Annotated in this window: 51 protein-coding genes (1 of these 51 cut by a window edge); 25 read left to right on the top strand and 26 right to left on the bottom strand. The window is 60.2% G+C overall.

The window, feature by feature from the left end:
• Positions 1–270 (top strand): DUF1294 domain-containing protein (locus ABYA88_RS01055; protein WP_373184626.1); only part of this gene is annotated, 270 nt, incomplete at its 5' end.
• A gap of 3 nt (positions 271–273) precedes the next feature.
• Here ABYA88_RS01055 and ABYA88_RS01050 read toward each other — a convergent pair.
• Positions 274–1,863 (bottom strand): ABC-F family ATPase, encoded by a 1,590-nt coding sequence (locus ABYA88_RS01050; RefSeq protein WP_373184625.1) that lies wholly within the window; start codon positions 1,861–1,863, stop codon positions 274–276.
• A gap of 159 nt (positions 1,864–2,022) precedes the next feature.
• Positions 2,023–3,060: a sensor histidine kinase gene (locus ABYA88_RS01045; RefSeq protein WP_373184623.1), complete on the bottom strand. Its 1,038-nt coding sequence runs from the start codon at positions 3,058–3,060 to the stop codon at positions 2,023–2,025.
• A gap of 457 nt (positions 3,061–3,517) precedes the next feature.
• Here ABYA88_RS01045 and ABYA88_RS01040 point away from each other — a divergent pair, with 457 nt between their 5' ends.
• Complete coding sequence (locus ABYA88_RS01040; RefSeq protein WP_373184621.1) at positions 3,518–7,684, top strand: CheR family methyltransferase; 4,167 nt, start codon at positions 3,518–3,520, stop codon at positions 7,682–7,684.
• Positions 7,685–7,705: 21 nt separating this feature from the next.
• Here ABYA88_RS01040 and ABYA88_RS01035 read toward each other — a convergent pair whose 3' ends face one another.
• Positions 7,706–8,059, bottom strand: a complete 354-nt coding sequence (locus ABYA88_RS01035) for a response regulator (RefSeq protein WP_373184619.1) — start codon at positions 8,057–8,059, stop codon at positions 7,706–7,708.
• Between the two features lie 232 nt (positions 8,060–8,291).
• Here ABYA88_RS01035 and sodC point away from each other — a divergent pair, with 232 nt between their 5' ends.
• Both sodC and ABYA88_RS01025 read left to right on the top strand, forming a co-directional pair.
• Entirely contained in the window at positions 8,292–8,813 is a 522-nt protein-coding gene (sodC, locus tag ABYA88_RS01030; protein ID WP_373184617.1) for a superoxide dismutase [Cu-Zn] SodC, read from the top strand.
• Positions 8,814–8,914: 101 nt separating this feature from the next.
• Positions 8,915–9,157 carry a hypothetical protein gene (locus ABYA88_RS01025; protein ID WP_373184615.1) on the top strand — a complete coding sequence of 81 codons (243 nt, stop codon included), beginning with the start codon at positions 8,915–8,917 and terminating at the stop codon, positions 9,155–9,157.
• A 20-nt stretch (positions 9,158–9,177) separates the two neighbouring features.
• On the opposite strand, the gene hexR is transcribed toward ABYA88_RS01025, so the two are convergent.
• Entirely contained in the window at positions 9,178–10,053 is an 876-nt protein-coding gene (gene hexR, locus ABYA88_RS01020; RefSeq protein ID WP_373184613.1) for a transcriptional regulator HexR, read from the bottom strand.
• Between the two features lie 102 nt (positions 10,054–10,155).
• Between hexR and zwf the strand changes: the two genes are divergently transcribed.
• Positions 10,156–11,631: a glucose-6-phosphate dehydrogenase gene (gene zwf / locus ABYA88_RS01015; RefSeq protein ID WP_373184611.1), complete on the top strand. Its 1,476-nt coding sequence runs from the start codon at positions 10,156–10,158 to the stop codon at positions 11,629–11,631.
• On the opposite strand, the gene ABYA88_RS01010 is transcribed toward zwf, so the two are convergent.
• Positions 11,628–14,486, bottom strand: a complete 2,859-nt coding sequence (locus ABYA88_RS01010) for an EAL domain-containing protein (RefSeq protein ID WP_373184609.1) — start codon at positions 14,484–14,486, stop codon at positions 11,628–11,630. The two genes, zwf and ABYA88_RS01010, sit on opposite strands and share 4 nt — an antisense overlap.
• A gap of 179 nt (positions 14,487–14,665) precedes the next feature.
• On the opposite strand from ABYA88_RS01010, the gene uvrD reads away from it, so the two are divergent.
• Complete coding sequence (uvrD, locus tag ABYA88_RS01005; protein ID WP_373184607.1) at positions 14,666–16,840, top strand: DNA helicase II; 2,175 nt, start codon at positions 14,666–14,668, stop codon at positions 16,838–16,840.
• A 97-nt stretch (positions 16,841–16,937) separates the two neighbouring features.
• Entirely contained in the window at positions 16,938–18,038 is a 1,101-nt protein-coding gene (locus ABYA88_RS01000) for a TRAP transporter substrate-binding protein (protein ID WP_373184605.1), read from the top strand.
• 236 nt (positions 18,039–18,274) lie between these two features.
• Here ABYA88_RS01000 and ABYA88_RS00995 read toward each other — a convergent pair whose 3' ends face one another.
• Complete coding sequence (locus tag ABYA88_RS00995) at positions 18,275–19,402, bottom strand: zinc-binding dehydrogenase (RefSeq protein WP_373184604.1); 1,128 nt, start codon at positions 19,400–19,402, stop codon at positions 18,275–18,277.
• A 785-nt stretch (positions 19,403–20,187) separates the two neighbouring features.
• Here ABYA88_RS00995 and ABYA88_RS00990 point away from each other — a divergent pair.
• The gene (locus ABYA88_RS00990; protein ID WP_373184602.1) at positions 20,188–21,114 is read left to right on the top strand and encodes an alpha/beta hydrolase family protein; all 927 of its coding nucleotides are present in this window, start codon (positions 20,188–20,190) and stop codon (positions 21,112–21,114) included.
• A 122-nt stretch (positions 21,115–21,236) separates the two neighbouring features.
• Positions 21,237–21,734, top strand: coding sequence for a nucleoside deaminase (locus ABYA88_RS00985; RefSeq protein WP_373184600.1), 498 nt, complete (start codon positions 21,237–21,239; stop codon positions 21,732–21,734).
• Positions 21,735–21,793: 59 nt separating this feature from the next.
• On the opposite strand, the gene ABYA88_RS00980 is transcribed toward ABYA88_RS00985, so the two are convergent.
• The 3 genes from ABYA88_RS00980 to ABYA88_RS00970 form a co-directional block, all read right to left on the bottom strand.
• On the bottom strand, positions 21,794–23,113 hold the full coding sequence (locus ABYA88_RS00980; RefSeq protein ID WP_373184598.1) for an MFS transporter: 1,320 nt from the start codon (positions 23,111–23,113) through the stop codon (positions 21,794–21,796).
• Between the two features lie 152 nt (positions 23,114–23,265).
• A complete protein-coding gene (locus tag ABYA88_RS00975; protein WP_373184596.1) occupies positions 23,266–24,633 on the bottom strand; it encodes a TRAP transporter large permease subunit in 1,368 nt (455 codons plus the stop codon).
• On the bottom strand, positions 24,633–25,139 hold the full coding sequence (locus tag ABYA88_RS00970) for a TRAP transporter small permease subunit (RefSeq protein WP_373184594.1): 507 nt from the start codon (positions 25,137–25,139) through the stop codon (positions 24,633–24,635). Before ABYA88_RS00970 ends, ABYA88_RS00975 begins: the two co-directional genes overlap by 1 nt.
• A gap of 291 nt (positions 25,140–25,430) precedes the next feature.
• Between ABYA88_RS00970 and ABYA88_RS00965 the strand changes: the two genes are divergently transcribed.
• The 3 genes from ABYA88_RS00965 to arsJ are packed head-to-tail and all read left to right on the top strand — an operon-like array spanning position 25,431 to position 28,090.
• On the top strand, positions 25,431–25,799 hold the full coding sequence (locus ABYA88_RS00965) for a metalloregulator ArsR/SmtB family transcription factor (RefSeq protein WP_373184592.1): 369 nt from the start codon (positions 25,431–25,433) through the stop codon (positions 25,797–25,799).
• A 46-nt stretch (positions 25,800–25,845) separates the two neighbouring features.
• Entirely contained in the window at positions 25,846–26,850 is a 1,005-nt protein-coding gene (locus tag ABYA88_RS00960) for an ArsJ-associated glyceraldehyde-3-phosphate dehydrogenase (RefSeq protein WP_373184590.1), read from the top strand.
• 13 nt (positions 26,851–26,863) lie between these two features.
• Positions 26,864–28,090, top strand: coding sequence for an organoarsenical effux MFS transporter ArsJ (arsJ, locus tag ABYA88_RS00955; protein WP_373184588.1), 1,227 nt, complete (start codon positions 26,864–26,866; stop codon positions 28,088–28,090).
• Positions 28,091–28,124: 34 nt separating this feature from the next.
• Here the strand turns inward: arsJ and ABYA88_RS00950 are convergent, their stop codons facing one another.
• Positions 28,125–28,517, bottom strand: coding sequence for an acyl-CoA thioesterase (locus ABYA88_RS00950; protein WP_373184586.1), 393 nt, complete (start codon positions 28,515–28,517; stop codon positions 28,125–28,127).
• 322 nt (positions 28,518–28,839) lie between these two features.
• Between ABYA88_RS00950 and phoU the strand changes: the two genes are divergently transcribed.
• The 3 genes from phoU to ABYA88_RS00935 all read left to right on the top strand — a co-directional run bounded on the left by phoU (position 28,840) and on the right by ABYA88_RS00935 (position 31,888).
• The gene (gene phoU / locus ABYA88_RS00945) at positions 28,840–29,562 is read left to right on the top strand and encodes a phosphate signaling complex protein PhoU (protein ID WP_373184584.1); all 723 of its coding nucleotides are present in this window, start codon (positions 28,840–28,842) and stop codon (positions 29,560–29,562) included.
• Positions 29,563–29,706: 144 nt separating this feature from the next.
• Complete coding sequence (locus ABYA88_RS00940; RefSeq protein WP_373184582.1) at positions 29,707–30,861, top strand: iron-containing alcohol dehydrogenase; 1,155 nt, start codon at positions 29,707–29,709, stop codon at positions 30,859–30,861.
• 79 nt (positions 30,862–30,940) lie between these two features.
• Positions 30,941–31,888, top strand: coding sequence for a response regulator (locus tag ABYA88_RS00935; RefSeq protein ID WP_373184580.1), 948 nt, complete (start codon positions 30,941–30,943; stop codon positions 31,886–31,888).
• 33 nt (positions 31,889–31,921) lie between these two features.
• On the opposite strand, the gene phoR is transcribed toward ABYA88_RS00935, so the two are convergent.
• From phoR to ABYA88_RS00915, 4 genes are all read right to left on the bottom strand, one after another.
• Positions 31,922–33,214, bottom strand: a complete 1,293-nt coding sequence (gene phoR, locus ABYA88_RS00930; RefSeq protein ID WP_373184579.1) for a phosphate regulon sensor histidine kinase PhoR — start codon at positions 33,212–33,214, stop codon at positions 31,922–31,924.
• Positions 33,215–33,288: 74 nt separating this feature from the next.
• The gene (phoB, locus tag ABYA88_RS00925; protein ID WP_373184577.1) at positions 33,289–33,978 is read right to left on the bottom strand and encodes a phosphate regulon transcriptional regulator PhoB; all 690 of its coding nucleotides are present in this window, start codon (positions 33,976–33,978) and stop codon (positions 33,289–33,291) included.
• A 102-nt stretch (positions 33,979–34,080) separates the two neighbouring features.
• Positions 34,081–34,956, bottom strand: a complete 876-nt coding sequence (gene ubiA, locus ABYA88_RS00920) for a 4-hydroxybenzoate octaprenyltransferase (RefSeq protein ID WP_373184643.1) — start codon at positions 34,954–34,956, stop codon at positions 34,081–34,083.
• Between the two features lie 43 nt (positions 34,957–34,999).
• Positions 35,000–35,527 (bottom strand): chorismate lyase, encoded by a 528-nt coding sequence (locus tag ABYA88_RS00915; RefSeq protein WP_373184575.1) that lies wholly within the window; start codon positions 35,525–35,527, stop codon positions 35,000–35,002.
• Positions 35,528–35,664: 137 nt separating this feature from the next.
• Between ABYA88_RS00915 and ABYA88_RS00910 the strand changes: the two genes are divergently transcribed.
• The 3 genes from ABYA88_RS00910 to ABYA88_RS00900 all read left to right on the top strand — a co-directional run bounded on the left by ABYA88_RS00910 (position 35,665) and on the right by ABYA88_RS00900 (position 37,490).
• A complete protein-coding gene (locus ABYA88_RS00910; protein WP_373184573.1) occupies positions 35,665–35,832 on the top strand; it encodes a rubredoxin in 168 nt (55 codons plus the stop codon).
• 22 nt (positions 35,833–35,854) lie between these two features.
• A complete protein-coding gene (locus ABYA88_RS00905) occupies positions 35,855–37,009 on the top strand; it encodes an NAD(P)/FAD-dependent oxidoreductase (RefSeq protein ID WP_373184571.1) in 1,155 nt (384 codons plus the stop codon).
• 208 nt (positions 37,010–37,217) lie between these two features.
• Positions 37,218–37,490 (top strand): HU family DNA-binding protein, encoded by a 273-nt coding sequence (locus ABYA88_RS00900; protein ID WP_150276516.1) that lies wholly within the window; start codon positions 37,218–37,220, stop codon positions 37,488–37,490.
• 150 nt (positions 37,491–37,640) lie between these two features.
• On the opposite strand, the gene ABYA88_RS00895 is transcribed toward ABYA88_RS00900, so the two are convergent.
• The 3 genes from ABYA88_RS00895 to ABYA88_RS00885 form a co-directional block, all read right to left on the bottom strand.
• Positions 37,641–39,044 (bottom strand): aminoacyl-tRNA deacylase and HDOD domain-containing protein, encoded by a 1,404-nt coding sequence (locus ABYA88_RS00895; protein ID WP_373184569.1) that lies wholly within the window; start codon positions 39,042–39,044, stop codon positions 37,641–37,643.
• 135 nt (positions 39,045–39,179) lie between these two features.
• Positions 39,180–41,261, bottom strand: a complete 2,082-nt coding sequence (gene recG, locus ABYA88_RS00890; protein ID WP_373184641.1) for an ATP-dependent DNA helicase RecG — start codon at positions 41,259–41,261, stop codon at positions 39,180–39,182.
• 15 nt (positions 41,262–41,276) lie between these two features.
• The gene (locus ABYA88_RS00885) at positions 41,277–42,197 is read right to left on the bottom strand and encodes a hydrogen peroxide-inducible genes activator (protein ID WP_373184568.1); all 921 of its coding nucleotides are present in this window, start codon (positions 42,195–42,197) and stop codon (positions 41,277–41,279) included.
• Positions 42,198–42,267: 70 nt separating this feature from the next.
• On the opposite strand from ABYA88_RS00885, the gene ABYA88_RS00880 reads away from it, so the two are divergent.
• Both ABYA88_RS00880 and ABYA88_RS00875 read left to right on the top strand, forming a co-directional pair.
• A complete protein-coding gene (locus ABYA88_RS00880; protein ID WP_373184566.1) occupies positions 42,268–43,128 on the top strand; it encodes an NAD-dependent epimerase/dehydratase family protein in 861 nt (286 codons plus the stop codon).
• A 95-nt stretch (positions 43,129–43,223) separates the two neighbouring features.
• Positions 43,224–43,649, top strand: coding sequence for an OsmC family protein (locus tag ABYA88_RS00875; protein WP_373184640.1), 426 nt, complete (start codon positions 43,224–43,226; stop codon positions 43,647–43,649).
• Positions 43,650–43,655: 6 nt separating this feature from the next.
• On the opposite strand, the gene ABYA88_RS00870 is transcribed toward ABYA88_RS00875, so the two are convergent.
• From ABYA88_RS00870 to gmk, 4 genes are all read right to left on the bottom strand, one after another.
• On the bottom strand, positions 43,656–44,036 hold the full coding sequence (locus ABYA88_RS00870) for a RidA family protein (protein WP_373184564.1): 381 nt from the start codon (positions 44,034–44,036) through the stop codon (positions 43,656–43,658).
• An 18-nt stretch (positions 44,037–44,054) separates the two neighbouring features.
• Positions 44,055–46,298: a bifunctional GTP diphosphokinase/guanosine-3',5'-bis pyrophosphate 3'-pyrophosphohydrolase gene (spoT, locus tag ABYA88_RS00865; RefSeq protein ID WP_373184562.1), complete on the bottom strand. Its 2,244-nt coding sequence runs from the start codon at positions 46,296–46,298 to the stop codon at positions 44,055–44,057.
• Positions 46,299–46,302: 4 nt separating this feature from the next.
• A complete protein-coding gene (gene rpoZ, locus ABYA88_RS00860; RefSeq protein WP_150276523.1) occupies positions 46,303–46,560 on the bottom strand; it encodes a DNA-directed RNA polymerase subunit omega in 258 nt (85 codons plus the stop codon).
• 111 nt (positions 46,561–46,671) lie between these two features.
• Positions 46,672–47,292 carry a guanylate kinase gene (gene gmk / locus ABYA88_RS00855; protein ID WP_373184560.1) on the bottom strand — a complete coding sequence of 207 codons (621 nt, stop codon included), beginning with the start codon at positions 47,290–47,292 and terminating at the stop codon, positions 46,672–46,674.
• Between the two features lie 108 nt (positions 47,293–47,400).
• On the opposite strand from gmk, the gene ABYA88_RS00850 reads away from it, so the two are divergent.
• Positions 47,401–48,660 (top strand): DUF2254 domain-containing protein, encoded by a 1,260-nt coding sequence (locus ABYA88_RS00850; RefSeq protein WP_373184558.1) that lies wholly within the window; start codon positions 47,401–47,403, stop codon positions 48,658–48,660.
• A gap of 27 nt (positions 48,661–48,687) precedes the next feature.
• On the opposite strand, the gene ABYA88_RS00845 is transcribed toward ABYA88_RS00850, so the two are convergent.
• The gene (locus ABYA88_RS00845) at positions 48,688–49,554 is read right to left on the bottom strand and encodes a YicC/YloC family endoribonuclease (RefSeq protein WP_373184556.1); all 867 of its coding nucleotides are present in this window, start codon (positions 49,552–49,554) and stop codon (positions 48,688–48,690) included.
• Positions 49,555–49,673: 119 nt separating this feature from the next.
• Between ABYA88_RS00845 and rph the strand changes: the two genes are divergently transcribed.
• Entirely contained in the window at positions 49,674–50,393 is a 720-nt protein-coding gene (rph, locus tag ABYA88_RS00840) for a ribonuclease PH (RefSeq protein ID WP_373184554.1), read from the top strand.
• 52 nt (positions 50,394–50,445) lie between these two features.
• Positions 50,446–50,823, top strand: coding sequence for a DUF4870 domain-containing protein (locus ABYA88_RS00835; RefSeq protein WP_373184552.1), 378 nt, complete (start codon positions 50,446–50,448; stop codon positions 50,821–50,823).
• A 71-nt stretch (positions 50,824–50,894) separates the two neighbouring features.
• Here the strand turns inward: ABYA88_RS00835 and ABYA88_RS00830 are convergent, their stop codons facing one another.
• Positions 50,895–51,674, bottom strand: a complete 780-nt coding sequence (locus ABYA88_RS00830; RefSeq protein ID WP_373184550.1) for an exodeoxyribonuclease III — start codon at positions 51,672–51,674, stop codon at positions 50,895–50,897.
• A 70-nt stretch (positions 51,675–51,744) separates the two neighbouring features.
• Between ABYA88_RS00830 and pyrE the strand changes: the two genes are divergently transcribed.
• Positions 51,745–52,404 carry an orotate phosphoribosyltransferase gene (pyrE, locus tag ABYA88_RS00825; RefSeq protein ID WP_373184548.1) on the top strand — a complete coding sequence of 220 codons (660 nt, stop codon included), beginning with the start codon at positions 51,745–51,747 and terminating at the stop codon, positions 52,402–52,404.
• A 76-nt stretch (positions 52,405–52,480) separates the two neighbouring features.
• Complete coding sequence (locus ABYA88_RS00820; RefSeq protein ID WP_373184546.1) at positions 52,481–53,050, top strand: DUF4124 domain-containing protein; 570 nt, start codon at positions 52,481–52,483, stop codon at positions 53,048–53,050.
• 14 nt (positions 53,051–53,064) lie between these two features.
• On the opposite strand, the gene ABYA88_RS00815 is transcribed toward ABYA88_RS00820, so the two are convergent.
• The 3 genes in view from ABYA88_RS00815 to ABYA88_RS00805 are tightly spaced (at most 24 nt apart) and all read right to left on the bottom strand, a layout consistent with a single transcriptional unit that may run on beyond the window.
• Positions 53,065–53,508, bottom strand: coding sequence for an acyl-CoA thioesterase (locus ABYA88_RS00815; protein ID WP_373184544.1), 444 nt, complete (start codon positions 53,506–53,508; stop codon positions 53,065–53,067).
• Between the two features lie 3 nt (positions 53,509–53,511).
• Complete coding sequence (gene argB, locus ABYA88_RS00810) at positions 53,512–54,417, bottom strand: acetylglutamate kinase (RefSeq protein ID WP_373184542.1); 906 nt, start codon at positions 54,415–54,417, stop codon at positions 53,512–53,514.
• 24 nt (positions 54,418–54,441) lie between these two features.
• Positions 54,442–54,883, bottom strand: the 3' portion of a protein-coding gene (locus tag ABYA88_RS00805; RefSeq protein WP_373184540.1) for a phosphomannomutase/phosphoglucomutase. It continues 2,081 nt past the right edge of the window; only the last 442 of its 2,523 coding nucleotides appear in the window; the start codon falls outside the window, past its right edge; the stop codon is at positions 54,442–54,444.

Here is a 54,883-nt window from a genome sequence, read left to right as displayed (position 1 = left end):
GGAGTCAGCCTGCTCAGCTTCTTCATGTACCGCTCCGACAAACGCAGGGCGCAGGAATTGGAGCAACGCACCCCCGAAAACCTGCTGCACCTGTCGGAACTACTCGGCGGCTGGCCTGGCGCACTGATTGCCCAGCAATGGTTTCGCCACAAGACCCGCAAGGCTTCATACCAGACTGTGTTCTGGCTGATTATCGCAGCCCATCAGCTGTTCTGGGCTGACAGACTGCTGCTTGATGGTCGTTACCTGGGGCGCTTGCTGGGTGGCTGAGCCCTATACCGCGACACCCAGTTCACGCAGGTAATCATCGTAGGTACCGTTGAAATCGGTCACGCCGTTTTCGTTCAGCTCGATGATGCGGGTGGCCAGGCTGGAGACGAACTCACGGTCGTGGCTGACGAAGATCAGCGTGCCGGGATAGTTTTCCAGCGCCAGATTCAGGGCCTCGATGGATTCCATGTCCAGGTGGTTGGTCGGTTCGTCCATGATCATCACGTTGGCTTTTTGCAGGATCAGCTTGCCGAACAGCATGCGGCCCTGCTCGCCACCGGAGATCACCTTGACCGATTTGAGGATGTCATCGTTGGAAAACAGCATACGGCCCAGGGTGCCGCGCACCAGCTGCTCGCCGCCGGTGGTCCACTGCGACATCCAGTCAAACAGGGTCCAGTCATTCTTGAAGTCGTCAGCATGTTCCTGGGCAAAATAGCCCAGGTCGGCGCTCTCGGCCCATTTGACGCTGCCGGACATTGGCTCCATCTCGTTGACCAGGGTACGCAGCAAGGTGGTCTTGCCGATGCCGTTGGGGCCGATGATGGCTACACGTTCGCCGGCCTCGATCTGCAGGCTGAGGTTCTTGAACAGCGCCTCGCCGTCAAAGCCCTGGCTGACCCGATCAAGAATCACCGCCTGGCGGTGCAATTTCTTGTTCTGGTCGAATCGGATAAACGGGCTGATCCGGCTGGAAGGCTTGACCTCGTCCAGCTGGATCTTGTCGATCTGCTTGGCCCGGCTGGTGGCCTGCTTGGCCTTGGAGGCGTTGGCGGAAAAGCGGCTGACGAAGGTCTGCAGCTCGGCGATCTGGGCCTTTTTCTTGGCATTGTCCGAGAGCAGACGCTCACGCGCCTGATGCGAGGCCATCATGTATTCGTCGTAGTTGCCGGGGAACAGGCGCAACTCGCAGAAATCCAGGTCGGCCATGTGCGTGCACACGCTGTTCAGGAAGTGCCGGTCGTGGGAAATGATGATCATCGTGCTGTTGCGCATGGTCAGCTGACTTTCCAGCCAGCGGATGGTGTTGATATCCAGGTGGTTGGTCGGCTCGTCGAGCAGCAGCACTTCCGGATCGGAAAACAGCGCCTGGGCCAGCAATACGCGCAGTTTCCAGCCGGGCGCAACCTCGCTCATCGGGCCGCCGTGCTGCTCAAGGGGAATCCCCAGGCCGAGCAGCAGTTCACCGGCGCGCGCTTCAGCGGTGTAACCGTCCATTTCGGCAAACTCGGTCTCGAGTTCGGCAACCTTCATGCCGTCGTCTTCGCTCATCTCCGGCAGGGAATAGATGCGGTCACGCTCGGCGTGAACCTTCCACAGCTCTTCGTGGCCCATGATCACGGTATCCAGCACGCTGAACTGTTCATAGGCGAATTGATCCTGGCGCAGCTTGCCCAGGCGCACGTTCGGCTCAAGCATCACTTGCCCGCCGGAGGGCTCCAGATCGCCACCGAGAATCTTCATGAAGGTGGTTTTGCCCGAGCCATTGGCGCCGATCAGGCCGTAGCGGTTGCCCCCGCCAAACTTGGCCGAGACGTTCTCGAAAAGAGGCTTGGCCCCGAACTGCATGGTGATATTGGCGGTGGAGATCAAAAGAGTGTCCTGCGGGAAAAGAATGGAGTCGCTGCCGAGCGGCATACATGGCCGGGAAAGCGGGCCGCGTATTGTACTGGCTATGCCTGCTTATTGACAGGGGCGTCCGACGAGCGTATTGCACGGCCGCCGGGTAAAACTACCGCAGTACCCCGCTTCTTACTGTTCCAGCTGCGGCAGTGTCAGGGTGAAGGTGATCGAGCCGTTGGCCTGTTCTGCGCTCACGGAACCGTCATGCGCCTGCACGATTGCCGCGCAGATATACAGCCCCATACCCAGGCCGCTCTTAGCATGCATCAGGCTATCGCTGGCGACAGGCCGGAACAACCCGGCCAGTTGTTCCGCGCTCAGCGGTTCGAGCTGGTTGCTGATGGTCAGCTGGCTGCTGTGGTCACCTCTTTCCAGGCGCACTATGGTCGGTATCCGGTTCTGGCCCTGGCTCCGATGACCGTTACCCAGCAGGTGGGCGATGACTTCGGTGTAGCGCCCGGGGTCGACCATCGCTTTTATGCCCGGTTCTATCTGTGACTGGATGAGGAGCTCCGGATAGAGCGCCTGCTCCTCTTTAAGAACGGATTTCAGCAGGACGGAGATGTCGGTTTGTACCGGGTTGATACTGATCTGGTTACCCGCCTGCAAGCGGTTGAGATCACGTATCTGCGAGATCAGACGTTCCATCTTCTTTCCGCCCGCCATGATCAGCTGGCTGAGCTCGGTATCCCTTGTGCTTTGCGGGCGCAGCAGGGCAGCTGACATGGTGATGGACTGCAGGGGATTGGACAAATCATGCCCGAGCCTGCAAATCAGGCTCTGTTGCACACGGTTAGCCGTTGTCGCGCGCATCAGACAGGCCTCGAGGAGGTCAGCGCGTAACGCTGCCGCTGCAGCGACCTCGGCATCGCTCCAGCATAGCTTCTGGCCTTTTTGCTCATCGCGGAACCAGAATAGCCAGCCGTCTTCCGGTGGGCAGAAACATACCGCCAGCACGTGCGCGTCTTCAACTGTTTCCGCCCGCTGCACATCACAGCGATAAATGCCCGACGTCATGGTTTGAGGCATCTGGGCGAGGATTTTCAGCGCTTGATGATCGCAGTCGCCCTCCAGGCTGACGGCTTCATGATTGACCACGATCGCGGCTGCATCGCAGCAGATCGCCCGAGCCAGGCCCAGTTGCGGATTACCCAGGCACTCGAGCAAGCTGCCCGGTCCTTCCGCGACTAGGTTCAGCCGGAGGCGCCGGTCTGTCGCCCTGGGGGGAGGCCGGGTGTCCGGGGCGGCGTTGCTATGCTGTCTTCGGGGTATTGTCATCGTGGGGCCTGGTGGAATGGGCCTGGGCACGGGGCCGGGCCTTGCTGGGCGCAGGTTGTCGGCGGGAAATCCGGCAAGGATGCTACCAGAATAGTTGCAAAGGACAGGACACGAAAGTCGTCATGAATTCTAACCTGTCGATTTCCGCCTGATGTTGTCTCAGATCAAGTAATGGGCATTTTTTTACAACGGCACGGGCCAGCCCCCGCCATTCTGTCTATAATCAGGAAAACCAGACATTGGCCCGCCATCCCGCCTATGTGTTGCTGATTTCTTCGAGCACTCCGCCTGCGAAGGGATATTTGCGAAGCCGAGTGTGGGTGTGTGGCGAGGTCGAGAGGACGTAATGACCAGACCGCCGAACCACCCTGCCACCCAGCCTCCGGGTGTGCCGCAAAACAAGGAGGGCCTTCAGCCCAGCCGGTTGACGTTCCCGGTGGTGGGCATAGGCGCCTCAGCAGGTGGATTGCAGGCTCTGCTGCGCTTCTTTGAAAACATGCCCAATGACAACGGCATGGCATTTGTGGTCATTCTGCATCTTTCGACCCAGCACGAAAGCAACGCAGCGGGCATTCTGCAGGGCGCGACCAGAATGCCGGTGTTGGAGGTAACCGAGCCGGTATCGATCCAGAAAAACCACGTCTATGTGATATCCCCGCGGCAGTTCCTGTCGATGAACGACGGTTATCTGCGGGTCAGCAATCGCGATTCATCCAGCAAGGCGGCGGTGGCCATTGACATGTTCTTTCGCGATCTGGCCGAAGTACACAAGGCGCGCGCCTTTGGTCTGGTGCTCTCAGGTACGGGCGCGGATGGCGCTTTAGGCCTGGCACGACTCAAGGAGCAAGGCGGCGTAACCATCGCCCAGTTGCCGGAAGACGCGGAATACAGCGACATGCCGGCCAATGCTATTGCCACCGGTATGGTCGATCTGGTGCTACCCGTGGAGGAGATGCCCCACAAGCTGATCGAATTGTGGCGCAATGCCCGCAATATCCATATGCCGACCACCGAAGAGTCGGCGATGGAGGCGCGGCGCGAGGCTAACGAAGAGGCAGCTCGGGCGGCAGAAGGCGCCCTGCGCGATATCCTTGCGCAGTTGCTGACCCGCACCGGGCACAACTTCAAGCATTACAAGCGTGCTACGGTGCTCCGCCGAATCGAGCGCCGCATGCAGGTCACGCTGCAGCCGGACCTGGCTTCCTATCTCAAACTGTTGAAAGAGCAGCCCGACGAAACCAAGGCATTGCTCGACGATATGCTGATCGGCGTGACCAATTTTTTTCGCGACCGCGAAGCCTTCGAAGCGCTCGAGCGTGACGTGATCCCGCAGATTATCGAACAGTCAAAAACCCGGCAGGATCAGCACAACACTCTGCGCATCTGGTCAGCGGGTACGTCCACCGGGGAGGAGGCTTACTCGCTGGCGATGCTGTTCAATGATCAGCTGCAGCAGACAAATCACGAGAAGGACTTGCAGGTATTTGCCACCGACATCGATGAGCGCGCGATTGCAGTCGGCCGCGCCGGTATGTATTCCGAGGCAATCGTTACCGATGTTTCCCCGACCCGCCTGCGCCAGTACTTCATCAAGGAGCAGCGACGCTACAGGGTAAAGAAGGAAATTCGCGAGAAGATACTCTTCGCCCAGCACAGCCTGCTGCGTGATCCGCCATTTTCGCAGGTCGACCTGATCTGTTGTCGCAACCTGCTGATCTACCTGGACCGCGAGGCGCAAAGCAGGATTCTGGAGATGTTCCACTTTGCCCTGCGACCGGGCGGCTTTCTGTTTCTGGGTAACTCCGAGTCGGCTGATGTGTGCTCGGAACTGTTTATGCCGGTGGACAAGAAAAACCGGATATTCCGCGCCAGCAGCGGGCCGGTTTCCGGTCGTCAGGTACCCGTACTGCCACTCAATGGCAGCCGTCAGGCTCTGGTTCAGCAGCCCCTGCGTGAAGTCAGCCCACACAAGCAGTCCTTCGCCGAGATTCACCAGCGGGTACTGGAACAATATGCGCCGCCCAGCGTTATCGTGAACCCGGACGCCGAGATCGTGCACATGTCCGACCGCGCCGGGCACTTCCTGCGTTACGTCGGCGGTGAGCCCTCACACAATCTGCTCTCACTGATCCGCCCGGAACTGCGGCTGGAGCTGCGTACGGCTCTGTTTCAGGCCAATCAGAGCGGCAAGAGTGTCGAGGCGCGGCGCGTCAAGATCATGCGCGGCGAGCGCCCTTTCTATGTGAACATGGTGGCGCGGCCATTCAAGAACGGGCTCGATGGCAAGGAGTTTGTTCTGGTGCTGTTCGACGAGGTCGAAGGCACGATGAGCAGCGATGCGGACGAGCCGCGTGACGAGGCCAAAGACAGCGTTCTGTCGCAGCTCGAAGAGGAGCTGCAACGCACCAAGCTGCAGCTGCAGAACACCCTCGAACAGTCCGGCACCTCCACCGAAGAGCTCAAGGCCTCCAACGAAGAGCTGCAGGCCATTAACGAAGAGCTGCACTCGGCAACCGAGGAACTGGAAACCAGCAAGGAAGAGCTGCAGTCGATCAATGAGGAGCTGACCACGGTCAACTACGAACTCAAATGCAAGGTCGAGGAAACCAGCAAGATCAATGATGACCTGCAAAACCTGATCACCTCGACCGATATTGCTACGATATTCGTCGACCGCGGTATGCGCATCAAATGGTTCACCCCGCGCGCGACGGAGATTTTCAGCATGCTTCCGGTCGATTCCGGGCGTCCCTTACTGGATATCACCCATCGTCTCGAATACGACAACCTGGCGGCCGATGCGGCTCAGGTGTTCGAGACCCTGGGCCTGATCGAGCGCGAAGTGCGCAGCCATGACAACCGCTGGTATATCGCCCGGTTGCTGCCCTACCGTACCAGCGAAGACCACATTGAAGGCGCGGTACTGACCTTTATCGACATCACCGGGCGCCGTGCGGCGGAAGAAGAACTGCGTCTGGGCGAGGAGCGCATGCGTCTGGTGGCTGAAAGCACCCAGGATTACGCCATCATCGTGCTGGACGCCGAGGGCGTCATTACCAGTTGGAACCGGGGCGCGGAGCTGATCTTCGGCTACAGCAAGCAGGAGGTGCTCGGACGGCCAAGCAGTCTGATTTTTGTTCCCGAAGATCGCGATGCTGGCCTGCCGGCCGATGAACTGCGCCGGGCCAGGGAGAGCGGGCGCGCCGAGGATGAGCGCTGGCACCTGCGCAAGGATGGATCTCGTTTCTATTGCAGTGGCGTGGTCAATCCGGTTGAGCAGGACGGTTTTCGCGGCTACGTGAAGATCGCCCGCGACCTCACCGAGCGACAGCAACAGCAGGCGGCACGCGAGCGCGAGCTGACCGAGACGCAGAACACCATACAGCTCAAGGACGAGTTCTTTGCGGTGATGTCCCACGAGCTCAAGCATCCACTGAATCTGATCCAGCTCAACGCCAAGTTGCTCGACCGGCTGCAGGTAACCAAAACCAGTCCGGCGGCCTCCAAGGCGGTGAAGACCATTCACGAAGCAGTCACCAGCCAGGCCCAGATCATTGATGACCTGCTGGATGTGTCCCGCGTGCGTACCGGCAAGCTGAAGTTGCAGCGCAGCGAAGTCGACCTTGGGAAACTGATCAAAGACATAGTCGACGTAGTCGGCGCGGACGAGCGCGGTCGTCAGCTCGACCTGAATATCGAGGCGTCCGAGTCGTCGCCGTTGACCGTTGATGCGGATCAGGTCCGGGTCGAGCAGATCATCTGGAACCTGTTGAACAATGCCCTGAAATTCACGCCGGAAGACAGCGGCATCACCATCAATGCGCTGCGCGATGGTGAACGGGCCAAGGTCGAGGTGATAGACGAGGGTCAGGGCATAGCCCCGGAATATCTCGACAAGGTGTTCGATCTCTTCGGCCAGGCGGAAACCCAGCATGCGCGGCTGCACCGCGAAGGGTTGGGCATTGGTCTCTCACTGGTGCGCCAGTTGGCCGAAGCCCATGGCGGAGAGGTAACGGTCTACTCCGCTGGAGAGGGTAAGGGCAGTACTTTCACGCTCTGGCTGCCTCTTTACGCGGCGCAGGAGCGGCGTCAGGCGAGCATCGCGACCGAATCCGAGCAGGCCCGGATGCGCGGCCTGCACGTCCTGTTGGTCGACGACTCACCTGAGGTGCTGGAGGTGATGCAGTTGCTGCTCGACACCGAGGAGGCCGAGGTAACCAGCTTTGTCAGTCCATTCGAGGCTCTGGAGGCCGCAAAGCAGCAGGACTTCGATCTGATCATCTCCGATATCGGCATGCCGCAGATGGACGGCTACGAGCTGATGCGGGCGCTGCGGGCGTTGCCCGGCTATGCACAGGTGCCAGCCATTGCCCTCACCGGTTACGGCAATGTGCGGGACGCAGAGAGGGCGCGGGAAGCCGGTTTTGACCTGCACCTGGGCAAACCGGTGTCCTACGATGGGCTGATCGAGGCAGTCACCCGCCTCAAGCTCGAGAAGCAGTCAGCCGGCTAGATGTTTGATGCGGCCGCCCGATCACCTGGCCGGGGAGGTAAACTGTGAAAGGGTTTCGGCCAACTGCTGGATGTCATAGGGCTTGCAGAACAGTGGCCGGTTCTCCCACTCGGGCGGCAGCCCTGCAGAACCGTAGCCGGTGGTAAAGGCGAATGGCACCCCACGTTCCTCCAGCAGCCGCGCGACGGGAAACACCTCATCTGGTCCAAGTCCGACATCCAGCAACGCCGCATCCAGGGCAAGCGATCCCGCCAGCGCCCGCGCCTGCTCCAGGGTCGAGGCAATGGCAGCTATCTCGAACCCCTGGTCCGTCAGCATCTCCTCCAGCAACGTGGCGATAACGGGCTCGTCTTCCACAATCAGTATTCGGGTCATCTGATCTATCAACCTTGTCTTGGTCTAGTGGCGCAGGTTCTGCGGTCTTGTAGTGCGCTTCGATATTCGGTGGCCATACAGATGTGATTGTGACAATGCGCATCCGTTCAAGAAAGCTGCCGTCGATTACTTCCGCGCCGGGAACACGTCGGCCCCGGTCCGGTCCAACGGGCTGTAGGCGGGGCCCGGCAGGTTCTGTGCCAGCGTTCATTGGCATCTTGAGGAATACAGTATGAAATCTATCCATTGGCTGGCGATTGCCGGCAGTCTGGCAATCGGCAGTGTTCATGCAGCGGAAACACAGGTCACCATGCACCTGGTCGACGATGATGGGGCAGGGCAGTCCATCGGTCAGGTCACGGTGCAGGAAACCGCACACGGGCTGCTGTTCACGCCTGATCTGAAGCAGCTCGACGCGGGGTTTCATGGCTTCCATGTGCATCAGCACGGTTCCTGTGAGCCGAAGGAAAAAGATGGCAGCATGACCGCGGCCGCGGCAGCCGGGGGGCACTTGGATCCCAACGGGGCGGGATCGCACAAGGGTCCGTATGAGCAGGGCCATCTGGGTGATCTGCCGGCGCTGTACGTCAACGTCGACGGCGAGGCCGAAGTACCGGTGCTTGCGCCACGGCTGGAGCGTCTGCAGCAGATCGACGGCAAGGCGTTGATAATTCACGCCCAGGGCGACAACTACTCTGACGATCCCAAGCCTCTGGGGGGTGGTGGCGCCCGCGTCGCCTGTGGTGTGATCTGAATACCCTTACCTGACTCGCCAACGGCACGACAAAATGAGGATATTCAAGGCAACAGCCCCGGCCAACACCCTTTATCAATGTACTGGCATGGCTCTTTATCGTGCTGGCAGGCATCGGGAGACTGACCGGCGTGCTGCAGAATCTGGCGGTGTATTTCTGGCCTCCGCTGGTCGGCGGTGCGCCGCTGGACACGTCTGTAGCGGCATACGAGCCGGCACTGCAGACGACCAGCGGGCTGTCGGTCATGGCCGGCATGCTGTTTTCGCTGCTGCTGTGTCTTTTACTCTGCTGGGTTGTGTGGCAACTGTGCCGCGCAGACGTGGCGGCACAATTCCGCGGCTAGCTGGTCCGCCGCCAGCTGGCTCAATCGTTGCTGTCGAGGTTGCGCTGGCCAGCCTTGTGGGTCAGGCGCAGGCCGCGCAGGCTGCGCTTGACGTTCTTGAGGTGGTTGACCAGCGCGGGCCCGCGGCGCATAGCCATGCCCATGGCGAGGACATCGATGACCACCAGATGGGCGATCCGCGAGGACAGCGGGGTATAGATATCGGTGTCTTCGGTGACATCGATGGCAATGTGAATCTGTGCCAGCTCGGCCAGCGGTGTGTGGCTGGGGCATAGGCTTATCAGCGTGGCGCCGGTCTCACTGACCAGTGCTGCCGAATGCAGCAGGTCCTTGGTGCGCCCGGTTTGCGAGATGGTTACCGCCACATCCTGCGGCCCCAGGGTGACCGCTGACATCGCCTGCATATGGGGGTCGGAGTAGGCTGCGGTGGACACCTGCAGACGGAAGAACTTGTGCTGCGCGTCGCTGGCCACCGCGCCGGAGGCACCAAAGCCGTAAAACTCCACGCGACGGGCGCTGCTCAGCGCATCAATGGCCTGTTCTACCTTGTCCGGATCGAGGCGTTCACGTACATCCATCAGCGTAGCCAGGGTGGTGTCGAAGATCTTGTGCGACAGCTGGCCGACGTTGTCGTCCTCACTGATCGAGAACTGGCCGAAGCTGGCGCCTGCCGCCAGACTCTGCGCCAGTCGCAGTTTCAGATCCTGGAATCCGGTGCAGCCGATCGCCCGGCAGAAACGCACGATGGTGGGTTCGCTGATGCCAACTTCCCGCGCCAGGTCCGCCATGGAGGAATGCATGACATCGGCTGCATGAGCGAGCACATGGTCGGCGACCTTGAGTTCGGATTTGCGCAGCTGCTGGCGACTGGCGGCGATATGCTGGAGCAGGTTCACGTGGGCTTCATGCGCTCTGGCTTCATGGTAGTCTGGGGCCGGTATCTCCGGATTTCTTGTAGTTATACTACAAATCCTGTCCCACTGCCTTCATCCGGGAGAATGAGCGTGTCGGTGCAACACAGCGAGCCTTGCGACATTGTAGTTTTCGGCGGGACCGGCGATCTGGCCCTGCGCAAACTTCTGCCGGCGCTTTACTACCTCCACCGCGATCGGCATCTGCACCCCGATAGCCGAATCCTGTCGGTCGCGCGTGCGCGGCATGACGAGACCGGCTACCGCCAACTGGTGAAACGCCATCTGGGGCAGTACCTGGCGCCCGGCGACTTTGACGAGACCGCCTGGTCCAGCTTCGCCGATCGCCTGGACTTTATTACGCTGGACGCTAGCCAGCGGGTGGAATTTCCGCGCCTGGCCAAAGCGCTGGGTACCCGACCCGACCGAATCAGGGTGTTCTACCTGGCGATCTTTCCCGAGCTTTTTGCGGCTACCGCGCAGCACCTGGCCTCGGTCGGGCTGGCTGACAAGCAGGCGCGCATCGTGCTGGAGAAACCTGTGGGCCAGAGCCTGGAAACGGCCAACCAGATCAATGATGGTATTGGCAGGGTGTTTGACGAATCCCGGGTTTTTCGCATCGATCATTACCTGGGCAAGGAAACCGTGCAGAATCTGCTGGCGCTGCGCTTCGGCAACAATCTTTTCGAGCCGCTGTGGCGTAACGCGCACATAGATCACGTGCAGATCAGTGTGCTGGAAACCGTGGGAGTGGAGAGCCGCGGCGCCTACTACGACAACGCTGGCGCAATGCGCGACATGGTGCAGAACCACCTGTTGCAGCTGTTGTGCCTGGTGGCAATGGAAGCGCCGGTGCATTTCGAGCCCGAGGCGGTGCGTAACGAAAAGCTGAAGATTCTGGAAGCGCTGCGACCTATCACCGGTCTCGATGTGCAGGATCGCACCGTGCGCGGCCAGTATTCCAGGGGTGTGCGCGCCGGCGAAAAACTGCCGGCCTATTACTTTGAAAAAAGCGTGGACCACGACAGCAACATCGAGACCTTTGTCGCGCTCAAGGCTGAGGTCGACAACTGGCGCTGGGCCGGCGTGCCGTTTTATTTGCGGACGGGCAAGAGTCTGGCGCAGCGCAAATCCGAAATTGTCATTCAGTTCAAGCCGGTGCCTTACCGTCTGTTCGGTCAGGGCAGCGAGGCGCCGGCGCATAACCGCCTGGTGATCCGGCTGCAGCCGGACGAGAGTATTCGCTTGTCATTGATGGCAAAACGTCCGGGCCGCGGGATGAATCTGCAGGATGTGGATCTGGATCTGAACTTTGCCGAGGCATTCACCAAGCGCCGCTGGGATGCCTACGAGCGGCTGCTGCTGGATGTGATCAGCGGTGACGCCACGCTCTTCATGCGGCGCGACGAGATCGAGGCGGCCTGGGGCTGGGTCGACCCGATCATCCACGGCTGGTCGGACTATTATCGCTCGCCAAAGCGCTACGCAGCCGGCAGCTGGGGTCCGGTGGCGGCTGACAGTCTGCTGGAAAGGCTGGGGCATCGCTGGCTCGACCAGCGTTAGGCTTCGGCGCTTTCGGTCAAAAGCGTGGTGAATTCCGCCGCCGTGACAGGGCGGCTGATCAGGTAACCCTGCACTTCGTCACACAGGTGTTCCTTGAGAAATTCCAGCTGGCCATCATGCTCCACGCCCTCGGCGACCACAATCAGATCCAGGCTGTGGGCCATCGCGATGATTGCGCGAATGATGGCGGCATCCTGGCTGCGTGGGCGCTGGGGGCTGTGCTCGTCGAGTTCGCCGATGAAGGCGCGATCGATCTTCAGCGTCGAGATCGGAAAACGCTTCAGGTAGGCCAGCGAAGAGTAACCGGTACCGAAGTCGTCGATTGCCAGACGAATACCCATGTGTTTCAGCTGGGCGATATTTTCTGCGACCGCATCCACATGCTCGAGCAGCATGCTCTCGGTCAGTTCGAACTCCAGCATGCTGGCGGGTAACCGGGTCTGCTCGAGAATCTGCTGGACCCGTGCAGCGAAGTTCGACTGGCGCAGTTGCTGGACCGAGAGGTTGACGGCGATGCAAATCGGCGCCGGGCCGCGGTGATACCACGCGCTGGCCTGAACGCACGCCTTGGTCAATACCGCATCGCCCAGGGCGATGATCATGCCGGTTTCCTCGGCTATCTCGATAAAGGCTCCCGGCAGCAGCAGGCCCTGTTCGGGGTGCTGCCAGCGCACCAGTGCTTCGGCGCCCTGTATGCGATCACTGGCCAGGTGCAGCTTGGGTTGGTAATGAAGAATCAGCTGATCCTCATCCAGTGCCTTGCGCAGCTGGTTTTCCAGTTGCAGGCGCGCCAGGCTGTAGCCGGGCAGTTGCTCGGTGAAGAACTGGAAGCTGTTGCCGCCCAGATGCTTGGCATGCTGCATTGCCTGATTGGCCTGGGTGATCAGCACCAGGCTGTCGCGAGCCGTGCGGGGAAACTCGCTGATGCCGATGGACGCGGTGACCACCAGTTCGTGCTCGCCGATAACCAGCGGTAGCCGCAGAAAATCGAGTATCAGGCCGGCCCGGTGCTCGAGGCGCTCACGGCTGGTGTCCTGCTCGATGATGATGACGAATTCGTCGGCCGACAGCCGGGCCAGGGTGTCGGTGTCAGGTGTGACCTCGCGCAGCCGCAGGGCTACCTGGCGCAGCAGCTCGTCGGCTACCGCGTGGCCCAGGGTGTCGTTGATGTGCTTGAAACGATCCAGATCCACATGCATCAGCGCCAGGTTCTGGCCGAGTTGCCTGGCTCTGGCGGTGGATTCCTGCAGGCGCTGGGTAAACATGCTGCGATTGGCCAGTCCCGTCAGACTGTCGTGGCTGGTCAGGTATTGCAGCTTCTCTTCGGTCTGGCGCCGCACGCTGAGGTCGGCAAAGAAACCCACATAATGGGTGACGTTGCCGGCGGTATTGCGCACCACCGTCAACTGCAGCCACTGTGGATAGAGCTCGCCGCTGCGGCGCTGACTGATGCGCTCGCCTTCCCAGCGATCGTTGTTCTCCAGGATGTCACACAAAGCCTGAAAGTTGGGCTGGTTCTTGGTCACCTTATTGGTGTCGACGATGGGCACCCCTACAACGTCTTCGGCGGCAAAGCCGGTGATCACGCTGAAGGCGTTGTTCACGGTAAGAATTCGCAGATCCGGGTCGAGAATGAAAATGCCTTCGGCTGTTGCCTCGAACACCGTTGCCGCCAGCTTTGCCTGTTCATCATGGATCTTGCGCGCGCTGATGTCGCGTCGGGTACCGATCATTCGCAACACGCGGCCATTGGCGTCGTGCTCCACTGCCCTGCCACTGTCTTCTACCCATACCCAGCGTCCATCGGCGTGCCGAACGCGATATTCGATACGGTAGGAGTTCGTCAGCATGCGCATGTGGTTGATCAGGGTGCTGCGCACCAGCTCAGTATCATCGGGATGTACCCGAGGAGCCAGATGTGCACGCATGGACGTGACCGAGTGAGTGGGCAGGCCGAATATTTCCTCGAGATGCGAGTGGGCCACCTCGTCGGTTTCCAGATTCCAGTCCCAGAGACCGAGCTGGCTGGCGTCCATCGCCAACGTAAGCTGTGTCTGGCTGGACTTCAGTGCGGCGCTGGCCTGTTCCAGCTCGGCGGTCCGCAGCGTCACGTGCTCCTCAAGCACCCCGTGGCTGTCACGCAAACTCTGCTCGGCCTGTCGCCGCTGCTGGATCTCCTGGGTCAGCTGATGGTTAAGATCTTCTGATTGGCGGCGTGCTTCCTCAAGCCTGCCGACCAGCAATTCATTGTGCAGACCGGCCTGCAGAGCCATTTTGATGGAGCGGTTGATAAACGCGGCTCCCATCAGCAGGCAGCAGAACAGAATGCTGCCCATCATCCCCCAGTAGGGGCTGGAGGCGTCATCCTGCAGCAACAGGTAAAGACTGGGTAACAGCCATCCGGTCAGCGCGAAAGCGAGGAATGCCCTGAAGCGATAGGCGTAGATAACGCTGACGCACACGGATATTCCTGCCGTCAACGCATAGGCGGGTGCCTGCAGCATGAAGTTATCGGCTGGCACCAGGGCGATGTGCACCCAGCCCAGACACAAACCAGATGCCAGGTTGCCCAGATATAACATGGCCGGCCAGCGCAGCCTCACCCGTTGAGATTCAGGGGCGTTCTGGTAGCGGCGTACCAGCATCACGCGCAATAGCGTCAGTACGCCGAGCACGCCAGTCCAGCTCAGTAGCTGCAGGTGACTGGTGTGCGACCACAACAGCGGAAGCATCGCCACCGCGTTGAACATGATCAGCCATTGCGGCAGACGCGCAAAGGCGAACAGCATATCCAGTGCGCGCAGGCGCAGGTGCTGTTGAGGCACAACCGGTTGTGAGGTTGACGTAAACGTCATTTTGACGTGATTCCCTTGGCACTCGATGATTCTTGTTATATTTCGATCGAGTGCAACCTTACACCAGCGCCCTGGCCCGGCACAGCCCAAACGCGCCGATAAACTCAAAACAAGGCGTCTGGACTGCACTTTGCAGCCATTTTTTCCGGCTTCGCTGTGCGTGCTGGTAGAATGCCGCGATGGATATTTCACATCTGCTCAATTCCCTAAACGATGCCCAGCGCCAGGCCGTTACCGCCGCGCCTGGACAGCAACTGGTTCTGGCCGGTGCCGGCTCAGGCAAGACCCGCGTTCTGGTCCACCGGATTGCCTGGCTGGTCGAGGTTGAAAAGGCGTCGCCCTGGAGCATTCTCTCGGTCACCTTTACCAATAAGGCAGCCCACGAGATGCGTCACCGCATCGAGCAACTGCTCGGCATCTCGCCACAGGGCATGTGGGTCGGCACCTTTCACGGTCTGGCACACCGGCTGCTGCGCGCGCACTGGCGTGAGGCCGGCCTGGCCGAGCAGTTTCAGATACTCGATAGCGACGATCAGATGCGCCTGGTCAAGCGGGTCATCCGCGAGCTGGGGCTGGACGAGAACCAGTGGGCGCCGCGGCAGGCCCAGTGGTGGATCAACGGGCAGAAAGATGAAGGGCTGCGTCCCCAGAACATCCAGCCAGCCGGCGATCTGTTTCTGACCACCATGCTGAAGATCTATCAGGGCTACGAGCAGGCCTGCGCGCGTGCCGGCGTGGTCGACTTTGCCGAGCTGTTACTGCGCTCGCTGGAGCTCTGGCGCGACAACGACTCACTGCGCGAGCAGTACCAGGCCCGCTTCAGGCATATGTTGGTGGACGAGTTCCAGGACACCAACGCGGTGCAGTACGCCTGGTTGCGACTGATTGCCGGCAAGAACCCCAGCCTGATGGTGGTGGGTGACGATGACCAGTCGATCTATGGCTGGCGTGGCGCCAAGGTCGAAAATATCTACCAGTTCCAGCGCGACTACCCCAGCTCCGAGCTGATCCGTCTCGAGCAGAACTACCGCTCCACCGCGTGCATTCTCAAGGCGGCCAACGCGCTGATCGAGCAGAACGCCGGACGCATGGGCAAAGAGCTGTGGACCGAAGGTTCTGAAGGCGAGCCGATCTCCCTGTATGCCGGCTTCAACGAGCAGGATGAGGCGCGCTTTATCGTCGAGCGCATCGACCAAGCGGTGACGGAAGGGATGTCGCGCAGCGAGATTGCCATCCTCTACCGCTCCAACGCGCAGTCGCGAGTGCTTGAGGAAGCGTTGCTGCGCGCGGCCATTCCCTATCGTATCTACGGCGGTCAGCGCTTCTTCGAGCGCGCCGAAATCAAGAATGCGATGGCCTATATGCGCCTGGTCGCCAACCGTGGCGACGACGGCGCGCTGGAGCGGATTATCAACCTGCCGACACGCGGCATCGGCGACAAGACCGTCGAGACCTTGCGCCAGCACGCCCGCCAGCAGGATGTGTCGATGTGGCAGGCGGCCTGCGACCTGCTCGACAACAAGGGCTTGCCTGGTCGGGCGGCCAACGCCGTGCAGACCTTTTGCGAACTGATCGAAGAAATCACCGTGCGGGTCGAGGGCGTGCCCCTGTACAGCATGGCCCAGCAGGTCATCGAGCAGAGCGGACTGCTGCGCTTTCATGAAAACGAGAAGGGCGAGAAGGCCCAGGCGCGGGTGGAAAACCTCGAAGAGCTGGTGTCGGCTGCCCGCGCCTTCGAGAACGATCAGGCCGACGAGGAAGCCGAGGGCGACACCTTGCTGGCGTTCCTTGCCCATGCTTCGCTGGAGGCGGGCGAAACCCAGGCGGATCGTTTCGAGGACAGCGTACAGCTGATGACGCTGCACAGCGCCAAGGGCCTGGAGTTTCCGCTGGTGTTTCTGGCCGGCGTCGAGGAAGGACTGTTCCCGCACAAGATGAGCCTGGAAGAGCCCGGACGGCTGGAGGAAGAACGTCGCCTGGCCTACGTCGGCATCACTCGCGCCATGCAGCAGCTGGTGATTACCTGGGCGGAAACCCGCCGGCTTTACGGCAGCGAGACCTTCAATAAGGTATCGCGTTTTGTCCGCGAAATCCCCACTGAACTGATCCGCGAAGTCCGCCTGGGCAGTCAGGTCAGCCGGCCCTTTGGCCCGGCAAAAACCGGTCTGTTTGCGGCAGAGGCAACCGAGAGTACTGGCTTCGCCCTGGGCCAGCGGGTGATGCATTCGCTGTTCGGTGAAGGAGTGGTGCTGAACTACGAAGGCCAGGGCGCCCAGGCGCGCATCCAGGTCAATTTCGATGATGAAGGCAGCAAGTGGTTGATGGTTGCCTACGCCAAGCTGCAAGCCCTGTAATAGCAGCGCCACGTACACCGTCATTCCCGCGAACGCGGGAATCCATTTTTACAGAATCAGCCTCACACAGCCGCCAACAAAAAGAGAACCTGAAAAAATGAAACGCCGCCAACTCCTTACCGTCGCCGGCCTCGGGCTCGGCGCCGTTGCCCTCACCGGATGCTCAGACCAGACCGCCACCAAAGCCGAGCACCCAACCCCGTCCGAACAACGCTTCAAGTGGAAGATGGTCACCTCCTGGCCCAAGAACTTCCCGGGCCTGGGCACCACCGCCGAACGTTTTGCCGAGACGGTCAGCGCAATGTCCAATGGACGTCTCACGGTTCAGGTGTTTGCCGCGGGAGAACTGGTTCCTGCACTGGAAGTCTTCGATGCGGTATCCAGCGGTACTGCAGAGCTGGGCCACAGTGCTGCCTATTACTGGAAAGGCAAAAGCGCTGCAGCCCCGTTCTTCACCGCCGTACCCTTCGGCATGAACGCCCAGGAAATGAACGCCTGGCTGTATGAAGGTGGCGGGCTGGAGCTATGGCAGCAAGCCTACGAATCCGCAGGCATCCTGCCACTCCCATGCGGCAACACAGGCGTGCAGATGGCCGGCTGGTTCAACAAGGAAATCAACAGCCTGGAGGATCTGCGCGGCCTGAAGATCCGCATGCCCGGTTTCGGCGGCGAAGTGCTCGCCCGCGCCGGCGCCACCACCGTCAACCTGCCCGGCAGCGAAATATTCAGCGCCCTGCAGAACAACGTCATCGATGCCACCGACTGGGTCAGCCCCTACAACGACCTGGCCTTCGGCCTGCACCAGGCCGCCAAGTACTACTACTACCCCGGCTGGCAGGAGCCCTGTGCGGTGCTGGAGCTGAGCATCAACCAGGCCGCCTTCGATCAATTGCCCGCAGACCTGCAAGGCATCGTCCGCGAAGCGGCCCGGGCCACCAACCAGTTCATGCTGGACGAATACACTCGCCGTAACGCCGACGCCCTCAACACCCTGGTGAACGAGCACAACGTAGACCTGCGCCGCCTGCCGGATGAAGTGCTCGCGCGCTTGCGTGAGTTGTCCATGGAAGTGCTGGAAGAAACCGCCAACGCCGGTGCGCTGAACCGCCAGGTGTGGGACTCGATGGAAGCCTTCCGCGAGAAAGTATGGGCCTATCACGCGATCAGTGAGCAGGCGATGTACGGATTACGGGGTTGATAGCGGGATTTTCGATCCGTCGCCCATGGGCACCTTTCACCGGTGAGCAATCGGCATGCGTTGGTTATAAAGTGCGGCAAGTGCCGGTCCCATACTTCCGCGCCAACTGAAAGTCTGGTTTTTTGCTGAAGCTGGGGATCAATGGGTCAATGGGGTCAGAGTCATTGCTCGGCAGGATTACCTTTGTGCAGGCGCTGAAGCCAATCCGACTCCAGCGCCCGACAAGACGCTAAGCGTTAGCTCTGCGGTTTGATCAGGAACTTCTCTCCGGTAGCCTGTTTGCCGTAAACCGAGATCGCATCCAGTTGTAACGCGCCGGCCAAGGATACTTCGTGAGTGTAGTGGCTGGCGAAGGTGGTCTTGATTTCGGCGGCTATGCGTTTGCGCATGGCGGCGACGGTGTCGTTACCCAGCTTTCCTAACGCGTTGAACAACAGGAAGCCGTTCACACCCCAGGCAAAACCAAAGGTGCGGTTCAGCGTGATCGGGCCGCGATCAAGACCGCCGTAGATATAAACCTGTTTGAAGATGGTAGATCCATACACGCTGTATTCAGTGATGTCACGCGAGACTGCGGCTTCCATACAGGTGAGAATATCGCTGGCCAGACGGCCGCCACCGATGGGATCGAAGGCGATAGTCGCGCCGGTTTCGATCAGTGCCTGGGTCAGGTCGGCCATAAAGCTGTCGCTACTGGAGTTGACCACGTACTTGGCACCTTGCTCGCGCAGCAAGGCTTCCTGTTCCGGCTTGCGGACGATATTGACCAGGTCGATGCCGTCGGCGATGCAGATGCGGTTGAGCATTTGTCCGAGGTTGGAGGCGGCAGCAGCGTGAACGATCGCCTTGTGACCTTCAGCGCGCATGGTTTCTACCATGGTCAATGCCGTCAGCGGGTTAACAAAGCTGGAAGCGCCCTCGACTGCAGTCGTACCCGGCTCCAGTTCCAGACAGCTTTGCACATTGGCACGCAGGTATTTGCGGTAGCTACCACCGCCAATGAACGCAACGGTTTTACCCATCAGGCTTTGCGCAGCGGCTGATGAGCCAGCAGCGATGACTGTACCGGCGCCTTCGTTACCCACGGGTATAGACTTGCCAACCCGCTTTTTAACCGCACCCATGAACTTGGCCGGCACATCGGCAGTGATGACCGGGCGATCGGCGCTACCGGATTGCTTGGCAGTGGTCATATCGGCCGCGCTGAACATCACTCCCAGGTCAGACGGGTTGATAGGGGCGGCTTCGACGCGGATGACCACTTCGTTTTCGCCTGGTTGGGGGGTCTCGATCTCGCGCAGGGCAAGTTCCAGCTTGTTGTCTTCGCTGATGGTTGAAATAAGTTCAATGTTGGTGTCTGACATTCTTTTTCTCCTGGAAAAACTAAAATTGAATCAATGGGGCCAGATGAACATTTCCCAGCATACAGCTTTAGCTGCCGTCCCCCTAAGACGACCCTGCCGCCAGAATGTTCAGGTATTCATTGAACCGCTGCGGCGCCGCTGCTGCGTACGCACTGCGTCCGGGATACGACGGCGCTAAAGTGTCCCCGTGGTGAGTGCGCGGAGCATGATCGTTCAGCCGAACACACAGGTTGCAGTTGATCTTTGTATAAAAGATACGATGTTCTGTTCTTTTTAAGACAAGACCTGTGTGGTCGAGGGTTCAATACACTTGCGTGCTAATAAGTTGTCTTTATCATCAGCGCCAGTTTTCGATCCGCACTATAACCCGTTTGGGTTAAACCTGAATGGGTGAATTGACGCATCATTAGTTACAGTAGAAACTCATTATTCTACAATCAGATTTCCGAAGCGATAGACAAGGCGTTTGTTGAAATCAACGGTGCTAGCCTTGCCTGCGCTACGTTTGTTAGTTTTCCGCGTAACATCATGAGGTTAACTCTGATATACCCCATGCGGGTTAAATGTGCTGAAGTGTGATCCTTACATATGTGCAATTAAAGAGAAAGATCGCTAATGCTTATATTATATCCTGCGCTCTTATACCCAATTCGGGTGAAACTTACGTTTCTATATTGACTCTCCTTTAGTTGCGATCAAGACTCATGTCTTGCTGCAGGGAATTATATTTATTTGAGCCTGCATCCTGGCGAGTAAAAACAATAATACCGACTGACGGAGTTCCAATGAAAAACAAGAATATGTCTTCATCCTTGCTAACAATGATGGCAGCGAGCGCGCTGCTGTTTTCTGCTTCCACTTTCGCCTACAACCCACCACCGACCGAGCCAGAGCCAACACCGGTACCGGGTGAACCGGGCGAGGGCTTCGAGCGCGGACCTGACCCGAGCGTTTCTCTCCTTGAGTCGGCGCGCGGACCTTACTCGGTAAGCACTAGCCGTGTATCCAGCCTGGTCAGCGGATTTGGCGGAGGCACCATCCATTATCCGCAGGGTACCACCGGCACGATGGCGGCCATTGTTGTCATCCCGGGCTTTGTCTCTGCGGAGTCTTCTATCGCGTGGTGGGGGCCCAAGCTGGCTTCACACGGTTTCGTGGTCATGACTATCGATACCAACAGTGGCTACGATCAGCCACGCAGCCGCGCCACTCAGATCAACAGTGCGCTGGACTATCTCGTCGCAGAGAATTCTTCCTACAACAGTCCGGTCCGCAACATGATCGATACTGACCGTCTCGGTGTTGTTGGCTGGTCGATGGGCGGTGGCGGTGCCTTGCGAGTTGCTTCTGAAGGTCGTATCAAGGCGGTCATTCCATTGGCGCCGTATGACACGATCAGTTTCCGCAATGTGGGCGCGCCTGCGCTGATAGTTGCCTGTGAGTCAGATACCGTGGCACCGGTGAGAAGCCATGCGTCGCCATTCTATGGTCAGATTCCTGCCAGCACCGATAAGGCATTCGTCGAAATCAACGGTGGGAGCCACTATTGTGGCAACGGCGGTGGTCAGTATGACGATGTGTTGAGCCGTTTCGGGGTCTCCTGGATGAAGCTGCATCTGGATCAGGATCAGCGCTACAATCAGTTCCTGTGTGGACCTGACCATGAATCGGACCGCGACATTTCCGAGTATCGCGGAAACTGCCCTTACTGAGTAAACGGCAGTTGCTGAAAAGCTCCGGTCCCTGTTGGGGCCGGAGCTTTTTTTGTTGTAGCGCCTGGCGGTTATCCAGGCCAGGGTTTCTGGAACAATCGACGGGCGAACAGGAGGCGAACGTGAGCTATGCCGTAAACGAGGTAACCGACAGGGCCTTTCTGGACCAGGCCGTGCAACTGGCTGTTGAATCCATCGAAAACGGTGGGGGACCCTTTGGTGCACTGGTGGTCCGCGGCGGCGAGGTTGTGGCCCGGGCCGCCAATCGGGTTACGCTGGACTGCGATCCTACCGCCCACGCCGAGGTATTGGCCATACGTATGGCCGCCAGAGATCTGGCCACCCCGCACCTTCCGGATACCATCCTGTATGCCAGCTGCGAGCCTTGCCCCATGTGCCTAGCCGCCGCCCATTGGGCACGTATTCCGCGAATCGTGTTTGCTGCATCCCAGGAGACTGCAAACCGTGCCGGCTTCGCCGACGGCAACATTGCCGAACAGCTATACGGCCAGGTCCACCCGGTGCGGATAAGGGAGCTGGGATTGAGCCAGATCGACATTGAAGGATCCGGCGCGCCGTTCCTGGCCTGGCTGGTGAAGCACGACCGTCAGCCATACTGACGGTCAACCCGCCGCGGATGCACCACACTGACACGCTTGATGACGGGAGGCCCTGTTGTTCAGGCTTGCCGTGATACCGGTGCTTCGCTGATATGTTCGTCATGCTCTTTTTCTGGATCTGTCGCTTCAGGCCCTGTATCGGTGGCTTCCTCGAACTCGGTGTAGCGCGGATCCAGCTCGGCCAGGCCCAGTGACGCTTCCGGCGAGAGGGTAATGAAATGCTGTTGATCAGCGACGGCAGGGTGCTTGCGGCTGGGGCCGAAAAGCATAAACAGGATCAGACCGCTGAGCACCAGCGCATTGCTGACAAACAGTCCACGCGGCCCCAGCAGCTCCATGAACAGCGCGCTGAGCGGCGCGCCGATGCAACTGCCGACCCCGTAACTGAGCAGGAGCGCGGTGCTGGTGGCGGTGATCTGATGACTTTCCATCAGGTCATTGGTGATCGCCACCGCAATGGGATAGAGCGTGGCGGTGATGCCCATGTACAGGCCGACAAAGATCACCAGCAGCACCATGCTGAAGTCGCCAATCAGCGCGGCGACCAGGCTGCACACGGCCGCCACGCAGGAGGCGACCAGCATGACCTGATAGCGGTCATAGCGGTCGCACAGGCGGCCGACCGGCCAGGCCAGCACCATTGCCGCTATGATCGCGGCGGCCATGAAGTTGGAGAGCTGACCCACGTCCAGCCCGATGCCGTTGGCGAACACCGGTCCCATCGCATAGAAGGCGCTGATCAGCAGCCCCGCGACCAGCGCACCCAGAGCGCCCTGGGGCGAAGCCGTGTAGAGCTTGCGCAGGGACATCCGCTCGCCCTGGGTAATGGTGGGCGACAGCTGCCGGGTGAGCGATAGCGGCACCAGCGCCAGCGCGATCAGGATGGCTGCCAGGGAGAAGGGAATGAATCCAACCGGATCACTGACGCGGATAAGCACCTGTCCGCCAGCGGTGGAGAGGAAGAACACCAACTGGTATACCGCAAACAGGGTGGCGCGGTTGCGATTGTCGGCTTTGCTGCTGAACCAGCTCTCCATCACGATCATCAGCCCGGCCATCACAAAACCGCCCAGGGCGCGCAACAATCCCCACAGTGCTGCCTCCACGGCCATCGGGTAAATCAGGATTGATGCCGCCAGCACCGCGGCGAACACGGCAAAGGCGCGGATGTGGCCTACCTTCTCGATAATGCGCCCTGCCCACAGTGTGCCGGCAACAAAGCCGAAGGAATAGAGCACCAGAATCCAGCCGATCAGTCCGGCGCTGAACTCCTCGATACTCAGGCGTAGGCCGAGGAGGGTCATCAAAAAGGCGTTACCACTGATCAGGAGAATGATGCTGATAATCAGCGATGAGAGGGTCAGTGCGGTTCTGGGCATTGGGTCTCCGGTAGTGCAGTCAGATAATGGAGAAATCTGCAGGAATGCGTTTGTCAGCTGCCTCTGACATATGAAAAGCGCAGCCGTTCCCTGGTCAGGATAGCAAAGCCGGAATTACCGGAATGAACGCTCCAGCCGGTCGCGAAAAATCGCTACAGAACACCCGGCAGCCAGGTCACCAAACCCGGCCATAGCGCGACTATTGCCAGCATCAGGATCTGGATGGCTATGAACGGCAGGACGCCGCGATAGATCGCTGAGGTCGGCACCTCGGGCGGCGTGACACCGCGCAGATAGAACAGCGCGAAGCCGAAGGGCGGCGTCAGAAAGGAGGTCTGCAGGTTGAGTGCGATCATCACCCCCAGCCAGATCGGATCGATACCCATCATCAGCAGGACCGGACCGACGATCGGGACCACAACAAAGGTGATCTCGATAAAGTCGAGTATGAAGCCAAGCAGGAAGATCACCAGCATCACCAGCACGGTGGCGGTAAAGGCGCCACCAGGCAGTTGCTGGAACAGACCATGAATCATGTCCTCGCCGCCGAAACCACGGAATACCAGGGAAAAGATCGAGGCCCCGATCAGGATCATGAACACCATCGCGCTGATTTCAGTCGTTGCCCGGCTGACCTCGCGCAGCCGCGCAATAGACAACTGACCATTCGCCAGTGCCAGCAGCATCGCGCCGATAGCGCCGACTGCCGCGGCTTCGGTCGGTGTGGCGATGCCGGCGAGAATCGATCCGAGCACGGCAGCGATCAGCAACAGTGGAGGGAGCAGGCTGGTGAGCAGGCCGATGATGCTGACCTGGCCGCGTTCCTCGAGCGGTAGCGCCGGCATTTTCTTCGGTTGCCAGAGCGCCACACCGATCAGATATAGCAGATACAGGCCGACCAGCAGCAGCCCCGGCAATAACGATCCGATGAACAGATCGCCGACCGTGACCGTTTTCGGCGAGAAGATGCCCATGCGCAACTGCGCCTGTTGATAGGCGTTGGAGAGGACGTCGCCGAGCAGCACGAGGATGATCGACGGCGGGATGATCTGCCCCAGCGTGCCGGTGGCGGCCAGGGTGCCGGTGGCCAGCGCGGGGTCATAACCGCGGCGCAACATGGTCGGGAGCGCCAGCAGCCCGAGGGTGACGACAGTGGCGCCGACGATACCGGTGCTGGCGGCCAACAACGCGCCAACCAGCAACACGGAAAACGCCAGACCACCGCGCAAACCGCCGAACAGTTGCGACATCGACTCCAGCAATTTCTCCGCCACCCTGGATTTTTCCAGCATCACGCCCATGAACACGAACAGCGGCACCGCCAGCAGGGTCTGGTTGTTCATTGTGCCGAACAGCCGGCTGGGCAGCGCGCCAAAAAAACTGGGATCGAACACGCCCATCAGGGCGCCGACGCCCGCAAACAGCAAGGATATGCCGCCCAGCGTGAATGCGACGGAATAGCCGAGCATCAGCGCCAGGCATAAGCAGATGAACAACGCGATAGCCATGAACTCAGCCATTACAGATGCTCCCCGTGGCGGCTGGGCAGATGGCTGGGCAGGGCGCCGGTGAGCACGCACAGCGTCTTGATGATCTGGGCTACAGCCTGCAGCAGCAGGGTGGCAACCAACAGCAAAATGATGCTTTTCTGCAGATAGACCCAGGGCAGACCGCCGGCATCCGCCGAGCGTTCGCTGCGGACCCAGGATGCTGCGACATAGTCCCAGCAATTCCAGGCCAGAAACAGGCACACTGGCAAAAGGAAGAAGAGTCCGCCGGTGAGATCGACCAGGGCCTGGCGCTTTGCTGACATCCGCCGAAAGAAGATATCGACCCGCACATGCGCGTCACGCTGCAGGGCCCAGGCCGCGGCACCCATGAAAACCAGCGCATGGGCGTAGAGAACCAGCTCCTGCATCGCCGTGGCACCAATCCCGAAAACATAACGCAGCAGTACGACTGCGCCGGTCAGCAGCACCATCAGCAAGGTGAGCCAAGCCAGCACACGACCGAGCCAGGCGGTCATTTTGTCGATCCGGCTTGAAAGGGTCAGGGCGTACGAAGCGGTGCTTCCGGGCATTGAGCAATCCAGCGTCAGGCAGAAAGTTGATGGGCGGCGGAGCGGGTGAACAGGCCACGATGGCTTGCCGGCGGCGCTAGCGTAGCACAGGTTGCGCGCCGCCTTGAGGTGCCGGGGAATGCGTATTTTTGCGCTGCAAAGCGGCGTTTACTTCATATGCATATTTCCATATATTCGCGATACCATATTTAAGTGCCGCGCACCTGTCCGGCTCGCACGTCAACAGACGGTAATCAGATGACCCATACACTCACACCGATCAGCGTGTTCAAATGCCTGGCAGACGAAACCAGGGCAAGGATGACCTTGCTTATCGCGCGGCAGTCCGAGCTATGCGTATGCGAGCTCACCGCTGCTCTGGATGAGAGTCAGCCGAAAATTTCCCGTCACCTCGCCCAGCTGCGCGGGTGCGGATTGCTCGAGGACGAGCGTCGCGGCCAGTGGGTGTACTACCGGCTACATCCGGATCTGCCTGCCTGGGTGACGGAGATGCTGGCGCTGGTGCTGAAGGCGAATGCTGACTGGTTGCAGGGCAATGTCGAGCGGGTGGAGCGTGCTTGCGCTGCTGCAGGGAACGTAGCGCTCTGTGCGCCAATAAAGGCGTAGGTAAACCGGTCCGGCGTTTCGGGCTGACAACGATGAGGAGTGAGCGATGACCATCAAGGTAGGTATCAATGGATTTGGCCGTATTGGCCGCCTCGCTTTACGCGCTGCGTGGGACTGGCCGGAGCTGGAATTCGTGCAGATCAACGATCCGGCCGGCGATGCGGCTACCCACGCGCACCTGCTCAACTTCGATTCGGTGCATGGTCGTTGGACCCACGAGGCCACCAGTGAGGGCGATAACATCCTGATCGCGGGCAAGCGCCTGCAGCTCACCGCGAACAAGGCCATAGCCGACACCGACTGGTCCGCCTGCGACCTGGTGATCGAAGCCAGCGGTAAAATGAAGACCGTGGCTGTTCTGCAAGGCTACCTTGATCAGGGCGTGAAGCGGGTCGTGGTCAGTGCGCCGGTGAAGGAGGCAGGTGCGCTTAACGTGGTGATCGGAGTCAATGAGCAGTTATTTGATCCGGCGCTGCACCGCATTGTGACGGCGGCGTCATGCACGACCAACTGCCTGGCTCCGGTGGTCAAGGTGATCCATGAAACCCTGGGGATCCGGCACGGCTCCATTACCACTATCCATGACCTGACCAACACCCAGAGTATTCTTGATCAGCCGCACAAGGACCTGCGCCGGGCGCGGGCCTGCGGCATGAGTCTGATCCCGACCAGCACCGGGTCTGCGACGGCAATCGCCGAGATCTTTCCGGACCTGAAAGGGCGGCTCAACGGTCACGCCGTCAGGGTTCCGCTGGCCAATGCCTCGCTGACCGATTGTGTGTTCGAGGTTGAGCGCGAAACGACCGTGGAAGAGGTCAATCAGCTGTTCCAGGCAGCGGCGGCGGGGCCGTTGGCCGGCATTCTGGGCTACGAAGAGCGCCCGCTGGTATCGATCGATTACCGTACCGATCCGCGTTCATCGATCATCGATGCGTTATCGACCATGGTGATAAACGGTACCCAGGTGAAGATTTATGCCTGGTATGACAACGAGTGGGGTTATGCCAACCGCACGGTAGAACTGGCCCGGCTGGTCGGACAGGCGATCTGAGCGGAGCGATTGCATGAAAGGGCTGGCAGCACTGCCGTTGGAAATCCGTCAGTACCTGCTGGTGACCGGCAACTACTGGGCGTTCACGCTGACTGATGGCGCGTTGCGCATGCTGGTGGTGTTGCACTTTTATACCCTCGGCTACTCGCCGCTGGAAATTGCCGCGCTGTTTCTGTTCTACGAAATCTTCGGGGTGGTGACCAATCTGGTTGGGGGCTATCTCGGCGCCCGAGTAGGCCTCAATCGTACGATGAATATCGGTCTGGCACTGCAGGTCGTCGCGCTGCTGATACTCACGGTGCCTGCCGCCTGGTTGACGGTGCCGCTGGTGATGGGAGCGCAGGCACTGTCGGGCATCGCCAAGGATCTGAACAAGATGTCGGCCAAAAGCTCGATCAAGCTTCTGGTGCCGAACACCCGGCAGGGCACGCTGTACAAGTGGGTCGCCATACTTACTGGCTCGAAGAATGCGCTCAAGGGCGTGGGATTTTTCCTTGGCGGCGTGCTCCTGGCGACACTGGGATTCAGAGGCGCAATGTTACTGATGGCGGCCGTGCTCGCCGTGGTGTGGATGTGCAGTCTGGTCTTCCTGAAGAAGGATCTGGGCAAGGCCAGCGCGACACCCAGGTTCCGCGATGTGCTATCCAAGAGTCGGGCGATCAATGTCCTCTCTGCGGCGCGCATGTTCCTGTTCGGCGCCCGTGATGTCTGGTTCGTGATTGCCCTGCCGGTTTATCTCAGCGCCGTATTCGGCTGGGACTTCTGGCTGGTGGGCGGCTTCATGGCGAGCTGGGTGATCGGCTATGGCATTGTGCAGTCAGTGGCCCCCTCAATCACTCGCACGAGCAACGGCCGCGTTCCGGATGGCCGCGCGGCGTTGATCTGGGCGCTGCTGCTGGCAGGTTTGCCTGCCGGGATCGCGCTGGGCCTCGCCGCGGGCTACCCGCCCCAGCTCGTGCTGGTCGGGGGTCTGCTGTTGTTCGGGGTATTGTTTGCGGTCAACTCGTCGTTGCACAGCTATCTGATCGTGAGCTATGCGAAGGAGGACGGGGTGTCACTGGATGTCGGCTTCTACTATATGTCAAACGCCATGGGCCGATTGATCGGCACATTGCTGTCGGGCTGGGTATACCAGGCCTACGGCCTGGAAGCCTGTCTCTGGGTGTCGAGCCTGTTCATCGCTATCGCGGCGGTCTTTTCGTTGGCGCTGCCGCGCCATGGGGAAACCGTTGGGCCCTGAATTCAGGCGCTGCTTCCCACCGGGCAGAAGCCGGTCAGGACGGTATGACCCGCGTCCGGCCCCGATCATCGATCGCGACGAACACGAAGATCGCTTCAGTCACCTTGCGGCTGCCGTCATGGGCGAGATCTTCACTCCAGACCTCGACCAGCATCTTCACTGAGCTGCGCCCGACTTCCAGCACATGGGAGTGAAAGGCCAACTGAGCGCCAACAGGCACCGGAACCATGAAACCCATGCGGTCGATGGCGACGGTCGCCACGCGGCCCCGGGCAAGACGCGATGCAGTGCTGGTACCGGCTACATCCATCTGGGATACCAGCCAGCCGCCATAAATATCACCGAAACTGTTGCTGTCGCGCGGCAACGCGGTGATCTTCAGTGCCAACTCCCCCGTTGGCACCGGGTCCTTGTCTATTTCGTGCATGGGATACCCGAAAGGTCTGTTGTAATTGTTTTATGCCCGGATGCAATGAATCTATTGACATTCTCCGTGCGGCGCTATGGTAAGGGATTGTGCGCTGCGTCTCAATGCTTGTCTCCCGCGCAGTCCCCCGCACTAGAGGCGCTGCATCGGGGAGCGCAGCGCACCCGGACGCAGTTGCTGTCCTGTTCAATCTGGTCGTGTTCGCGACTGTCACACAATTGTCCCATTCCCGCAGTACGGTTGACCTCTAGCGGTTGTATAGCCGGAGGTCGTGGCTGCTGGAATACCGGCCTTTGCGGCCGCCCCCAAGGAGACAGGCGTGATGAAAGACGGCAAAGAAGCCTTTGGTCAGCACATATCCAGCCGGTTCAACGAAGAACTGGAAGAAATCCGCACGCAGTTGCTGGAGATGGGCGGGCTGGTCGAGAAGCAGGTGACTGATGCGATTACTGCGCTGATCGAAGGAGACAGCACGCTGGGTGAGCAGGTGCGTGCTGGCGACGACGTGGTAAACCAGATGGAACGCAGGATCGATGGCGAGTGCATGCGCATTCTCGCGCGCCGTCATCCGGCGGCCAGCGACCTGCGACTGATAATGTGCATCACCAAGGTTGTCGTCGATCTGGAACGCATTGGCGACGAGGCCTCGAAAATCGCCAAGCGTGCCTTGTTGCTGGTTGATCAGGGCCAGTCACCCCAGGGCTATGTCGAATGCCGGCATATTGGTAATCACGTTCGGCAGATGGTGCAAGGCGCCCTGAGCGCCTTTGCCCGGCTGGATATTGATCTGGCGTTTCAGGTCGCCCGTGAAGACAAGCTGGTGGACAGGGAGTACAAGAGCGCGATGCGTGAAATGGTGACTTACATGATGGAAGACCCACGGTCCATCAGCTGCGTCCTGAGCATTCTCTGGGTGCTGCGCTCGCTCGAGCGTATTGGCGACCACGCGCGCAACGTGGCGGAACAGGTGATATTCCTGGTCAAGGGCACCGACGTCCGCTACATCGGGCTGGAGCGCCTGAAAGAGGAACTGAAAAAGGATTAGGCGGCCTACTTCGCGCGTATTGGGCATAGACGCGGCGACTCCGTTTGGGTATGTTTCGGGACACAAAAGCGAACTGTATCCCTGCCGGCCAGGAGAACCATGTGACGCTTGTGATTCATATCCTGCAACGCTATCGGAGTTACCATGGAGATCACTTCCTACAGCATGAACTGGCACTATCCGACCGCAATTCGGGTGGGGGCGGGGCGCGTTCGCGAACTGGGCAAGGCCTGTAAACAACTGGGCATGAAGGCGCCACTACTGGTCACCGATCCCGGTCTGGCGGCTATGCCCATGGTGGCGGAGGCCTTGCAGAATTGCCGCGACGCCGGTTTGCAGGTGGGTATTTTCAGCGCGATCAAGGGCAACCCCACCGGCGGCAATGTGACCGATGGTGTAGCTGCATTGAAGGCTGGCGGGCACGACGGCGTGATTGCCTTCGGCGGCGGCTCAGCGATCGATGCGGCCAAGGCCGTGGCATTGATTGCGCATCAGAGCTGCAGTCTGTGGGAAGCGGGTCCGGCAACCATCGATGCGAGCAGGATGCTGCCCGTCGTTGCAGTGCCCACCACCGCCGGAACCGGCTCGGAAGTCGGCCAGGCGGTGGTTATTACCGATGATGAGAACCATCTCAAGCGTCCGATCTTTCACCTCAAGATGGTCCCGGGCATTGTTATTCTCGATCCCGAGCTGACTGTCGGACTGCCGCCCAAGCTCACCGCGGCGACCGGTATGGATGCGCTGGCGCACAACCTCGAGGCCTACTGCACTCCGGTATACCATCCGATAGCCGAGGGTATCGCCCTGGAAGGCATGCGCCTGATCAAGGAATACCTGCCGCGCGCCACGGCGGACGGCAAGGACATTGAAGCGCGCCAGCACATGCTGGTCGCCTCAAGCATGGGCGCCAGCGCATTCCAGCGCGGGCTGGGCGCGATTCATGCCGTTTCACACACCCTGGGTGCCCTTTACGACGCCCACCATGGTCTGCTCAATGCGGTCATGATGCCTTACGTGATGATGGCCAACCGCGAGGCCATCGAGCCCGAGATGGCGCGTCTGGCGCGTTATCTTGATCTGCCCAGGCCAGGCTTCGAAGGCGTACTAGAGTGGGTACTTGAACTGCGCACCGAGCTCGGGATACCCCATACACTGGCCGAGATCGGTATCGACGACGCGCGGGCGGAAACTGTCGGTGAGATGTCCGCCCGGGATGTGACCGCGCGCACCAACGCGGTGAAAATGGACGCCGCTGGTTATCAACAGCTGTTTCTCAATGCACTTAACGGGGTGCTTTGAGCAAAAGGGCCGGCTTCACGCTGTGGTTTGGGGGCCGTCTGCGCTAAGCTAGGCGGGTAACCAGGCGAAGAGAAAAGAGATGGCTAAAGTGTCGGCCCTGGTGGTGGATGATGCTCCCTTCATTCGCGACCTGGTAAAAAAAGCATTACGCAGCCAGTTTCCCGGTATGCAGATCGAAGAAGCGGTGAATGGTCGCAAGGCGCAGCAGACCCTGAGTCGTGCGGCATTCGACCTGATTCTCTGTGACTGGGAAATGCCGGAGATGAGCGGGCTTGAGTTGCTGCAGTGGTTCCGCGGCCAGCCGGGATCGGAAAAGACCCCTTTCATCATGGTCACCAGTCGCGGCGACAAGGAAAATGTCATCGAGGCGATCCAGGCCGGTGTCAGCGACTTTATCGGCAAGCCGTTTACCAACGAACAGTTGGCGGTCAAGGTGAAGAAGGCGCTGCACCGCAGCGGCAAGCTGCAGTTGCTGCAAGGTCGTCAGGCGCCCTCCAGTGGCGGTACTGCGCAGGATTCGGTCGCCAATCTGATGGGCGGCAAGTCCGAAGCCAAGGCCGCAACGACTGCGCCTGCGGCCACTGCATCCATAGCCCCGGTGGCGGCCCCGGTTATCGAGCCCGCGATCAGTGAAAGCGGAGCAACCGAGTCCGATGTCACTGACGATCAGGGACGACCGGTCACGCAGCATGTGCGCGGGCAAGCGCAGCTGCGTCTGGCCGGTGGGCAGTTCGCCTGCGTGGTCAAGACGCTGAGCCTGCGTGATGCTCTGGTGGTTGTCCGCCGCGGCGAGCACATGCCACAGGTATTCGAGAGCGGGGTGCTCGATCTGGAGCAGGATTCGGACAAGAGCGTGGCGCGTATCAATGCCTATGTGCACGCCGTGGCGTCAATGGAACCGACGATGGATTGCGAATGGCTGAAGGTCACGCTGAAGTTTGTCGATCAGGATCCGCAGAAGCTCGACTACCTTTCCCGTCTGATTGCCTCGGGCAGTGCCCAGCGCCACTATTCGCCCAGCGCTTGAGCTTCGCATTGCGCCAGCACTGCAACAGGCCGGCTACGCCAGTCTGTTGGGCTGGAAATGACAGGTGAATATGCTGCCCTGGCCGACCGTGCTGCTGATATCCAGCCGACCATTGTGACGCAGCAGCACGTGCTTGACGATGGCCAGCCCGAGCCCGGTGCCGCCGGTATTGGTGCTGCGGCTGGAGTCGACACGATAGAAGCGCTCGGTCAGGCGGCTGATATGCTGGGCAGCGATACCGGCACCATTGTCGCTGACGCTGACATGGGCGCCGCCATCATCACGCCAGCAACGCACACAGATCTCGCCACCATCAGGCGTGTATTTCACGGCATTGAAAACCAGGTTGGAAAAGGCGCTGCGCAGCTCTTCGTGGGCGCCGCGCAGGCATACGCCCGGCTCCGCTTCAAGACGGATCTGATGATAGCGTTCGGCTGAGAGTGCCCTGGCATCCTGGGTTACCGATTGCAGCATCTGGCTGACATCGACCGGGTTCTGCTCGATCAGTCCGTTGTCGTTTTCCAGTCGGGCCAGCATCAACAGATCATTCAGCAGATTCTGCATGCGCCTGGCCTGCTGCTGCATCTGTTGCAGCGCCCGCTTCCAGCGCGGGTTGACCGGCTCTTCGGAGTCCTGCAGCGTTTCCAGATAACCGACAATGACGGTAAGCGGTGTGCGCAGTTCATGGGAGACGTTGGCGACGAAGTCCTTGCGCATCTGTTCGAGGTTGTGCAGTCGGGTAGTGTCCCTTACCACCAGCAGACGTTCGCCCTGGCCATAATGGGTAATCGTGTATTGCAGGTGTGCATTGGGATTCAAGTGGGAAGCAATGTCCAGCGGTTCGCGAAAGGTATTGGCTTCGAAATATTCGACAAAACGCGGGTCGCGCAGCAGATTGGTTACATGCTGACCACTGTCGTCGGGAGCGCGCAAACCCAGTAGCCGTTCTGCAGCATGGTTCCACCACTCCAGCCGACCCTTGGCGTCGACCATGACCACGGCGTCGCTGAGCGCTGCGGTGGACGCCTGGATCCGGTCGATCACCAGTTGCTGCTTGGCACGCATGCGGCTGTCGCGGCGTTGTATATGGTAGATGCTGTCGAAGATGTCGCCCCACACACCGCGGGTGTCTGGCGGCGGGTCGTTCTGATGGTTGCTCAGCCATTGCTGCAAACGCGCCATCTGGCGCAGATGCCAGGCCAGATACAGGCTCAGTCCGCCGACCAGGGCCCAGGCCAGCTGACCGACCAGCAGACCTGCCAGCGCGCAGGCCAGCAGTAGCCAGAACAGCCCCTTGAATACGCTACCCAGCGAATATGTGCGCAAACCTGCTTCCTCCCATCTCAGCCAATTGAGCTACCGCGAGGCGCGGTTGGCAACCAGCCGCCAGAATACAGGAGTCAGCCCTTGGTCGAAAAACGGTAACCGGTCCCGCGGACCGTTTGCACCAGATATTCGTAATCCTCCCCCAGGGCCTTGCGCAGTCGGCGGATATGTACATCGACTGTGCGCTCCTCGACATATACGTTGCCGCCCCAGACCTGGTCGAGCAACTGGCTCCGGGTGTATACGCGCTCCTGGTGGGTCATGAAGAACTGCAGCAGGCGGTACTCGGTCGGACCCATCTCGGCCGGTTTGTCATCGATGGTAACCCGATGGCTGGCCGGGTCCAGATGCAGGCCGTCGACTTCCAGCGGTGCGTCGCTGTCGGCCGGGCCGGCGCGGCGCAGCACGGCCTTGAGCCGGGCTACCAGTTCACGGGGGGAAAAGGGCTTGGTGATGTAATCATCGGCACCGACTTCCAGACCCTGGATCTTGTTATCTTCCTCACCCTTGGCCGTCAGCATGATGATCGGAATATCGGCGGTCAGCTCGTTACGCTTGAGCCGTCTGGCCAGCTCGATACCCGTAGTGCCCGGAAGCATCCAGTCGAGCAGGATCAGGTCTGGCTGCCGATCGATGATGCTCGCGTGCGCCTGGTGGGTATTCTCTGCTTCGACACAATCGTATCCGGCCATTTCCAGCGCGACCGCGATCATTTCGCGGATCGGTGCTTCGTCGTCGACTATCAGTATGGTCTTGCCTGCCATGGATCACCATCCGTTGCTGATTCTCAGATGCAACGATTAGATAACATTTTTGTTGCAGTTGTGTGACCAGGCAATGACGAGTCAATGAATAGGCCTGGTGCCTCAGCTCAGCATGGTGTCGAGTGCCAGGCCGATGAACACGATCATACCCGCCCAGTGATTGGACAGAAACGCGCGCAGGCAGGCATCTGGCGCCCGGTCGCGTATCAACCATTGCTGCCAGACAAAACCACCGAGCATGCCCAGCAGGCCCAGGTGGAAGTACAGGCCCAGGTCAAAGCGGGCGCCGGCCACCAGCAGGCACAACAGGGTAAGACCCTGCAGGATGCCGATGATTGCCCGGTCCGCCTCGCCGAACAGGATGGCGGTGGATTTAACGCCAATCTGCAGATCGTCCTCCCGGTCGCACATCGCATACTCGGTGTCGTAGGCCACTGTCCAGATCAGGTTGGCGAGATAGAGCAGCCAGAGGATCGGCGGCAATTTTCCGGTCTGGGCGGCAAAAGCCATCGGAATGGCCCAGGAGAACGCGGCGCCCAGGACCAGCTGGGGATAAAAGGTGAAGCGTTTGCAGAACGGGTAGAGTGCGGCCAGCGCGAGGCCGCCGAACGCCAGCAGCACCGTCTGGCGGTTGGTCAGCAGCACCAGAAATCCGCAAATCGCCACCAGTATGCCGAAGGTGATCAGCGCCTCGCGCGCGCTGATCCTGCCAGTTGCCAGCGGGCGGGCCCGGGTGCGGCTGACGTGGCCGTCGATATTGCGGTCGGCATAGTCGTTGATAACGCAGCCGGCTGCGCGCATCAGGAACACGCCGAGTACGAAGATCACCAGCACTCTTATATCCGGAAAACCATTGGCGGCAAGCCAGAGCGCCCACAGGGTCGGCCAGAGCAGCAGCCAGGTGCCGATGGGGCGGTCAAGGCGCATCAGCTGGACGAAGTCCGGTCCACGGGGATGGAGGCGGGCCGCCGTTTTCATTAGCAAAGATGACACAAGATGTTTCCTCCGAGGGCGGACAGATTCAGGCTGGTGGCCAGCCTGGCAGGAATACTTCGCAGACCAGCAGGCGCAGGTCCGCGTCACGGAACAGGGACCGTCTGGCCCAGCAGTCATCGCCGCGCAGCCCTGGCGGCAGTCGGGAGGCCGGGTAGCGGCTGATTTCTATCGTGCCGCGGCGGATCTGCGGTTTGCCGAACAGGAGCTCGCCCAAACTGCGTGTACCCAGCTCCCGCAGCTCCAGCGTTGATCGCCCCAGCGCAGCCAGTGGCGCTACGCTGCGCGCGAAGACCCGGGCCGCGCCACCGGTATGCAGCAGGACCTCGCGCGCCCAGACCGGCTCGCCGCTGCGCAAGCCCAGAGCCGACGCCTCGTCGGGCCTGGCCTGTTCACTGCGCTGAGACAACACCTCGACGGCAAAGTCGTGATCTCCGGCAGCGTCCAGGCGTGCTGTCAGCGACCCCTGATCGCACAGCCAGTCCAGCAGCGGTTCGGGTGGTGGCGCGGGGTGTAATGGGGCAGCGTACCAGTCAGGCAGGGTCACGGCAGGCATCGTCGCAGAGCAGTTGATCGGAGGCGCAAGGTTAGCATGAAAGCGCGCTGGCTCGCTGCAGGGGGTACCTTGGCGCGCCGCAGCAATTGCGGTAGTGTCCCCTTAACCCTTCAAACCCCCTCTCTCAGGATAACTGCATGAAGAAGTGGCAATGTGTTGTATGTGGTTTCATCTATGACGAAGCCGAAGGTTGGCCAGACGAGGACATCGCCCCCGGTACTCGCTGGGAAGATGTGCCGGCCGACTGGCAGTGCCCCGACTGTGGCGTCGGGAAAGAAGATTTTGAAATGATCGAGATGGGCTGAACCCCGGAAAAGGAGTTTTGACGTGCCTGATAGTGGACCGTTGCTGATAGTAGGGACCGGTCTGGCCGGTTATAACCTGGCCAGGGAGTTTCGCAAGCTCGATAGCCAGCGGGAACTGATTATGGTCACTGCTGACGACGGCCGGTCCTACTCCAAACCATTGCTGTCGACCGGCTTTGCCAAGGGCAAGCAGGCCGACGAGCTGGCGATGCAGGATGCTGCAACCATGGCCGGGCAACTTGATGCGCGGATACTCACGCATAGCCAGGTGCGGGAGATAGACCCGCAGGCGCGCAAGCTGCTGATGCACGAGGGTGAGCTGAGCTATGGCGATTTGGTTCTGGCCTGCGGCGCACATGCGCGGCCCCTGCCACTGTCTGGGGATATGCACGAGCGGGTGCTGTCGATCAACGATCTGAACGACTATGCACAGTTTCGCCACACCCTGGAGGGACGCAAACGTGTGGCCATTATTGGCGCTGGGCTGATTGGCAGCGAGTTTGCCAATGATCTGGCACTGGGCGGCCTGGAGGTGCAGGTCATTGCTCCTGATGACCAGCTGATGCCGGGATTGATTCCCGCCCAGGTGGCGGGACCGGTGCAGGCGGCGCTGGAAGAGCTCGGTGTGCGCTTTCATCTGGGCCGGTCAGTCGCCGCCGTGCACCAGGCCGGCGACGCTTTGAGTCTTGAGCTGGACGATGGCAGCCGGCTGGAAGCTGATCAGGTGCTTTCCGCGATCGGCTTGCTTGCCAATACCGCGCTGGCCAGCGACGCGGGCCTGCTCTGCGGTCGTGGCATTCAGGTCGACCGCTTCCTGCGCACCTCGGATCCCCATATTTATGCCCTGGGCGACTGCGCCGAAGTGACGGGCATGCAGCTGATGTACGTGATGCCGCTTATGGCCGGTGCCCGTGCGTTGGCGAAAACGCTGTCGGGTCAGCCTACCGAAGTCAGCTATCCGGTGATGCCGGTGATGGTCAAGACGCCGGCCTGCCCCCTAGTGGTGTCGCCGCCCGTGACCACCTCCGAAGGCCTGTGGACTGTCGAGGGCGAGGGTCAGGATATACGCGCACTGTTCCACGACGCTAAAGGCACGCTTCATGGCTATGCGCTGACCGGAGCGGTGGTGAGCGAAAAACTGCAGCTGAACCGTCAGTTGCCGGCCTGGCTAGGCTGACAGATCGGGCAATTTGGCGGGCCATATTGCCTTTTGTCGGGAAATCGGTGAAACACCGCACAGGCCGCGGCCTATACGACTGGCACATCATGCCAAGTCATGCGATGCTGGCCGCGCAGTAGACGCCCTGCCAGCCAGCTCTGGTCGGCGTGGCAACCGTTGCGAGGATGCAGCGGTAAAAAACAAAAACAACATGACGAGGCTTCATATGCGTAAACCGGATCTCGCTGCAGCTATCGCTGACAAGGCTGACCTGACCAAAGACCAGGCAAACCGAGTACTCAACGCTGTTCTTGACGAAATCACCCAAGCCCTTAGCCGCAAAGACACCGTCACCTTGGTAGGCTTTGGTACTTTCCTGCAACGCCATCGCGGCGCCCGTACCGGCAAGAACCCGCAAACCGGTGCTCCTGTCGATATCAAGGCCAGTAACACCGTTTCCTTCAAGCCAGGCAAGAGCCTGAAAGAATCGATCAACTGATATACCCGGTACGCAGGCTGCCCACACGCCACAAGCATGGCGGCCTGCGCTACTCCCCCTCGGTCATTCCGGTTAGCACACCCCGGTTAGCACCAACTCCTGTTACCGCCTGCTCAAATACCAACCGGCAATGCCGGAACCCCTCGGCACTCAGCCATGCTGATACTGCGTAACCAGCGTTCGTAATGCCTCCCGCGCGTCCAGGACCTTATGAACAGCCGTCGACGCCTTTTCCTCGCTCAGCTGCAGGCGGGCGAGCAGCGACTCGGGTATGGGCATGGGTGCGCTTTCACCGATACCCTGCTCCTGTAGCAGTGCCTGGGCGAGATATACCAGGTTGGCATACACGTGATCCTCGCCGGCGTAATGGGCGTCATGTTGATAGCGTATAGCGGTCGATATTTCCGTGGGCATGTCCCAGAAACGCATCAGCCAGCTGCCGATCTGATCGCGGGTGACGCCCAGCAGATGCTGATCGATCAAGTGCGGTTGCACGTGCGGGTTGGCCTCCTGGTGGCGGCAGATGGCATTGAAGTAGGGCGGGAAAATATACGCCAGCACCAGGTAACCGAAGTTGTGCAGCAGGCCAGCGAGATAGTTCAGCCCCAGCTCCGGGCGCAGCGCACGGGGCATGGCCTTGGCCAGACCCTCGATTACAGCCGCAGTATAGATAGCCTGCTCCCAGTAGCCGGTTGCACCTTCCGGCGCGTCCTTGGGCAGTGCAAAAGTCTTGCCTAGCGCCAACCCGACCGCCAGGTTGATAACCAGATCGAACCCGAGCACACGGCCAATGGCGTCCTCTACCGAGCGGATCTTGCCCGGTGCTGCATAAAAGGGTGACGATGCCCAGCTGACAACTTGCGCAGCCAGGCTGGGATCGGTCTCTACCAGATCTGCCAGTTCGACGATGCCGGCTTCGGGATTGCTGCGCAATCGCATGATCTTTTGCGCCGTTGCCGGCAGCGGTGGTATCTCAATGGTCTCTTCCAGCCGCTGGCGCATGCGCAGTGCAGTAAAATTGCTGACCGCGCGGCTCAGGTCCTGTCCGTCCTGTGCCAGATCGTCGGACAGGCTGCCGAGACCGTCCAGCGGCACCGCAAAATGCGCTGCGCTGGCTTTGGCCAGCAGCAAGTGCGCGGATTTCTGCTCGAGCTCGAGGCTCCAGCCGCTGAGTCCGCTGTCCAGCCAGAGGCTTGGCTGCGTCAGCAGGCTCTGCTCGACTACACAGGGTGAACTGAACAATACCGGGATGCCTGGCAACTGGTTGAGCTGATGCTTGGCGAGTATCCGCTGCAGCTGGACCCCCCGCACCGGCTCGAGCTCGCGACCGAGCAACGCACCGACTTTTTTCAGATCCAGCAGATGATCCCGGGGAAACAGCGCTAGTACAGTGCCGATGCTGTCACACAGGAGGCATGCCTGGACCTCCTGGTTGCCGGGAATATCCTGGGGTGTCGGCCGCAACTGATATTCGATGGCCTGTTGTTGCAGTAGCTTCTCGATCAGATGCGGGAGGCTCGCACTGGCTTCCGCGGACGCAGCAGGGGTCTTCATCGGCAAGTTCCTTTATGTTCAGAGTCCAGAGAGGCGAACCGCTGTGGCATCTCGGTGGACTCGAGTCGTCTTTTTGCGCTTGCGCGATATTAGCACGGCGGCGTCGGGGCTGCCCCGCACGAGCCGTGCACCGGTTCACACCCGCGCGAATTGCTGACCGGCGGCTAGCCAGCGATCGATCAGCGGCTGGCAAAGCTGCGGATACCGCTGCTGCATCAGGCCGGCGGCTTGCTGCACCCGCGGCAACAGATCCGCATCGCGCAGCAAGTCGGCAACGCGAAACTGCACCACACCAGTCTGTCGGGTACCCAGCACCTCGCCGGGGCCGCGCAGCTGCAGGTCTTTTTCCGCTATGACAAAACCGTCTGTGCTTTCGCGCATGATACCCAGGCGCTCACGCCCGAGATGTGACAGCGGGGCCTGATAGAGCAGCACGCAGTGGCTGGCCGTGCTGCCACGTCCGACCCGGCCGCGCAGCTGATGCAACTGTGCCAGGCCGAGCCGTTCGGGGTTCTCGATCACCATCAGGCTCGCATTGGGGACATCCACACCCACCTCGATTACCGTGGTGGCGACCAGCAGATGCAGGTCGCCGCCCTTGAATGCAGCCATGATTTCGGCTTTTTCCGCCGGCTTCATGCGGCCGTGAATCAGCCCGATGGACAGGCCAGGCAGGCTCTCGCAGAGTAGTTGCCAGGTACCCTCGGCGGCCTGGGCCTGCAGTTGTTCGGACTCCTCGATCAAGGTGCAAACCCAGTACGCCTGCCGGCCCTCCGCGCAGCCCATGCGCACGCGCTCGATCACCTCCTCGCGGCGACTGTCGGACACCAGCACCGTATTCACTGGCGTGCGGCCGGGCGGCAGCTCATCGAGCACCGAGGTGTCCAGGTCGGCATAGGCGCTCATCGCCAGCGTTCGCGGTATCGGCGTGGCAGTCATTATCAGTTGGTGGGGCGAGAACCGGCCGGCAGCGCCCTTGTCGCGCAGAGCCAGCCGCTGCTGTACCCCGAAGCGGTGCTGTTCGTCGATGATCGCCAGCCCCAGGTTGTAAAACTGCACCTCGCCCTGGAACAGCGCGTGGGTGCCCACCACCATGGCCGCATCGCCGGTGGCAATCATCTGCAGCTGGTTCTGGCGAGTCTTGCCCTTGAGTTTGCCGGCCAGCCAGGCCACCGAAATACCCAGTGGCGCCAGCCAGGCGCTGAAGTTGTTGAAATGCTGCTCGGCAAGTATCTCGGTGGGGGCCATCAGCGCCACCTGCCAGCCAGCCTCCAGTGCCTGCAGCGCGGCCATTGCGGCTACCACAGTTTTACCTGAGCCAACATCGCCCTGTATCAGACGCAGCATGGGTTGGCGCTGCTGCAAATCCTGGGCAATCTCCTCGCCCACGCGCTGTTGCGCGCCAGTCAGGCCAAACCCCAGGCGTGCCAGAAACAGCCCCGGCAGCTCCTTCGCTGGCGGCATCGCTGGCGCTTCATGGCGGCGAATCTGCGCGCGCAGGCGCAGCATGGCCAGTTGATGGGCAAGCAGTTCCTCGAAGGCGAGGCGGTGCTGGGCCCAATGTCGGCCGTCTTGCAGGGCTTCCAGGTCAACTGAGGGCGGCGGGCGATGCAGTGTGTGGATAGCGTCACGTAGAGAGCCCAACTGGTACTCGTCGAGCACCTCTGGTGGCAGCAGCTCGGTCAGGCTATTGCCCTGATCGAGCCAGGCCAGCGCGGCTTTGCTCAGGCTGCGCAGGCGTTGCTGCGACAGCCCCTCGGTGCTCGGGTATATCGGCGTCAGCGTCTCGGTGACCGGCAGCGTGCTGGCCGCATCCAGGTTTTGCAGCTCGGGATGGTAGATCTCCAGGCCCGACGCGCCGGGCCGTACCTCGCCATAACAGCGCCAGTGACTGCCCCGTTCCAGGCTTGCCTTCAAGGCGCCGGAAAAGTAGTAGAAGCGCAGGCTCAGACCGCCGGTTCCGTCATGCAGCCGGCACAGCAGGCTCTTGCGCCGGCCCATGACCACATCGGTACCCTGCACGGTACCTTCCACCACCGCATCCATGCCGGGGCGCAGGGCGCCAATCGGGGTCACGCGGGTGCGGTCCTGATAGCGCAATGGCAGATGGAACAGCACATCCTGAACCGAGTTCAGCCCCAGCTTGGCGAGTTTCTCCGCTAGCGCCGGGCCGACACCCTTGAATACCGTCAGTGCGGTTTTCTCGGGCATGTTCAGTGGCGCTGGCACGGCTTACTTGCGGGCCTGGGGCTGGCCGACCGAACACAGTCGGATCGAGTCGCTGAGGATTTCGATCGCCTTGGGTCGGGGAAAGCTGGCGCGCCACGCGATCGCGACCGTGCGATAGGGCGCAGGCGTCTTGAACGCCTTGGTGACCAGCAGATCGGAACTGTAATAGCGATCATCGGCGGCGGACATCGGCAAAACGGTCATGCCGATGCCGGAGGCGACCATGTGCCGGATGGTTTCCAGTGAGCTGGACTCCACCGTGGTATGCCGGGCCTGTTCATCGCCCTTGCGTATGGTCGGACAGGCCTCGAGGACCTGGTCGCGGAAACAATGGCCTTCGCCCAGCAGCAGCAACTTGTTGTCGTCCAGTTCCTCGAGGCTGACGTTGTCGCGCCGGGCCCAGGGATGGCTAGCGGGTATCAGCAGGCTGAACGGCTCGTCATACAGGGGCCGGGTCAGCACATCTGGCTCATTGAAGGGCAGGGCGATGATGATCGCGTCCAGATCGCCATTGCGCAGTTTGTCGCGCAGTACGTGGGTAAAGTTTTCTTCGATATACAGGGGCATTTCCGGCGCTACCTTGTGCAATTGCGGCACCAGGTGGGGAAACATGTATGGACCTATGGTGTAGATTGCCCCGACTTTCAGGGGCGCTGACAATTGATTCTTGCCGGCGGTGGCCAGCTCACGGATGGTCAGCGACTCCTCCAGTACTTTCTGCGCCTGGGCCACGATGCGTTCACCAATAGGCGTGACGCGCACGGCGCTCTTGCTGCGCTCGAAAATCATCACCCCGAGCTCGTCCTCGAGCTTCTTTACCCCGACGCTGAGCGTTGGCTGGGACACATGGCAGCGCTCGGCGGCGTGGCCAAAATGCTGTTCCTGGGCCAGGGTAACGATGTAGCGCAGTTCGGTCAGGGTCATGGCGTATATACTGCTCCGATGTTTAATCTGCCCAAGCATAACGGGTTGATCGATAGAGGAAAACAATCAGATGAAACAGGTAGTGATAGCAGGTTGCGGCGATATTGGCACAGCATTGGCCCATAGGCTCAGGCAGAGGGGCTGGCGCGTATTTGGCCTGCGCCGTGATACCTCGGTATTACCCGAGGGGGTCGAGCCGATTGCAGCCGACCTGACCTGCGCCGACAAACCGGCGCAGTGGCCCGACAAGGTGGACTATCTGGTCTACTGTCCGGCCGCCGGCAAGCGCGATGCACAGTTGTACCAGCAGCTGTATGTGCAGGGTCTGGAGCACGTGCTGGCGTGGACCAAGGAGAATCGTCGCCTGCCGGCGCATCTGCTGCAGGTGTCCAGTACCGGTGTGTATGCCCAGAAGGAAGGTGAATGGGTCACCGAAAACAGCCCGGCACTGGCCGAGTCCGAGACCGGTAAAATATTGATTCAGGCTGAGGATGCGGCGTTGCGCTGTGGCTTTCCGGCCTCGGTGGTGCGCCTGGCAGGTATCTATGGCCCAGGCCGGAACCGTTTGATCGAGCAGGTGCGCAATGGCCTCTGTGTGCCCACCGAGCCGCCGCAGTACAGCAACCGTATCCACCGCGATGACGCCGTGGCGCTGCTCGAACATCTGCTGCTGGAAGCGGACAAGGACGAACTGCTGGCGCCCTGTTATCTGGGCGTGGATGACGAGCCGGCGAGCATGCACGAAGTGGCCAGCTGGCTGGCCGCACAACTTGGCACCTCGCTGCTGGCCGAAGGCTCGACGCCAGGCCGGGTCGGCAGTAAACGCTGCAGCAATGCGCTGGCGCGTGAAAGCGGTTGGGAGCCGAGATATCCCAGTTACCGCGAGGGTTACGGTGAGATGCTAAAGTCTGCGGAGCAGGGCATGGAGTGAATGCGCTGTTGTGTTGTCCAATAGCTGTAAATCAACCGGGTGCGGCATACGGATGTACCGGTACGCACCGACAGACAGGAGAGCAATCGATGAAGATCAACAAGACAGCCTCGGCACACTGGGAAGGCGATCTGAAGCAGGGCAAAGGCACTATTTCCAGCGAGAGTGGGGCGCTGGACAAGCAACCCTATGGTTTCAATACGCGTTTTGAAGACGGTGCGGGCACCAACCCCGAGGAACTGATCGGGGCGGCGCATGCCGGATGTTTCTCGATGGCCTTCTCCATGCTGCTGGGCGAAGAGGGCTTCACGCCTGAGGCGATCGACACCCAAGCTACCGTGACGCTGGAAAAGCAGGACGACGGTTTTGCTGTGACCGCGGTGCACCTGGAAATGCGTGCGCGCATCCCGGGTATCGCCAATGGGCAGTTTGAAGAGATTGCCAACAAGGCCAAGATGGGCTGTCCGATTTCCAAGCTGCTGAAAGCAAACATTACCCTTGATGCGGTACTGGAAAGCTGAGAATTCTCAGCTGACCACCATTATGCCGTCCATCTCTACCGGCACGCCCTTGGGCAAGGACGCTACGCCAATGGCAGCACGTGCCGGATAGGGTTGTTTGAAATAGCGAGCCATGACTTCATTGACCAGGCTGAAGTGGCCCAGGTCGGTGAGGAAAATGTTCAGCTTGACGATGTCCTGCAGCGTGCCGCCAGCAGCTTCGGCGACAGCGGTCAGGTTGTCGAACACCCGGCAAATCTGTTGTTCCATCCCCTCGACTACTTCCATGGTCTCCGGGTTCAGCGGGATCTGGCCCGACAGGTATACGGTATTGCCTACCTTGATGGCCTGCGAATAAGGGCCAATGGCAGCAGGTGCCTGGTCACTGGTAATGACTTGCTTGTTCATTGAATCTCCGGAGTCGGATCAGTTTTTCAGACGGGTGATGCGCATCACGCCACTCAGGGCCCGTATGCGCTTGATCAGTTGTGAGAGGTGCAGGCGGTCGCGGACCCGGACTACCAGCTGGACGACACTGACGCGGCCATCGCGCTCGTCGACGCTGATCTTGTCGATGCTGGCGTCGGCCATGGTTATACCGGTGGCCAACTGAGCGATGATGCCACGTTCGTTTTCCAGCTCGACCTTGAGTTCCACGGTGAATTCGCCGCTGACGTCCTTGTCCCAGGTCAGATGCAGGGTCTTCTCGTTGCTATGGCGATTTTCGGCCAGGTTGCTGCAGTTTTCCTGGTGAATCACCATACCCTTGCCAGATGACAGGTAGCCGACAATCGGGTCGCCAGGAATCGGATTGCAGCAACGGGCGAAGCTGACGACCAGGCCCTCGGTGCCGCGAATGGCCAGGGGTTTCTCCGCGTTGGCTGCGGGCTCGGCAACCGACCGCTTCTTCGTCTCCGGGTCTGCCGCGGTTTCGTTGGCCAGCAGGCGACGACCGACTACATAGGCCATGCGATTGCCCAGACCGATATCCGCCAGCAGATCTTCCATCAGCTCCATCTTGCAGTCCTTGAGCACCTGCTTGACGTTGCTCTCGGGAATCGCTGCCAGGTTGGTGTCGAAACTCGCCAGGACCTTGTCCAGCAGGCGCTCGCCCAGAGCAATGGACTCGGAATGGCGCTGGTGCTTGAGAAAATGCCGGATATTGCTGCGCGCCTTGCCGGTGATCACAAAACTCAGCCAGGCCGGGTTCGGCCGGGCACCAGGCGCGCTGATCACTTCCACAGTCTGACCGCTCTCTAGCGGCTCGGACAGCGGCGCCAGGCGGCGATTGACCCGGCAGGCGATGCAGCTGTTGCCCACATCGGTATGCACGGCATAGGCAAAATCGACCGGCGTGGAGCCCTTGGGCAGCTCCATGATCCGACCCTTGGGCGTAAAGATATAGACCTCGTCCGGGAACAGGTCGATCTTCACGTTCTCGATGAATTCCAGTGAGTTGCCGGCATTCTGCTGCAGCTCGAGCACGCCCTTGAGCCACTGGCGGGTGCGCGCGTGGTGGCCGTTGATCACCTCATCCTTGGACTTGTAGACCCAGTGCGCGGCGATCCCGTTGTTGGCCATCTCTTCCATTTCCTCGGTGCGGATCTGGATCTCGATGGGCACGCCATGCATGCCGAACAATGTGGTGTGCAGGGACTGGTAGCCGTTCGCCTTGGGAATGGCGATGTAGTCCTTGAAGCGTCCCGGGAAGGGTTTGTACAGGCTGTGAATTGCCCCCAGCACGCGGTAGCAGGTATCGGGTTTGTCGACAATGATGCGGAATGCGTAGACATCCATGATCTCGTGGAAGGCCTTACGCTTGCCGCGCATCTTCTGATAGATGCCGAACAGGTGTTTTTCCCGGCCCATGACCTTGCCCGGCAGGCCTTCGCGCTCCAGGCAATTCTGCAGGGAGTCGAGAATCTTGTTCAGCAGTTCCTTGCGGTTGCCGCGGGCAGCTCGCACGGCGCGATGGATCAGGTCCGAGCGCATGGGGTGCATGGCCTTGAAACCCAGATCCTCGAATTCGGTACTCAGGCTGTGCATACCCAGGCGATTGGCGATCGGCGCGTAGATCTCCAAGGTTTCCTTGGCGATCCGCCGACGCTTTTCCGCCACCAGGGCGCCCAGGGTGCGCATGTTGTGCAGGCGGTCGGCCAGCTTGACCAGGATCACGCGGATATCGCGAGCCATCGCCAGGGCCATCTTCTGGAAATTCTCTGCCTGGGCCTCGGCCTTGGTCTCGAACGGCATCTGGGTCAGCTTGCTGACGCCATCGACCAGCTCGGCCACGGTTTCGCCAAACTGGGTAACCAGGGCTTCCTTGGGAATGCCGGTATCTTCGATCACATCATGCAGCATGGCGGCCATCAGGCTTTGATGGTCCATGTGCATGTCGGCAAGAATATGGGCTACTGCGAGGGGGTGCGTGACATAGGCTTCGCCACTGCGTCGCGTCTGGCCGTCGTGGGCCTGCTCGGCATAGTAATAGGCGCGCCGGACCAGGTTGATCTGGTCCGGCTCGAGGTAACTGGTGAGTCGCTCGGCAAATGCTTCGATTGCCAGCGATCCGCTCTCGGGGCTGGCAACCAGACCCTCCCGGACCTGCTCGGATGCTACTTCCACGCCCGTCGCGGGCGTGCGGCTCTGGCCTGACATCGAGCGGCCCAAGGGGTTACTCCTCGAGGTCGGATTCCATCGAGTACAGCGGCTCCTGCTGATCCTGAATCGCTTCCTGCGCCAGTATCTCGTTGGAAATCAGACCTGCTGCAATTTCCCGCAGTGCAACCACTGTGGGTTTGTCATTCTCCCACGCGACCTTGGGTTCCTTGCCGCCAGTGGCAAGCAGGCGCGAACGCTTGGTGGCCAGCATGACCAGCTCAAAACGGTTTTCTACATTTTCCAGGCAGTCTTCAACAGTAACGCGGGCCATGGTGTACTCCGGAACGGCTTGACGATCAAAACGAGAGGCGCCCAGGAAAGGAACGCAGGACCATGCAGTGTACTGAATTGGCCACTGCTATGACAAGAAGATTGACAAGATCTACGACACAAGCGCCGTTAACAGGGCCTGATAACGTTCTACCTGGCGGGAAACGTTCAGCCGGGCGCTGCGCAGAATGGATTTGAGGTCATCAAGCGCCGTATTGAAATCGTCGTTGATCACCAGATAGTCATATTCGACATAGTGACTGATCTCGTCGACAGCCAGCGCCATGCGCCCGTCGATGACGCTTTCCTCGTCCTGGCCGCGCGTGGTCAGGCGCTCACGCAGTGTGGCGCGTGAAGGCGGGAGAATGAAAATCGAGCGCGCATCCGGCATTGCCCGGCGCACCTGCTGGGCGCCCTGCCAGTCGATCTCCAGGATCAGGTCGTTACCTTGCGCCAAGGTTCTCTCGACGGTGCTCTGGGACGTGCCATAGAGATTGCCGAACACTTCGGCGTGCTCGAGGAAATCAGCATCTGCCACCCGGGACACAAAGGCCTCGCGTGAAGTAAAGTGGTAATTCACGCCATCGATTTCGCCTGGACGCATGGCTCGGGTCGTGTGCGAGACGGAGACCCGCAGGTTGTCTGTCTGTTCGAGCAGTGCCTTGACCAGGCTGGTCTTGCCGGCACCGGACGGAGCGGAAATGATATAAAGGGTGCCGGTGGCATGGGTCATTGGTCAGGATGTCCTGCAAATTAACAACTAGAATGTTGGAGTTGATTATAGGGATATTCGACCGTGCCGTCATGCGGCGAAGCGGACGGGTCTACGAGAGGAGCAGAGATGATTTCGAAATGGCAGTGGTTGGTTCTGCAGTTGACGCGCACGCTGTGGGTGCGGGCGGCATTGTTTGCTTTGCTCGGGGTCGGTGCTGCATTGGGCGCTGCGGCGTTGCAGGGCAGGCTACCTTTCCAGATTGACCTCGGACTGGGCGAGAACGCTGTCGGTAACATCCTGAATATCCTCGCCTCAAGCATGCTCGCGGTGACCACCTTTTCGCTTAGCGTGATGGTCATGGCTTATGCGGCCGCGACGAATAACGCCACTCCCCGAGCCACTCGCCTCCTGATGCAGGACACGACGACTCAGAATGTTCTCGGCACCTTCATTGGCACTTTCCTGTTCAGCCTGGTGGGAATCACTGCGCTGAGTACCGGTGCCTACGACGATAGCGGCCGGGCTATCCTGTTTCTGGTAACCCTGGTGGTTCTCCTGCTTATCGTGATGACGATTTTGCGATGGATTGAGCATTTGTCGCATTTTGGCCGCGTAGGCGACACAACCGGAAGGGTCGAGACAGTCACGCTGGACGCATTGAAGGAACGCATATGCAATCCGGGATTGGGTGGTGTAACGATAAAAGGAGATCAGTCTTCACTGGCAGATTCTGCCTGGCCAGTTCATGCCCGCTCTACAGGGGTGATACAGCACCTGGATATGGCCGAGTTATCCAGGCTGGCCGAGAAAAACGATTGGACAATCTGGGTTGAGTGCTTGCCTGGGGCTTTTGTCAGTCAGCCGCGCGCGTTGGCCTGGGTTGAGGGAGTGCGGGGAGAGGACGCGGATAAGGCGGATGAAGCCATTCGGAATGCATTTACTCTCGGCAATGACCGGTCATTCGAGCAGGACCCACGCTTTGGCCTCTCCGTGCTTGCAGAAATTGCGTCGCGTGCGCTGTCGCCTGCGGTCAATGATCCGGGGACCGCCATCGATGTGCTCGGGCGAGCCGTCAGGATTCTTTCCTATTATTCCGAGGAGAATGTTGCCGAGATGCAGGCCGCCCCCATTTACCTACGGGTACATGTTCCAGCGCTTGAGCTAAATGATCTTTTCGATGACATATTTGCGCCGATTGCCCGAGATGGGGCAAGCCTGCTCGAAGTGCAGATGAGATTGCACAAGGGTCTATTGCTGCTGGCCGGACAGGGCGAACACCTGGCCAGATGCGCCCGGGTGCAGGCGCAATATGCGCTCCGTCACACCGACGTTGCCATGGCGCTGGAAGAGGATCGCCAGCGTCTGCGAAATCTGGTGGCGGGCTAGCCGGGAGCCTGACGGCCCCCGTTAGTACTATTCGATGTTCTGCACCTGCTCGCGCATCTGCTCAATATAGACCTTGAGATCCACCGCTGCCTGGGTGCTGCGGCTGTCGATCGCCTTGGAGCCAAGCGTGTTGGCTTCGCGGTTGAACTCCTGCATCAGGAAGTCCAGTCTGCGGCCCATGGCCTGGCTGCCGGCTAGTACATGGCGTGCTTCGGCGACGTGGGTGTCCAGCCGGTCGAGCTCTTCGGCAACGTCCATTTTCTGCGCGAGCAGGACCAGTTCCTGCTCAATGCGGGTGGTATCCAGTTCGAGCCTGGCTTCGTTGAAGCGGTCGATCAGCTTCTGCCGGTGGGCGCCGAGCAGTCCCGGCATCATTTCGCGAAGGCTGGCGACCCTCTCGCTTATTGCTACAAGACGCTCCTCCAGTAACTTCTTCAGTTCGCTGCCTTCGCGTGCGCGTTGGGCCTTCAGCGCCAAGACAGCGTCCTCGAACAGTTCGCTTGCCTGGCGGATCAGCTGGTCGTCGTCCTGCCGGGTGCCGGCGAGCACGCCGGGCCAGGCGAGTACTTCCAGCGGATTTACCTTGAACGGGCTGTCCATCTGGCGGCTGATGCGTTTGGCCGCGGCCAGCAGCTCGTCAACCAGCGGTTGATTGACCTGCAGCGTGCTTTCGCTGGCTGGCGCCGGATTGAAGCGCAGGGTGACCTCCAGCTTGCCGCGCGCAAATTCCTTGCGCAGGCGCTCGCGCAACGGCCCTTCCAGGGAACGAAAGCTTTCCGGCAGGCGCAGCGTGGGTTCCAGGTAGCGATGATTAACCGAGCGGATCTCCCAGGCCAGGTTGCCTTGATCGGTACTCAGCTCGCAGCGTGAGAAAGCGGTCATGCTGTAAACCATCGGGTTGTCTCCTGGTCCTAGTCGAAGCCACATTCTACTCCGGTGGAGTCACAGGTGTCGCCCGCTCGGCTTGACCCGTATAATCCGTGAACACATACCCGCAGTACAAGGATTCCAACATGCAACGACCCAGTGGCCGCGAAGCCGATCAAATGCGTCAGGTAACCCTGACCCGCCATTACACCAAGCATGCCGAGGGGTCGGTACTGGTCGAGTTCGGCGATACCAAGGTCATCTGCACTGTCAGTGTCGAATCCGGCGTGCCACGTTTTCTGCGTGGCTCGGGCCAGGGCTGGGTAACCGCCGAATACGGCATGCTGCCGCGCTCCACCGGTTCGCGCATGCAGCGTGAGGCCAGCCGCGGCAAGCAGGGTGGTCGTACCCTGGAAATCCAGCGTCTGATCGGCCGTTCTTTGCGTGCAGCGGTGGATCTCAAAAGCCTGGGCGAAAATACCCTCTACATCGATTGCGATGTGATCCAGGCCGACGGCGGTACTCGTACTGCCTCGATCACTGGTGCCTGCGTGGCGCTGGTCGACGCTCTGCGAGTGATGAAGCAGCGCGGCGCGATCAAGAAGATACCCGAAGTGCAGATGATCTCGGCGATCTCGGTGGGCATCTATCAGGGTGTGCCAGTGCTCGATCTGGACTATCTTGAAGACTCGGCAGCGGAAACCGATCTGAACGTGGTAGTGACCGACAAGGGCGGCTTTATCGAAGTGCAGGGCACCGCTGAAGGCTCACCCTTCAGCCCGGACGAGCTGAATGCCATGCTGGCGTTGGCTAGAAAGGGTGTGGACCAGCTGTTCACCATGCAGCTGGCAGCGCTGGAAGACTGAGACCGACCAGGTTGGCCAGCAGATTCTTTGATGGAATAAGGAGTAGCAGAAGATGACAGATCAAACCCAGCCCATCGCAGAGGCTGGCAAGCCGGGTCCGGAAGCGCGCAAATGGGCGATGATCGCTCATCTGTCGGGCTTTCTCGGTTGCCTGATACCCTTCGGCAGCCTGATCGGGCCCTTGCTGGTATGGCAGTTGAAAAAGGATCAGGACCCCTTTATCGATGATCAGGGCAAGGAGGCGCTGAACTTCCAGATCAGCGTGGCCCTGGCGGGACTGGTCTGCGTGCTGTTGATGATTATTGTCATCGGCTTTCTGCTGATCTGGGTAGTGATCATCGGCGCCGTTATTCTGATGATTATTGCCGCGATCAAGGCCAACGAGGGGCAGGCCTACCGCTATCCGTTCTGCTGGCGGATCATCAAGTAGGGCAAGCTTCACGCGGCGAGCTGAAAAGCTTCGCCGCGGAGCTGCGGATCATCTGTAGGCTTGAAGCCCGGTCAGATACTCAAGGTCCAGTCATAATCGATGATCACCGGAGCGTGCTGTGAGAAGCGGGCATTGCGCGGTATGCGCGCATTCTTGACGAAGCGGCGCAGGCCGGAAGTCAGGATCTGGTAATCGAAGCGCAGGCCAAGATTGAGGTTTTCTGCCTGTTCGCTATCCGGCCACCAGCTGTACAGTTCCGCCTCACGGGTCACTTCGCGCAGTGAATCGACATAACCCAGGTTGCCGAATATCTCGTCCATCCAGGCGCGCTCGGGCGCCATGAAGCCTGGCTCATTCTGGCAATCGCGCCAGTTCTTCACGTCGAGCTTGAGGTGCGAGGTATACAGCGAGCCGCAGTAGATGAATTCACGACGCTTGCGGCGCTGCTTGTTCAGATAGCCGGTAAAGTCGTTCATGAACTTGAATTTCTGATTCAGCTCGGCATCACCTCCACGGCCGGAAGGCAGCAGCAGACAGCCGATGCTCACCTTGTCGAAGTCAGCCTGAATGTAGCGCCCGTAGCGGTCCGCCAGTTCGAAATCAAGGCCCATGATGATGGCCTTCGGCGCGGTTCGGGTGTAGATGGCGACCCCGCCCTGGCTGGGAACCTCGGCCTCGAAGCAATACTGCCAGTAGCCATCCAGCCAGTAGGGATCCTGCTCAAGTTCCGGCGCGGTCACGCGGATATCCTGCAGGCAGATGACGTCGGCATCCTGTGTGCGCAGCCAGTCGAACAGGCCCCGGGCTGCCGCTGCCTCGATGCCGTTGACGTTCAGACTGATGATTCGCATACATGGCTCCCCCAAAATCGAAAGTGTATGATAACCGAGCCAGCATTTTTTTGTTAAGAAGAGGAACCGGATGCACGAATATCAGCGCGAGTTCATACGTTTTGCCCTGGATCGCGAGGTCCTTAGATTTGGTGAGTTTACGCTGAAATCCGGTCGCAAGAGCCCGTACTTCTTCAATGCCGGTCTGTTCAATACCGGTTCGGCGCTCAGTCGGCTGGGGCGTTTCTATGCCCAGGCCTTTGTACACAGCACGATCGATGATGTGGACGTGATTTTTGGCCCCGCCTACAAGGGTATTCCGCTGGCGGCCGTGACAGCGGTGGCGTTGGCTGATAGCTTTGATCGCGATGTGCCATACTGCTTCAACCGCAAGGAAGCCAAGGATCATGGCGAAGGTGGGAGCCTGGTAGGCGCGCCGCTTGAAGGACGGGTACTGATTATTGACGATGTGATAACTGCGGGCACTGCGGTGCGCGAGGTGATGCAGATCATCCAGGCGGCGGGTGCTACACCTGCTGCGGTGATGATCGCACTGGATCGTCAGGAGCGCGGGCAGGGTGAGTTGTCTGCGATTCAGGAAGTCGAACGCGACTTTGGTATCCCGGTTGTGAGTATTGTTTCCCTGGCGCAGGTACTGAGCTTTCTCGAAGAGGATGCGGAGTTGCGCCACCACTTGCCGGCGGTAGAAGCCTATCGCGCGGAGTATGGTATCAAGGCAGGGCAGTCCTGACGGACCCGGCCTTCGCTACGTAACCGGAGTCGTGGATTCCTATCAAGAGTTACTGCTTATGCTGAGGTCGTTTTGCTTGGTCGTTGTCGGATTCGCCGGGGTTGCGCTGTCTGCCCAGGCCCAACTGTATCGTTATCTCGACGAGAACGGGGTAACGGTGCTCGATAGCCGTGTCCCGGCGGAGTACGTCAGGCACGGTTACGAAGTGCTCGATGATCACGGTCGGGTCAAGGAAACCGTTCCCGCCGCGCCCAGTGCAGAAGAGCTGGGCGCGATGCGGGCTGCGCGAGCAGAACAGGCGCGCCAATTGCAGGAAGACACGACCCTGTTGCGCCTTTACAGCAGCGTTCCGGACCTGGAGCGGGCAAAAAAACGTCAGCTGGACCAGATCGATAACCTGATAGCCACCACCCGGACCAATATCGCGGCTTTGCGGGTCCAGCGCGAGGGATTGCAAAGCAAGGCAGCCGCTCAGCAGCGCTCGGGCCGCGACTTGGACGAATCAGTGATCCACGAAATTGCCGAGGTGAATGCCGAGGCGGGGCGCCTGGAGCGGTTCATCGCGGCAAAGGAACAGGAAATCGAAGAAGTCGAGGCCAGCTTCGAGGTCAGCCGTGCCAGGCTCGAGATGCTGCTGGAGGACTGAACCCAGGGCCGGTATCAGGCTGGGCCGCCCTCGGGCTGCAGCCGCTCGAATGCTGCTACTGCCTCGCGGAAACTCTGTGGAATCGATGAAGGCCTGCGGCTTGCCTGGTCCGCATGCACGTAGACAATCTCACCATTGACCAGCAACTCTTCCCCGCGATAAATCCCGATCAGAAACTGCATGCTCGAATTCCCCAGGCGAGCGATACGCACGTGCACCTCGAGCATATCGTCAAAGCGCGCCGGTGAGCGGTATTCCAGCAGGGTCTTCACCGCAAAGAAATCGCTCCCGTTGGCTCCCGTCTCGCCGCTGTAGGTCTGGCCCATGGCGCGAAAATATTCGGTGATACCGACATCGGCGTAGGTCAGGTAATGACCATTGAAGACGATGCCCTGCATATCAGCTTCTGCCCAGCGTACGCGCAAGGCGTGACTGAAACGAAAATCATCCTGTTGCATCGGCTATACGTCCTGCTTGTTGTTGGTGATCAGTGTGCCGACACCGGTATCGGTGAAGATCTCCAGCAGGATCGCGTTGGGTACTCGTCCGTCGACGATGATGGCGCTGCTGACACCCCCTTGCACCGCATCCAGCGCACAGCGGATCTTGGGCAACATGCCGCCATAAATGGTGCCGTCGGTAATCAGCGCGTCCACCTGGGCGGTTGTCAGGCCGGTCAGCACGTTACCGGCCTTGTCCATCAGTCCGGCAATGTTGGTCAACAGCATCAGTTTCTCTGCCTGCAGCGCTTCAGCAACCTTGCCCGCCACCAGGTCGGCATTGATGTTGTATGAGGCGCCGTCGGCACCGACGCCAATTGGTGCAATGACCGGGATGTAGTCGTCGGACACCAGACGGTTGATCAGGCGCGTATTGACCTCAACCACCTCGCCGACATGGCCGATATCGATGATTTCGGGCTTGTCGAGACCAGGGGTGTGACGGGTGACCTTGAGCTTGCGCGCCTTGATCAGACCGGCGTCCTTGCCGGTCAGGCCGATTGCGCTGCCGCCATGCTGGTTGATCAGGTTGACGATGTCCTTGTTGACTTGGCCGCCGAGCACCATTTCCACCACGTCCATGGTCTGGGTATCGGTTACGCGCATCCCGTCGACGAACTGGCTCTCGATGTTCAGGCGCTTGAGCAGATCGCCGATCTGCGGGCCGCCACCGTGGACGACTACCGGATTAATCCCGACGGTCTTCATCAAGACGATATCGCGGGCGAAGCTGTTCTTCAGCTCCTCGCTTTCCATCGCATTGCCGCCGTACTTGATGACAATGGTCTTACCGGTAAAGCGCTGGATATATGGCAGCGCCTCGGTCAATACCCGGGATACCTGGGTGGCAGCATCACGACTCAACATAGTGTCAGGTCTCTCCTCGAAAGATCAGAATGTCAGTTGCAGATCACCGGCCACACCGGCCAGTTGATCGCGGAATAGTTGCTGGATGCGCTCCAGCTCTTCGGGTTTGTCGGCCTCGAAGCGCAGTACCAGTACCGGCGTGGTATTCGAGGCGCGGACCAGACCCCAGCCATTGGGAAAATCGACGCGTATACCATCCAGCGTAGTGATACGTCCCTCGCCCCACTGGGCCTGTTTTTTCAGTGCCTCGATCAACTCGAACTTGCGCTGCTCGCCGACCTTCAGGTTGATTTCAGGCGTGACCAGTCCGGCTGGGTACTTGCTGAATATGTCCTTGGCAGGTTCAGCTTCCGGCGGCTGGATCGAGATCAGCTCGAGCAGTCGGCAGGCGCTGTACAGGCCGTCGTCGAAGCCATACCAGCGCTCCTTGAAGAACAGGTGGCCGCTCATTTCGCCCCCCAGCAGC

This window comes from Halopseudomonas sp., assembly GCF_041579695.1.
Lineage (GTDB): Bacteria > Pseudomonadota > Gammaproteobacteria > Pseudomonadales > Pseudomonadaceae > Halopseudomonas.
The sequence above is the reverse complement of the archived record's forward strand: the minus strand, read 5'-3'. Positions and strand labels throughout refer to the sequence as shown.

Coding starts and splice junctions, on each gene's coding strand:
- ABYA88_RS00970 (WP_373184594.1), bottom strand. CDS start 25,139: ATGACCGCCTGGCTCGGTCGTGTGCTGGCTTGGCTCACCTTGCTGATG.
- zwf (WP_373184611.1), top strand. CDS start 10,156: ATGAGCGTGTCGGTGCAACACAGCGAGCCTTGCGACATTGTAGTTTTC.
- ABYA88_RS00880 (WP_373184566.1), top strand. CDS start 42,268: ATGAAACAGGTAGTGATAGCAGGTTGCGGCGATATTGGCACAGCATTG.
- ABYA88_RS00815 (WP_373184544.1), bottom strand. CDS start 53,508: ATGCAACAGGATGATTTTCGTTTCAGTCACGCCTTGCGCGTACGCTGG.
- ABYA88_RS00995 (WP_373184604.1), bottom strand. CDS start 19,402: ATGTCAGACACCAACATTGAACTTATTTCAACCATCAGCGAAGACAAC.
- gmk (WP_373184560.1), bottom strand. CDS start 47,292: ATGACCCATGCCACCGGCACCCTTTATATCATTTCCGCTCCGTCCGGT.
- ABYA88_RS00835 (WP_373184552.1), top strand. CDS start 50,446: ATGACAGATCAAACCCAGCCCATCGCAGAGGCTGGCAAGCCGGGTCCG.
- ABYA88_RS00965 (WP_373184592.1), top strand. CDS start 25,431: ATGACCCATACACTCACACCGATCAGCGTGTTCAAATGCCTGGCAGAC.
- rpoZ (WP_150276523.1), bottom strand. CDS start 46,560: ATGGCCCGCGTTACTGTTGAAGACTGCCTGGAAAATGTAGAAAACCGT.
- arsJ (WP_373184588.1), top strand. CDS start 26,864: ATGAAAGGGCTGGCAGCACTGCCGTTGGAAATCCGTCAGTACCTGCTG.
- phoB (WP_373184577.1), bottom strand. CDS start 33,978: ATGGCAGGCAAGACCATACTGATAGTCGACGACGAAGCACCGATCCGC.
- ABYA88_RS00975 (WP_373184596.1), bottom strand. CDS start 24,633: ATGGCTGAGTTCATGGCTATCGCGTTGTTCATCTGCTTATGCCTGGCG.
- ABYA88_RS00940 (WP_373184582.1), top strand. CDS start 29,707: ATGGAGATCACTTCCTACAGCATGAACTGGCACTATCCGACCGCAATT.
- ABYA88_RS00910 (WP_373184573.1), top strand. CDS start 35,665: ATGAAGAAGTGGCAATGTGTTGTATGTGGTTTCATCTATGACGAAGCC.
- ABYA88_RS00900 (WP_150276516.1), top strand. CDS start 37,218: ATGCGTAAACCGGATCTCGCTGCAGCTATCGCTGACAAGGCTGACCTG.
- ABYA88_RS00950 (WP_373184586.1), bottom strand. CDS start 28,517: ATGCACGAAATAGACAAGGACCCGGTGCCAACGGGGGAGTTGGCACTG.
- ABYA88_RS01040 (WP_373184621.1), top strand. CDS start 3,518: ATGACCAGACCGCCGAACCACCCTGCCACCCAGCCTCCGGGTGTGCCG.
- ABYA88_RS01035 (WP_373184619.1), bottom strand. CDS start 8,059: ATGACCCGAATACTGATTGTGGAAGACGAGCCCGTTATCGCCACGTTG.
- pyrE (WP_373184548.1), top strand. CDS start 51,745: ATGCACGAATATCAGCGCGAGTTCATACGTTTTGCCCTGGATCGCGAG.
- ABYA88_RS00960 (WP_373184590.1), top strand. CDS start 25,846: ATGACCATCAAGGTAGGTATCAATGGATTTGGCCGTATTGGCCGCCTC.
- ABYA88_RS00990 (WP_373184602.1), top strand. CDS start 20,188: ATGAAAAACAAGAATATGTCTTCATCCTTGCTAACAATGATGGCAGCG.
- argB (WP_373184542.1), bottom strand. CDS start 54,417: ATGTTGAGTCGTGATGCTGCCACCCAGGTATCCCGGGTATTGACCGAG.
- ABYA88_RS00895 (WP_373184569.1), bottom strand. CDS start 39,044: ATGAAGACCCCTGCTGCGTCCGCGGAAGCCAGTGCGAGCCTCCCGCAT.
- phoU (WP_373184584.1), top strand. CDS start 28,840: ATGAAAGACGGCAAAGAAGCCTTTGGTCAGCACATATCCAGCCGGTTC.
- sodC (WP_373184617.1), top strand. CDS start 8,292: ATGAAATCTATCCATTGGCTGGCGATTGCCGGCAGTCTGGCAATCGGC.
- rph (WP_373184554.1), top strand. CDS start 49,674: ATGCAACGACCCAGTGGCCGCGAAGCCGATCAAATGCGTCAGGTAACC.
- uvrD (WP_373184607.1), top strand. CDS start 14,666: ATGGATATTTCACATCTGCTCAATTCCCTAAACGATGCCCAGCGCCAG.
- ABYA88_RS00850 (WP_373184558.1), top strand. CDS start 47,401: ATGATTTCGAAATGGCAGTGGTTGGTTCTGCAGTTGACGCGCACGCTG.
- ABYA88_RS00845 (WP_373184556.1), bottom strand. CDS start 49,554: ATGGTTTACAGCATGACCGCTTTCTCACGCTGCGAGCTGAGTACCGAT.
- ABYA88_RS00885 (WP_373184568.1), bottom strand. CDS start 42,197: ATGACCCTGACCGAACTGCGCTACATCGTTACCCTGGCCCAGGAACAG.
- ABYA88_RS00830 (WP_373184550.1), bottom strand. CDS start 51,674: ATGCGAATCATCAGTCTGAACGTCAACGGCATCGAGGCAGCGGCAGCC.
- ABYA88_RS01000 (WP_373184605.1), top strand. CDS start 16,938: ATGAAACGCCGCCAACTCCTTACCGTCGCCGGCCTCGGGCTCGGCGCC.
- ubiA (WP_373184643.1), bottom strand. CDS start 34,956: ATGAAAACGGCGGCCCGCCTCCATCCCCGTGGACCGGACTTCGTCCAG.
- ABYA88_RS00935 (WP_373184580.1), top strand. CDS start 30,941: ATGGCTAAAGTGTCGGCCCTGGTGGTGGATGATGCTCCCTTCATTCGC.
- ABYA88_RS01010 (WP_373184609.1), bottom strand. CDS start 14,486: ATGACGTTTACGTCAACCTCACAACCGGTTGTGCCTCAACAGCACCTG.
- ABYA88_RS00915 (WP_373184575.1), bottom strand. CDS start 35,527: ATGCCTGCCGTGACCCTGCCTGACTGGTACGCTGCCCCATTACACCCC.
- ABYA88_RS00980 (WP_373184598.1), bottom strand. CDS start 23,113: ATGCCCAGAACCGCACTGACCCTCTCATCGCTGATTATCAGCATCATT.
- ABYA88_RS00870 (WP_373184564.1), bottom strand. CDS start 44,036: ATGAACAAGCAAGTCATTACCAGTGACCAGGCACCTGCTGCCATTGGC.